This window comes from Paenibacillus sp. Soil766 (assembly GCF_001428105.1).
In the GTDB taxonomy this organism is placed as follows: domain Bacteria; phylum Bacillota; class Bacilli; order Paenibacillales; family NBRC-103111; genus Paenibacillus_E.
Map to the genome: position 1 here is coordinate 115,344 of NZ_LMSJ01000006.1, position 57,671 is coordinate 173,014.

Consider the following 57,671-nt stretch of genomic DNA (forward strand, 5'->3'; position numbering starts at 1 on the left):
CGGCTCTGTAACTCGATTTTTTCGAGTTACGAGTTCGCGGCATCGCCTTCGCGGCTCCGTAACTCGATTTTTTCGAGTTACGGGTGCGCGGCATCGCCTTCGCGGCTCTGTAACTCGATTTTTTCTAGTTACGGGTGCGCGGCATCGCCTTCGCGGCTCTGTAACCCGATTTTTTCGAGTTACAGGTGCGCGGCACCGCCTTCGCGGCTCCGTAACTCGATTTTTTCGAGTTACGGGTGCGCGGCATCGCCTTCGCGGCTCTGTAACTCGATTTTTTCGAGTTACGAGTTCGCGGCATCGCCTTCGCGGCTCTGTAACTCGATTTCACTCCCTCAGACTCCGTTTTATCCCCGAGTTCAGGGGAGTTAACACAAAACAACACCTCGTCAGGAGAGATCCTGAACGAGGTGTTGTTCAATCTAATTCAAAGCAGCATCCAATTGAGCGGCCAGTCCTGTTGCCATTTGTGACAAAACCCGGTAGCCGCTTCGCTGGAGCTCTTCCCCAGCTTTATTGTTCTGTGCGACGCCATGTAGAAATCCATCTTCCGTTAGATACGATGTGAGTGCATTCCTGGCTCTTTTACTCACTGCTAATGAGGAATCACCAAGAATACCTAGCTGCACTCCAATCGCCAAAGAAGCTGCGATAGCAGCTGAGCCCGATGTTTTCACTCCTGTCTGCGGTTCATCCACATAGACATACCATAACCCTTGCTCGGATTGGTGACCAATAATGACGTCTGCAATACGAACAAGTTCCTCTTTAAGTTCATTGATACGCACTCGAATTGCCTGAGGCATCCTAGCAAGTTCGTCATATTCATGCAGCACACGAAGTGTCCGCGCCAGTCCTAGCATATACCACGCATAAGCACGAGACCAATTCGGAAAGCTGTGACTACCATCCTCGTGATGTCTCAGATACAGATCCGCCCCACAAGTGAGTCGTTGGTTGCGAGACTCCAACTGCCGGATAGCCAGAAGAGCTAGATCTTCTCACTTATACAGCTTAGCCAGCACCGCCAACGGATAGGCAATGGTATAACTACCCTCCGCTGAAAGCATTGTTCCATCCAGGATCGTACCATCCTGCGAAGTTTCGGATAACCAGTACTCTATGGCAGCGTCAATCGCTGGATGATTCGGATCCAGTTGTGCTAACGCGGCAAAGGGCAACGTTCCCTCAATGCCATAGATGCGCCCATCAACGGGTATACTTCGTGGATTCTCATAATGAAGGGAGCCATTCGAATCGAAGAACAGATCTAAATGCCCCTTTGCCGTCCTCAGATACTTTCCTCCACCATACACACTCTCCAAATCCAGTAATCCATCTAAAACACAACCTTCTAGCCAGCCAAAAGGCTGGAGGGAAGATAAAGATGCCAGCGATGCTGACATCCTCTGCCATGGATCTTCCGGTTCAACCGTTGCGAGAAGGAGATGTGAGAATAGTAATGGTGCTTCCGCTGGACCCTCAGTAAATATCCAAAGTGGTGAGCTGCCATGGGTTAATCGTAATTCGATGCCTTCACTTGCAAGTAACTCGACATGCTCAGCAGGGAGTAGCAGCTGATAGGGCTGGAACACGGAGGCATACCTGATGTCCCACTCACCGATGAAAGTCCCCGTCAGCGCTGAACGAGCCTCGACTCGTACTTCCTCACGAACATCAAGTGCCACAGTCATTCTCAGGTACGCCGGCAGTCCCGTAACCTCACTCTTCCATAAAAGTCGTACACTTTGTTCAGATGTTTCACCAATCGCAACTGCCGTCCAGCCCATGGGAATCCGCTTTCCCTCCGGGACCTTACTGCCTCCTGCTTTAACCTGAGTAACACCAATGTAAGTAACCAAGTTCGAACCTCCTGTACCACTACTTCTGCTCTCATTTAGATGAGCACGTAGATCTCGTTCCCCTCAACCTCAACCTCATAACCTCGTAACTGCACACCACCTTCGACCAAATGCTTACCATCCGTCAAACCAAACTCCCAACCATGCCATGGGCAGCGCAATATCTCTTGATCACGGCCATATTCATATTCATAAACTAACGAGGGCAGACGAGTTCCGCACACGACACCCTCACAGACAGGCGCAGCCGCATGAGGACACATATTACGCCAAGCGTAGTAACTCCCATTTACAAGAAACACACCGATTTCGATGCCTTTTACTTCGACAATCTTGCGTCCTTTTTCTGCAAGTTCTTGGACACTGGCTGCAGCATATCTGGATTTTACTTTGCTCATAGTGAGGAATCCCCCTCACTAATAGAAACAGATGCAGCTATCTGAGCTGGGAATGTCTCATGTCCATATAACTCCAAGGCATTATCAACCAGAATACGTTGTCGCAACTCTTTGCGAATCGGTTGTAGCGCCATTTTGGGATTGTCGAAATCCCAGTGCGGATAATCCGAGGAGAACATCACCATATTATCCGCGCCCAGCATATCTAAAATCTGATTAATATGTTCTGGCTTGCTTGGCTCTTCAATGGGTTGCGTTGTTAGTCGAATATGATCTTTAATGTATTCGGATGGTAATCTTTTGAGCCAAGGAACTAAATCTCGAAGACCCTTGAAATTTTTATCCATTCGCCACATGAGATGCGGAAGCCACGCTAGTCCACCTTCAATGGCAACAAATTTGAGCTTAGGAAACTTTTCGAATACCCCTTCACAAACTAAGCTATTGACATGAGACATGTAATTGATTGGTAAAATATTGTGCCATTCTAGATAGGTTGTGGGATAGCCCGATGGTGTCGGAGCTCCTGCAATTCCTCTACCCTCCGTACCTGGATGAACGGCAACAGGCAGTCCATTACGCTCTGCCGCTTCATAAATAGGATGAAAGCAGCGCTGACCGAACAATGTGCGAGAGCCGCTGCACATAATAACTTGTATCATGTCGGGGTGCTTTGCCATCCGATCAATTTCCTTCGCAGCAGCTATCGGATCCGTATGATTGATAAGAATAGAGCCTTTATACACCGTGCTTGCTTTCAACCATGTTTCGACTAGCCAGTCATTATAAGCACTTGCAACAACATTGCCATAGTCTGGATTCGGATTCAATGAAATCCCCAATATCCCAGAACCGGTCAATATTCCATAATCAATCCCATATATATGAAAATGATGCTTCAACATATGTTGCGGGTCACTGCCAGGGATTCCACCGCCATCAGGTAAGGCATCCTTGCGCATCACACCTACGGGAGAATGCCAACCACCGCCATAGCCAGGTCCAGCGGAAAGCCAATAATCGTGCCAGACCTTAGGCAAATAAGGCAGTAAATCTCTCGAATGAGCTATCGCATTATGGACATCTGTGTCAATGATATTCGGTTTATTCATCTTCAACATCTCCTAAAAGTGTGAGCTTGTAATCGCTTATATATACAACTATAAGCCTCAGACCCGCTGACGTACATGAAGATATGTTTCGGAAAACTGGATTTTTGTTATGTCATATTTATTCTACGGAAACATCATCACATGGCCGATGGATTTCGGAATGATCACTTCGAGCTATCGCCATGGAGTTATCCATCCGCAAGCCCTATTGTGAGCAAAAGATTGCGATGCTAATGGAAGAAATCTTATTAACCTTGGGGGATACATAAGCAAAAAAATATTTTCGAAACAGTCCCAAAGATGGCCTCACCACGAAGCGGCTTGAGGGAGCAAAGATTCTACTTCTCAATACGTATCAGAACATTGAGCAGGTTGCTGCTCAATGTGGATTCCACAGTCTGTATTACTTTGCCAGAAGTTTTAGAAAGCGTGTGGGCTGTACACCAAGTGACTACCGTAAGAATATGGGGAATTAATCGATGATTGAGAGAGGTTTTAAGTCGGGAGGTACGGGCCATACTTGATAGTATCTACGAAGTAGGGAGTGGGCCGTATTTTCATAAATATCCTGTTTGGTTTTGTTGTTCCATGGGTATTCGGGATTGCCTGGTTTAAAAAAGCTCCAACCATTGCCATTCTCATCTTTCCCATCTCCGCTATTATCTCATCGCTCATCAATGCGTTTGGGTATCACGTAGATTATTGGGATTTCACTCCAAAAATTGAAGATGATGAAACGATTTCTGCACTCCCTTTTGACATTGGACTCTATCCCTTGGCAGGCTGTCTAGTCATCTATTGGATTGAATATAAGAAGAAGCATCCTCTAGTTGTCCTGACTATACTTTCAATCATATTGACAGGTCTTGAATATATCGCCTATCTCACCCGCAAAGTTGAATACAGCAATGGTTGGACAATGGGATGGACTTTTGTCTCTTATTTCATCGCTCTTGCTGCTGTGTATGGATTCTATGCGTTAGCGAGAAAGCATGGGGTAAACTTTACAAATACAAAATAATGGAAAGCGGCTTCCTGAATATATTCTGCCAAAGATGACCAATATTCGTTGGATAACTGTGACACGATGAGGCCTATGGTTTGTGTTTGCTTGCGAATCATATTCCTTGTCGTTTTGATCCGGTTTGAATTTAAGCTGATCGACTCATCGTAACAAATCTGCTGCAGCCACGTGCAAACCTTCGTGTAGCTTTCCACAAAGCTGATTTCAAAGCTATCCCATCGATTTTAATCAATGGACCATAGCGGGGCTGAGCCGTATAGAATGTTAAACAGGTCCTTCTTCTACCAAATATCCGGGCAATGATGATTCGCATCTTCCCAACGCCATGAGGTTACGATGGCATCATGGTATACGAGTTCATACAAAGATCTGTCGCCGTCCTTGCACCGAGCATCGATGATGGCCGCTCAGTATTCTTCCAAATAGTGAAAGAAATCGCCCTTTATTTGAACCAAAGAGTTATTGCGCGAATTAAGTAATACATCAATCAGCACTATATGAGCAATGTCACCATTCAATTATTGGCGGAAGAGGTTTTCCTCAGTCCAACCTACATGTGTCAATTCTTTAAGCAGGAAACCGATGAAACTATCATTGAATACCTAACGAAGGTGCTGATTGAGAAAGCCAAAGATCTCCTGAAATCACCAGATCTGAAAATATTCGTCATCGCGGAGATGGTCGGCTTCGAGAATGCTACGTATTTTACAACTGTGTTTAAAAAGATTACCGGCGTTATTTCAGGGAAATCAGGGAAAGTTTGTAAGTAACGACGAAAAAGTGAGGGAGAATGTTCCCTCACTTTTTTTATTAATGCGATCTGCATCATTTACCCTTTGGAGAAGGAGCTGGACATATCTTCCTCTACTACGCTAGCTACGGAGTTCTTTTTATATTTGGAGCTCTTGATGAGCTCCTCAAGCTTGGACTCATACGCATCAGCATCGATTGGCAGCTCGATTGTTGTCTTATTGAAAGAAGATAACATGATACTGTTCGCGAGCGTTAATCCGTTAATACCTTCGGTACCATGTGCGATTAACAGACTTTCATCCCCGTTCTCAATAGCGCTAATGAAACGCTCCATCACATAAGGATGGTTGTGCGGTACATTCAGATTAACCGGAACCTCGGTATACCAAGTCTCGATATTTTCAAATTTAGTTGGCGTGTCATAAATGTGCTCGATCATCGAAGCTCTGCCTTTGTTAATAATAATCTTATCATTCTCAAAAATTAAGTTGCCGAACTCACCTACAATTTCCATACGGTTCGTTCCAGGTGATTCAGCCGTTGTAACGATGAAATGACCAATCATGCCATTCTCATGTTCGAAATACGCGGTCACTTCATCCTCGACCTCGATGTTATGATACTTGCCAATATGTGCGAAGCCATGAATATGTGATGGCATGCCAAACAGCCATTGGTAGAGGTCCAAATTATGCGGACACTGATTCGTCAAGATACCTCCGCCTTCACCAGCCCACGTCGCCCGCCAATCACCACTATCGAAGTATAGCTGCGAACGGAACCACTTGGTGTTCACCCATGTAACACGCATCAATCTGCCTAATTCCCCGCTAGCAACGATCTCCTTCAACTTTCGATGAAACGGCAGGGTTCTTTCTTGGAACATGATGCCGAAAATAAGTTCAGGCTGCTTCGCTTTAGCTTTCTCATAAGCAGCAATGATAGCCTTCGCATCATTAACATGCACGGCGATAGGCTTTTCACAAAGCACATGGATACCTCTCTCGAAGGCCTCTATGGCAATCGCGGCATGATCGTAGTGTGGCACGGCGATGATGATCGCCTCTAGCCCAGATTCATCGAATAAGTCCACAACATGGTAATAGGCTTGTGTTTGTAACTCTGCTGCATATTTGTCCGCTTTCTCTTTTACAGTATCGCAAACACCAACGACTTCAACCCGATCCAAATCTTTGAGAATAGGAACATGCACGCCTCCACCTATTGCTCCAAGTCCAACAATGCCTACTTTCAATTTAGTTGCTGCGCTCATGGAATGAATCTCCCTCTAAGAGTATAGTTTTGTGATCTCTGCCTCATTGTATCGCTTGGAATTGCTTACACCTATGCATTATCTTCCTCTTGTTATGCACTATTTTTCGATTGATCTCATCTTTATAAAATAGTGCAAGTCATTCTTAAAATACTGCATGTTCAGTCCGTCCGCTTCTTGTTACTCTGAAATGGCAGGTAATGAACTTACGGAGGTATTGATATGAAAATTGCATTCCAAACCTTAGCCACGCCAAACTGGAGCTGGGCACATACCTTGAGTGAAGCCAAACGCATGGGCTACGATGGGATTGAACTACGAGGCATTGATGGCGAGATGTATTTGCCGAGGGCTCGTCCTTTTCTTCCTGAAAACATCGAACAAACGCTCATTGACATTGAACGCTCAGGTCTAGAAATTTGCTGTCTTGATGCTTCTTCCTCCTTCCATGATCCCGATAAGCTGGCGCAAGCCATTCAAGAAGGGAAGGACTATATTGACCTCGCAGTTCAATTGAAAGTTCCGTATATTCGCGTATTCGGAGATCTTGTGCCTCAAACGGATTCCAGAGCTGCAGTCGTCGCACGCATTTCCACTGCACTCACAGAGCTTGGGCAATATGCCGAGGGCAAGCAAGTTACCGTCTTGCTCGAGACACATGGTGATATTAACAACTACCAAATCATTCAAGAAATTCTGGCTGCAGCATCAAGCAGTGCCCTTGGTCTATTGTGGGATTTCGGACATCCCTTTTTTAATAAAGAAGACCCTGAAGTCACCTATCGCGAATTAGCTCCTTATATCAAACACACGCATGTCAAAGATGCCAAAATATTACCACTCGGTCATGAGCTTTGCCTGATCGGAGAAGGTGATGTGCCCGTGGCTGAAATGATACATATTTTGAAAAGGAATCACTATGATGGCTGGTTATCACTTGAATTTGAGAAAAAATGGTATCCCGATCTGCTAGATGAGCCCGAAGTATCCTTGCCAGCGTATATGGCGTACGTGAAAGGAATCTTAGCCTAACAAGGAAGAAGCAGCAGACTGGAGATGAACTCCTGAGCTACTGCTTCTTTCTTTATGCTGGATCATCGAATCAAGTGAGGATATTGACAATCATTCGAAGGATCAAAGATAATGTGAACATGCAAGAACCACGCCCATTTTAAAGTTTTCATAAGGAGGCTGAAGTCATGCCCTTTTATCCGTACAAGGCGTTTATGGACGATGCATTTCCTTTTAAAATAGATATTAAAAACAATGAGGTTCTTAGTGGCAGTATCCCTCATTCCCATGAATATTTTCAAATCTGTTATGTTATAAAAGGAACCTGTCTGCATAAAGTAAATGGCAAAACAGCTACACTAATTAAAGGTGATTTGTTTTCCATTCCGCCTAATTTCGAGCATCATATTGAGCTGATTCCCAATAAACATACGGAGATTGCTCATATTGATTTCATGCCATTCTTACTTGATCATAGTTTACAAGGACTCACGGATATGACCAGTTTTGTCGATTTCGCTTTCATCCAGCCTTTTGTTGCATTGAACGATCGTTTGCTGCCCAAGCTGAATCTGAGCCATGAGGTGCAACTAGATACGGAGCGTCTGATTGCTGAGATGTTAAAGGAGTTGCAACAACGTAAGGATGGATTTACACTCATCATTAAATTAAATTTGCAGAAACTCCTAGTTGTAGCAGGTCGAGAATATGCGGCTTATGTGGATAAAACTACTGAAAACAAGCACGTTCAAGCTAATCGTAAATATTTCGAAAAAGCATTGGATTTTATCAAATTGAACTACAACTCTGAGCTAAATTTGCAAGAGGTTGCCTCCAAAGCGGCTATGTCGCCAACGTATTTCAGCACCATGTTTAAGATATTAAATGGTCGCTCCTTTGTCGAATATGTGAATGACATTCGCTTAGAAGAGGCGATGAAACTGCTCAAACAAACGAATGAGCGCATCGAAGACATCTCCTACCTAACTGGGTTTAATCATATGTCCCACTTTCATCGCACATTTAAGAAAGCTACGAACCTTACCCCCGCGGAGTATCGCAAGTTGAGCCATGTGGAGTGAGCTGTGCGGCTGCTGTAAGCGTGTTTTTCATCACTAATACCTTCCTCTGCGGGCTACGTGCGAGCCATGGAGTGCTTTAGTGATGTTTTTCATCACTAATACCTTCCTCTGCGGGCTTCGCACGGGCTGAGGCGTGTTTTAGTGATGTTTTTCATCACTAAAGCCTTCCTCGGCGGGATTCGCGCGAGCCGAGACGTGCTTTAGTGATGTTTTTCATCACTAAAGCCTTCCTCGGCGGGCTTCGCGCGAGCCATGGAGTGTTTTAGTGATGTTTTTCATCACTAAAGCCTTCCTCGGCGGCTTCGCGCGGGCTGAGAGGTGCTTTAGTGATGTTTTTCATCACTAAAGCCTTCCTCCGCGGGCTTCGCACGGGCTGAGGCGTGTTTTAGTGATGTTTTTCATCACTAAAGCCTTCCTCTGCGGGCTTCGCGCGGGCTGGGGCGTGTTTTAGTGATGTTTTTCATCACTAAAGCCTTCCTCTGCGGGCTCCGTGCGAGCCATGGAGTGCTTTAGTGATGTTTTTCATCACTAAANTTTAGTGATGTTTTTCATCACTAAAGCCTTCCTCTGCGGGCTCCGTGCGAGCCATGGAGTGCTTTAGTGATGTTTTTCATCACTAAAGCCTTCCTCTGCGGGCTCCGTGCGAGCCATGGAGTGCTTTAGTGATGTTTTTCATCACTAAAGCCTTCCTCTGCGGGCTTCGCACGGGCTGAGAGGTGCTTTAGTGATGTTTTTCATCACTAAAGCCTTCCTCGGCGGGCTTCGCACGGGCTGAGAGGTGCTTTAGTGATGTTTTTCATCACTAAAGCCTTCCTCGGCGGGCTTCGCGCGGGCTGGGGCGTGTTTTAGTGATGTTTTTCATCACTAAAGCCTTCCTCTGCGGGCTCCGTGCGAGCCATGGAGTGCTTTAGTGATGTTTTTCATCACTAATACCTTCCTCGGCGGGCTTCGCGCGGGCCGAGACGTGCTTTAGTGATGTTTTTCATCACTAAAGCTTTCCTCCGCCGACTTCGCGCGAGCCAAGGGTATGCTCTCCTCGCTGTGCAAAGCATTCAAGCGAGGTACCAAAAAAGGAGCTAAGCGCAACACACCGCTTAGCTCCTTTTCCCTTATCCTAGAATATCCGCTGGTTCCAACCCACCAGCTTAGCAAGCGCTTCGACGTAGTAGTAGTCGCCATAAATGAGCGATACGTTCACATTCGAACCAGCAGGTTTATTGCCTGTTCCTTCGAGTAGAATTGCTTGGTGTTCGGGCTTATCCCACGTTCCGTAATTCACAGTAAGTGACAGCAGCATCTGTTCTGCTGCACGGAGATACATCGCACCTTCGTTTGACGGCAGGAAGGCTGCAAGGTCAATCAACCCCGAAGCTGCACAGGAAGCGGCCGATGTGTCTCTTGGCTCGTTATCCAACGACGCATCTGCACGGAAATCCCAGTGTGCCACATGATCTTCTGGCAGACACGCTAAGAAATAATTCGCCACGCGCTGCGCTGCTTTTAAGTACTGAGTGTCTCCTGTGAATCGATACACATTGACCAAACCGTGCAATGCCCAAGCTGCGCCTCGGCTCCATGCCGATTGTGGGCCGGCGCCTTGGCCGCCAAGCGACTCAATCAGCTCGCCTGTCTTCGGATTGAAGCTCAAAATATGGTTCACAGAGCCATCTTCCCTGATGAACTTCTGAACAACCGTATCGGCATGTGCTCTACCAATATGTTCGAATCGTGGATCCCCTGTCGTCTCCGCTGCCCAAAATAAAATGGACAGATTCATCGTGGAATCAACGATTGACCAACCTATCTTTTCTTGGTTCCACGCGCGAAGGAAGTTACCTGCGATGTTGAATCGCCCTGCCAAGAAATTGGCTGCTTGTAAGCCACGACGCAATCCATCTTTATCACCTGTCAGCTTATGTTTAATGACCGCTGTCGGCAAATACTGAAAGCCAACGTCATGATGGAAATTATTATCCCGAATACTAGCCTGCTCGAATTTGCCATCCCATTCCCAAGCCGCTTCCTTGTAACGCTCTTGACCAGTCATTTCATGCATAATCCATAGGATGCCCGGCCAGAAACCTGACGTCCACCAATCGATTCGCATATCATCGTAAACGCCGTCCTCTTTGGCAACGTGCGGTGATTTCTCCCCGATTTGCTCGATCATCCGATCAACCTTCACTTGCAGCTCTTTCCATACATCGGGCAGAATATCCCCAAGCTTCTGTGCGTTCTGCCAGGTTACTGCATCCTTACTTACACTCATCTTATAATCCTCCTCTAAGTGGGTTTACTTCTTACTTCACAACTTCTATGATTGCTGTTACTGTTGACATCCCTTCGCATGCTGCACTGACAACAGATGTATATTTCCGCTGTGCAGCTCGATCAACATGTGATAAGGAAGCCAATGATGAAGCCGGGCCACCTGCACTCACAAAATCCGCAACTGTCATCCCAGCAGGTAATCCACCTGTAGGGTCTACATAAATTCCTGCACGACCACTAGCAAGCTGAACTTGTCTCGAACCGCGAATGGTACCCAGATTATCGAGCAGCTTTCCATCTCCAGCTAATCCAAACCGCACGAAATGAGCAGCATCCGGGCAAAAGATGCCTTCAGCATCAAACGCTCGAACTTCCAAGTAAACTCGTCCATCCTCTAACGTTTCCGTCGTTACTTGGATCTCTGTCGGCTCACCCCACGCGTCCGATTGATACGTAAATTGCAGCTCGTCGCTTACAATTCCACCGCTATAGCTAGCTTCCGCACGCAATTGATACTCACCTGCAGTCAGCTCCGTCTCCCATCGAAGACCAGCACATGGGAAATCTTGCGAATCCCGCTGTTTCACGCCTAAGCTCTCTCCATTAAGAAAAAGCTCAACTTGTTCGGCGTTCGAGTACACTTTGATCAACTTCCACTCGCCTTCCATCCCCCAGCGAATCGGCATCGTATGACCATAAATACGAACCATCGGCTCCTCTGACCAATAGGATTGGAACACATAGAAGGCTTCTTTCGGTGTCAGATCTCGTTCGACGATCCCCTTCATGTTCAAATACGGAATCGGAGAATCAGGACGCACCGGTGTTGCGAAATCCTTGAAAGACCACTGCGCGGCCCCTGTCAGCCAGTCCATCTTCTCTTGCGATTTCAAGTACCAATCGATCATTTCGCAGAAATACGTTTCTGACCAATCACCATCTCGTGATACACGCGGCTCACCGCCCGTTAATAAGTAATCCCCATCTCGCTCATCCGTGACACCATCTGTATTCTTCATAAACGCAAAGCCCGTGAACGTTTTCTCCACATGCCGAGTTGGCAAATTGTCCGCTCCCCACTCCATATGGAAGAACGAGTCTATATTCTCAAACGCCGTCTTGCAGCTTGATTCATAGTCGGTATATACGCCACGATACCAGCCTGCCCATATGGAAGGCGAATACACATCGATAATATCCTTGCAAAATTCACAGCGGCGAATCGCCGTTAATCGTCCAGGATCCAGCTCATGCGAGAGATCATGCAGCTTTTTCATGAAGGTGCGAATCTCTTGCTGATCAAAATGATCGAAATCGCACTCCCAATCGTTCTCATTGCCCAAACCCCACAAAATAACGGATGGATGATTATAATGTTGTTCAATCATCGCCGTAAGCATATCGATGCATTGTTGACGATACGCCGGACCACCTAGACCGCCGCGACACCAAGGAATTTCCTCCCAGACGAGAATGCCCAGTTCATCACATAGATCCAGCACGATGCGAGACTGCTGATAATGACCGAGGCGGATGAAATTTGCGCCCATTTTCTTAATGAGCTGCATTTCTTCGCGAATCATGTCTTCCGTCATCGCTGCTCCGACTGCTGTATGATCCTCATGCCGATGCGTACCGCGCAGCAAGAGACGTTCTCCATTAAGCTTAAATGGACCTTGCTTCACAAATTCAAACGTTCGGAAACCGAACCTTTCTTGACTTGTCGTTTCACCATCCTCGCAGACGAGTGAAACATAGCAATCGAATAAATAAGGGTCTGTGACGGACCAGAGATGTGGATTCTCCACCTCGAACGCCGCAATTTCCTTCTCATCCTGCCAGGGTAGTAAGGAAATCTCCTTTTGGCCGACAATTGTTCCGTCTTGCTGCTTCAGCACAATCGTAAGTTTAATCTCCTCCGCAAGCTGTTCCGGATTGTACAATTTAGCTCGTACTTTGACTTTCCCAATTCCAGCTGCTTGTGTTTGCGCTGAAACATCTGCCACTTGTGTTTCCACATGTACCTGAGCCAGAGAGATCTGTGGCACATAGACAAGATTTAAATACCGATATACACCGCCATACAGATTAAAATCACTCGCATCCGAAGGAATCGTCTCCAGTTCTCGGCTGTTATCACAACCAATCGCGACCGGCACACGCCCCGCATATCGCTCGATCTCCTTTGAACGCGCCATCGCCTCCGTAATATCCACCGTGAACTCGTCGTATCCGCCTAGGTGGGAACTCACCTTCTCGGTATAGACATAAACATCCGTACGTTGTCCTGCCCCTTCGAAATGCAGCAGTGTTCTTCCCTTCGGATAAGGGTTATGTACCTCTAATTTGTTCCGATACCAACCTTGTCCCTGATAATACTTATGATCGGGATCCATCACATCAGTTCCGTTATACGTGTGCGGAAGCGTGACGGATTCCCATGGGACATTATAATGATTCTGCAGCTTATCTGAACGCCACACCTCCCAAACACCGCCTAAGGAACCGCGATAGTGCTCCCATTGTTCAGTTAACCGTTGTTTCAACATGTTACGTGTCTCCTCCTAGTTGCACATTCACTTGACTTCATCGTATCAAAAAAAAGAACATAAAAGTGTATGCCTCTTATGATAAAATGTTGTTAGAATACGATGAGGTGATCTCCTATGAAGCTGATGAATTACATGAACTTAAACGTGCACCCGGTGCAATTGTCGTTTTTCAAAGATCGAACACACGCTTTCGAAGAAGTATTTCATGCTCATCAGGGTATGGAGCTGCTTATCGTACATGAAGGCACTGGAATCGTCGTAATAGAACAACAAATTGTCGAGCTGACACCGGGCTCTATTTTCTGCTTTAGACCTTTTCAACTACATCGCATTCGGATTCACAATCTACCTCAAGATAGATATATCCGCTCGCTATTCGTCCTGGAACCCGCTGTCCTAGAAGCAGCGCTCTCTGCCTTTCCAACACTACGTGAGTTCCTCAATAAGCTATGGAAGGATCCGCTTATGCCGCAGGCATTTCGGAGTGAAAGTCTTGTGGAGCTTGAAGTCTTATTGCACAGCTATATACCTCGACTGGATGCTGCCAAGGAACGAGGACCCGAGCGACTGCTGGAAGAGCAGACTCTCTTCCTCACGGCTTTCTTGCATCAGCTCCGTACGGATTCCGAGAAGCGATCGGATTCATTGCCTCAACGTTCAGGTAGAAGCTCAACCACAGCAGAGAGAATGCTCGCTTGGATTGAAGCGCATTACATGGAGCCCTTCAGGCTAGATGAACTCGCCGCATTTGTTCACCTGACACCCAATCATGTATCTGCTACCTTTCACCAGTCCATTGGCAGCACCATAACTGAATACTTGACCGCACGCCGGATCCGACAAGCCTGCTGGTTACTGCGAACAACAGACATGTCCGTACAAGATATTGGTGAGGGGGTTGGATTGGCTAACTTCTCTTACTTCTGCCAACTATTTAAGAAGCATGTGGGATACACACCCTATAAATTCAAAGGAATGAGTGCTTATACCAATTTTATAGAGTGACACGCACGGGACAGGACTATTAAGACACTTTAATTATATCCAGACTTTACCATGATACCCGACACTTGGCATGGGATAATGACAACATAAGAATCTAAGCCTTGATGGAGGTTGTGACATGCCCAATTGGATTATTCGAAAATTACAGCAGCCCGACGATTTTATAGAGGTTGCACAGCTTCTTAATTTGATCTGGTCGGAACCAACAACAGCAGAACAGCTAAACGAAGACGAGGACAAAATTCCTCCAGGCCAGCTGCACTACAATGAAGAAGGACAGTTGATGGGATGGGATCGTCCCAAATGGGTTGCAGAAGACGAGCATGGACAAGTTGTCGCCTACGCAATTGCATGGCGAGCCCCCTGGACAGAGCCTGGGGCATTAATCTATTCCTTAGTAGTTGATCCGAAAATTCGAGGTAACGGCATAGGAAATGATTTGTATGATACGGTTTATCAATGGGCAGTTCAGGTTAAAGCCTCGCGGCTCATTGGCTATATGAAGGAGAGTGACGAACGATCCTTAGCTTTTGCTGAACGACGCAACCACGTGAAAGAGCGCCATTCCTTCGAATCTGTTCTAGATTTGGCAACGTTTGATGGCGGTAAACTCGAGGAATCCATCCAAATTGCCGAACGAGCAGGCATTCAGTTCATTACCTTGGCAGATGAACCTGGGGAAGTCAGTGAGAGGAAGCTGCATGAGCTATACAAGATCACACATCCAGATATTCCGGGCTACTCAGGCGACTTTCCCTGGTTCGAAGAGTGGAAAAAGTGGAGTATCTCGCAAAAAGGTGTACGCCCCGAATGGATTCATATCGCCAAAGATGGTGAACGCTATATTGGTGTCGTAACGCTGCAGCAAAACGAGCAAACACGTGCCATGTATCATGAATACACCGGTGTGCTTCCGGAATATAGAGGTCGGCGGATTGCACTTGCCTTAAAGATGATCGGTGTGCAAACCGCTCGTAATTATGGTGTACCTTATTTGAAAACACATAATGATTCCATGAACGCTCCTATGCTGCGCATTAACCGCGATTTAATCGGCTTCCGCGCAGAACCTGGAAGTTATAAAATGGTATGCGATCTTCGTTGAACATTAATCAAGATAATGAGAAAACACAATAATTTTCATCTAATTTCCAATTCAAATTCCGTAACAAAAAACTTCATTTGCTCAATAGTAGTCATTACATATTATTGCAGGTGAAGCACACCGCTCCCTCCCTACTCGGGGAAGGCGCGGTGTTTTTTGTCTTAACTGAGGGGGGGGGGAATGATCTTGGGCATATATGAAACATGGTTGGAAAAACAGAGGAAGAATCTTACTAGTGAGGCTCTCCGTCGATTAAATGAAGGACATGCTCACAATGAGAAGTTACTTGTACATGATCTTTGGCTGCCTTCCGTCGGCAACTTAGATTTTTTACATGCGGAGTACGAAATTATAAATTATCGGGATGGTGTCTTCTATTTGGATTTCGCCTATATCAGACCATCTTATATGATGAATTGGGAAGTCGATGATTTCAGCTCGCATACCACACAAGTGACCCGTCGAAGCTTTGAGTATGAGCGCGAAAGACAAAACCAATTGATGCTAGACGGATGCAAATTTATCGTTTCCCTCTTGACGCCATCAAAGAGAAGCCGCGACGCTGCCAGCAACTTATCCAGCAAGTGTTAGGAAAATTATATGGTGGTGGAGTAACTACGGATCTGAAATTTTCATTAAAGCAGCGCGAAATCCTTCGTTTCGCCATGCAGAAACAGAGGCCTTATTTGCTCCAAAGTCTTGTATTCCCGCATAAATACTCCAATTTAGCATTACACCATCACTTCATTTTCAGCAAGAATAGCAAAAAGCCCAATATAAGATGATGTCATCACCTTATATTGAGCGAGCCGCCAGTACGCTCTTACTAAACATTCATTTCCTTTATTCAGGCTCCACACGATCAGGGAGTTGGGTTACATAGCTATCGGATAATTGCAGAAGCTTTAACGAATGATTGAATTCTTCTTCGGTTGCCGATTGATGTTCGTTGGCATTACCGGCAAGCGTATAATAATTGCCATCCTCGAAACCTTTACCTGACATGAAAAGCTCCTCATTATTTACAAATGACCCTGTTGGCAAGTAATAGCGTTGTGGCAATAAGTTATATGCCGTTTGGTTAAGTAAATCTTGACCAAAGTGTATATAGTCTGTCAACGGCACACCAAGAAGGTTGGCAACTGTTGGTAGAATATCAACTTGACCACCTAATTGACTTTGAACTTGCGGTGTGGTGACGCCTTCCGCAGCAATAATAAAAGGAATATTTATGAGTTCTTTTTCGCTATATTCATGACCTAGTATTTCAGTCATCAATTGTTTATCATCCGCTTTTAATGAAAATAAGGGAAGTCCGCGGTGATCACCATAGAGAACTACAACACTATTCTCCCAAATTCCTCGCATTTTCAAATCCTCGATAAACAAACCTAGTGCGTAGTCCGCATAATTCTCTGCGCGAATGTAGTCACCTACGAAGGTACCTTCGTACCGCTCAGGCAAGGTCATTTTATATTTTTCTTCCGGAATGCTGAACGGATTATGAGAGCTCATGGAAATTACATGCGCGTAAAAAGGTGTTCCTTGCGCTTGATACGATGCTAATTCTTCCGCTGTTTTCTGGTATAATACTTCATCGGACGAGCCATAAAAGAAGGCATCCTCATCTTTGAAAAATTGTTTATCATAGTATCGATCATAACCAATCGCTTGATATAAATCATCCCGATTCCAAAACCCAACTTCATTCGTATGGAAATTCATCGTGGTGTAGCCTTGCTTCTGCAGAAGCTTCGGAAGGCTAGGTAAATCCTTCTTACCATAGACTTGAGTCGCCGCGCCATCCGGCGGTACATAGTACGACGTGTTTACGATAAACTCGGCATCCGACGTATTCCCTTGACCAATTTGTTGATAAAATTTAGGGAAATAATAGCTGGATCCAGCCAACCGATTCAGGTTGGGGGTAATTTCAGTCCCATCAATGTTCAAGCCGATGAGGAAGTTCTGGAAGGACTCCAACTGAATGATAATCAGATTCTTGCCACTCGCTGCTCCGTGTAACGCGGGTTCAACGACCGCTACTTTATTCTTTAAATCGTCTATGGCGGACTGTGTAATCTGATCCGGGCTAATGATTTCTTCTTTCTTTTGAGAAAGCAGGTTATACATTTCATAATTTAAGATACCCATTTTGGACGCCTTCACATTTTCATTGAAGGAACTGCGGTTAGGAATCACGCTTAGTGCACAAAGTAATAAGGAGAAACAAGCAACACTAGCCACGATTTTCATGCTTAGCGGCTTCCATTCTCTCGATTTTGGCTTGATAAATGCAAAGAAAGCAACTATCACGATATCTAAGAAGAAAAGTAAATACTGGGGCTCAATCACAGAGAATATGCTCTTCTTGACGGCACCGACTTGCTTGGCTTGGGTTAACACGTGATACGTCGCAATAACGCCAAAATGCTTATAATAAATAACAAGTGCAAAAAACAAAATAGTCATAATCAGGTCAACCGCGAGATACCAAGCGAGTTTATGCTTTTTCACCACATATTCAACCACGCAATACGTTATTAAGATCGCGGGTATTTCTGTCAGCAGAATCCTTGCGGATGGGCCTGTTTCAAATAAAATCATCCATGCTACATAAATTTTTATCACAATAAATAAAGGAAATAAGAATAATCTATGTCTGAGCCGTTCCAACATACAGAGAGCTCCTTTCATTTACACACTTTGTTACAGAATCGATTGGAAGGAATGCCGAATCACATCTCCCCTGCTAATAATGCCTACCAACACGCCTTTCCTCAGAACGGGTAGTTTTTTTATTCGTTTTTTCCCCAAAATGGCTGCGATTTGCTCAATATCCTCTTCTGCATCTACAGCAATCACTTTCTTCTGTGCTATTTTCATCACATTCAAAGGAAGCAAGTTACGCACTCGATCTTGAAACTCGTCATTATCGCCCTTGATCACAGCCGTGTAGAGATAAGAGCCAAATATATAGTCGTCATGCTTGCCGATAAATCGCATAATATCCCCATCACTGATGTAGGCCACAACTTCATTCCGATCATTAACTACAGGAAGTCCGCTAATTCGGTGAATGAGGAACTTCTCAATAACCGAGCGAACCGTATCCTCTTCTTTTACTTTATAAACCTGACGAACCATAATTTCCTTAGCCTTCAAATTGTGCCCTCTCCCGTCTACTGTTGCCTTCTATTCAAACAAGAAGTATGATGACACTATATACTTGCATTATACAACTATGTCGGATGAAGTCAATCATTAACGAGAATCGATCATCCCTACTTTGGAAGATATTCAAATAAACCGGTGTATGTTACGATACAACCATAAATGATTGCAAACACCTAACAAAGAGGTCGACCACTATGACAAAAAATCCCGTTGAAACCATTGAAGTTGAACTTGGCATATTCATTCGCCGCTTTATCGCTGCAACGACAAATAAAAAAGTCGGAAATTTGGATCGTGCTGCTTATCTATTGCTCCATCAGATTTCGACACATGGGTCCTCCGGCGTGAAAGCACTAGCGGAAGAATTCCATCTCGATATGTCAACAATAAGCAGACAAACAGCAGCCCTGGAACAAAAAGGCTACCTCTATCGCATCCCGGATCCGCAAGATGGCCGCGCCTACTCCATGCAACTCACGGATAGCGGTACAGCGGAATTGGCTTTGAACAAACAAGCTCGCTTGGAATATTTAACGAAGCATCTTCAAGATTGGACTATAGAAGATCAACAAAGGTTCGGTGAATTGCTGAATAAGTTCAACTGTACGTTTTAATTCCTCTCTTTCCTTGAGATACTCCTTTTACGGGAAACAAACAGGTTGGTTTCCATCATTCCTAACTATTTTTTTCACAAAAAAAAACCTCCAGTTACCTAAACTGGAAGTTTTTGTTATATTATCTCATTACCGAAACATCATCAAAATAAGCCTTCGTACTCGCATACGTGCGTGCCCCGATCTTCCCGCTCGTAAAGGTAGTATCAACGACACTAAATTGGAGTACACCATCTTTGTATACTGAGATCGTGCTGCCATTTAAGACGATTTTGTACGCATAGAACGTGTCGGCGGCAATGCTCGGACTCGTATAACCTAGCACGGTTTTCACACCAGCGACCGATTTGATAAGTTCCATTTTCCTACTACTGGAGTGATCATTATTTTTTAAGTAGAGCATGTAGTAGTTATTAGCATCGGTATAGCGAACTAGTAATCCCGCGTCTTTGTTCCCATTCGTGTTGTTCGTTACGTTGACTTTTGCTTCCAAAGTGTAGTCGGTCCAAGTAGATTCCCCAGCAATGGAGTAGCTGTTCGAACCTCCAGCTTGCCCGCTGTATTGCGAGGATTGTACCGACCAGATTCCGCTCTTAGGTGTCCAACCTGTCGCTTGGCCATTATTGAAATCGCTGAGAAGCAGCTGTTGTGTTACACTTGGACCCGACTGTACAGCACTGCTTACGGCATTAGAGGTCGTATCTGTTGTATGGAAGTAATAGGAATGATTACCCACAGGCAATTTGGTTGTATATTTGTAAGCTTTGCCATCGCTGTAGGTTACATCAGCCGGATCGACAGCTACCATTTGACGAACAATACCATCCAAGATGAGCTCCATGGAGAACGGTTTCTCATTTTGGGCATCCGTGTACGTTGTATTGAACGTGAATTCAGTCGCTGTATCGCCAGAAGCATGATCTACGCTGATCGCACTTAGCGTCGGAGCTGTTCCGCTAGCTACATTCGTAGCTTTGATCTCATCCATAAACATTTCCCCATAACCTACCGCTGTTTGGTTCAACCAGATGGACATTGTCGTTTTCTTTTTATTAATAACAGGTGTTAGCGCATCTAAATTATAGGATAACTCTGTCCATGAGCTAGGAACAGTTACCCAACCGCCTGATAGATTATAGGTGCGTGTACCATCATTTAATTCGACTTTCATTTTCAAGTTGGCATAGCTTGGATTCTTAACCTTGAAATTAAGATAACGGTATCCAGATAAATCAACGAAATCATGCCAAGGCTGGAATTTGGCATTTGAATTAACGGCCGTCGGTGTTTGTGAGAATTTGCCAACCGTTAAACCATCCAGTGTTGTCTTCACGAATGCCGCTGTTCCCCCATTTTGCGTATACCAGTTTACCCATTCGCCATTACCACCCACAGAACCCCAGATGCCGCCGCCACCAAAATCATCATAGATCAATGGTGTAGATGGATCTGGCAAAGGCGCTGCCACCGTGTAATGTGTCGAGCTATAGCTTTGTCTGCCTGCCGTATCTGTCCCACGAATGTCTACGCGCTTATTTGCATAAGCGACAGAAGCACTTTCATCAACCGTAACTGCATACACAGCACCCGAAACAGTCATCGGCAAGAATGTACCTGAAGTGCCTGTTGATGAATATTCGAGATTACTCAAACCTGTAGTAGAACCGCTAAATACCGTTACATTACCTCGCACATAATCACCGATGATCGGTGATGTAACAGGGAGTGTCGTTGGTGTCCCACCGCCATTTGAGCTTGCGGATGAATTCGCACTTAATCCCATTATCGTGTACAAAAGGCCCGCTTGAATACTGATGCTGAACTCGTTATAACGCCATTGGTTCGTATCATCTTGATACAATGAACGATCTTCATACCATGGGCTGACACTCGTTTTATCCTTAGTATCTTTCATATTGGGTCCACTGACCATGGCGCCTGGGAACACCACACCAGAACCGAGTTTGGAATTGGAACCTTCATCGAATCGTGTATGTGGGTACGTGACAAAATCCGAACCGATCCCGGATACCCAGCTCATATTCCAAGGATTTTCCCCGAAAATCCAATACATCCCCTTCTCGACCGCGCGCAGCGCAGCAGGATCTTGGAATAGTTCGTAATAACGCATCATATCGCCAAGATAAGAAGCATGCGGCTCATTCACACCGAAATTCTTAAATTGGTTCAGTACGCTGTACGGCGTGTCGTCCGTTGAAGACAAGAAATAGTCAACCTGTTGTTTCAATAGCTGTTGAATATGAGTTTTCGTTGCAGTATCAGCGACTGGATAGAATTCCGCTAGAGACATCGGTCTCATATCCCAATAGTTCGTTGAAGCCAAATCGGTAAACACGAGTGTGTTGATATTGGCAGTTGCAGCATTTTTGTAGGCAACGTTATTCGTCAACAGATACAGCTCTACATCCGCTAGAAGCTTGGAATTCGGAATCCCGCCACGAGTTGAGTATGAACCCACTGGCCCGTTCGGATTCGCAACGACATAATTGTAAAAAGTAACAGCAGCCGCTTCACAATTGTTTGCGAAGGTTGTTAGTTGGGACACTTTAGCAGGTGAAATGTCCCCTTTGGCAATCGCCGTGCGGATAGCCCTTGCTGTAGCCGCAAGTGTTCCCGCAGCTTTGGCGGAACCTCCAACGCCTAAACCCGAGAGCTTGCGATCGTCCGCTGTGCCATTAATGTTGTCCGTTGATTTACTCGGATGAACGAAGCTAGCGTTATTCTTGAGATCATACATCTCACCGCCGAGTTGATTTGCAAATTTGACTAAGTACTCACTGCCCCAGATCGCCTCATCCACCAAGTCAGGGACACCGTTAGTGTCATTATCGAACTTAGAGCTGGCTGCGTCGGCATGCCGGATATAGGCTAGGGCAATTTCGCTGCCCACCCACTGGTTGCCGCCATATTTGCCATAATCACCAGCATCATACCAGCTGCCCGTCAAATCATAGTGCGTCAATCCGTCAGCCGATTGCGCATCATCTAAGTGACCAGCAGCATGGTAAATATTAGCTGAAGGTGCCACCGTGCTGTATCCTGCAGGATAAGCATCGGAAGTTGCCACACTTGCACGCAAGATGCGATAGAATGCGGTCATTTCATCCTTGTAATTCGTCCAAATGTTCGGTTGAATGGCGAAAGGGAAGGAAGAAATGCTATTGCTCACAACGGTATAATTTGTCCCGCTAGCTGTGATGGATGAGAAATCAATCGAATAGACGTGTTTATTCCAAAAGAAACCATCGTAGGTCATGTTTCCTGTGGCAACAACGGTTGCGCCATTCTTCACGATATAGGATGTGTCCGTTAGAGCAAGCTCGGCTGTCACCTTCGCGTTTTTGAAAGCACCTGCGTTATAGCCCGCTTGGCTGACCGTGACGTCGATTACTTGAGCTGTATTCGTAACGACAAGTCCATTCTGTGGGGTCGTTGATACTTGATTCGAAGTCAAATCTGTCGTTCGGAAATAATAGGAATGTGAGCCCACGGGCAGCTTTGTGATGTAGTAATAATTTTTGCCATTGGAATAGGAGGTATCTCCGTTATCCTCTTCCCTCATATCGTAGAGGGTATCATCAACGACAAGCTGCATAGCGAATGGTTTCTCGTTATCTGCATCCGTATAGGTCGCTTTGAACGTAAAGGATGTGTTCTGATTATAGCCACTTGCCGAGTTAGCCGTCATGCTGCCTGTTAATGTAGGCGCTGTACCACTGCTGTCCGTAGAAGCAAAGATATCATCAATCAGCGTCTCTCCATACGTTCCGCCTGATTGACGCAGCCAAATTTCAAACCTCGCTGTCTTTTTATTCAGGGCTGGGGTTAAGGCATTCAAGTCAAATTGACTCGTCGTCCACGTAGTTGGAATCGCTACCCAGCCTGCCGTTAGATTATAATTGGTCGTACCGTCACCGACTACAATCCGAATAAGTGAATTGGCATAACCGGGATTTTTCATTGTGACGTTCAGATACCGATAACCTGTCAAATCTACTGTCTCATTCATCGGCTGAAATTTAGCCCAAGATGAGCTCGATGTTGGTGTCTGAGTGAATAGCCCAACTTGGCGCGAATCTACAGTGGTCTTCGAATATGTGCCTGTTCCTCCAGCTTGGTTGAACCAGTTCATCCAGTTCTGCTTGTAGATGCCGCCGCCATTGAAATCGTCGTAGAGCAGTGGATTGTTTGGTCCTGGCAGCGGTGTGACAGCTGCTGAGGATGTTTGAGGTACAAGTAGCAAGGTGTTTAACGCGAGGATCACACCTAAACAAATGGACCAAAATCTCCTTATCCTTCCTTTCCTACGAGTAGTGCTTGACATTAACCATTCCTCCTATGCATTTTTATTTTGGTAATCGCTTACATTTTAATTATACGAAATCTTTGGTGAGCGAACGATGATGTAATCTCCACTTCTTGTGATCAATTCTGGGTGTTGAGCAGATTCGGCTGCTTCGGCTAACTCTACTGCTCCCGCCTCCCCATCCTTGCGACAACACAGATTAACTGGAAAAAGTACAGTTAATATCTCGCTTTAGATGTAAAATATGTTGCTAATTCACCACCATAAGCTCATTTCAGCGATATTCACAGTTTTTAACTGTAGAAATTCCATCTAATCTGCAAATGATCCGAAATACCTCAAAATTAACTGCAGGAAATCCATTTATTCATGTTGAGCGCAGTTGACACACAGCTAATTGCAAGCATCGACAGATAAGAAAAGAAAAAGAACCTCGCAATCGCGAGGCCCTTCCTTCTTTTCTTCTTTCTCCTACTAGCTACAACATTTTCCGAAGCACTAACCGTATCGTTCTTTTCTCTCCAGTCAGATTGAAGCGCAGAAAGACTAATTCATCTTTAATCACTTTCAATTCCACATCACTTGAGCAACTTTCGATTTCATAGTCGCTAAGCTCTTCGTCCCAATACGTTAGACCGAATGGCATCGGCTTCCAATTCCCGAACTCGTAGACGAGCTCGATTCGTTCACTCGTCTTCTCGTATGCCGTTATGAACAACGGTGGAATCTTCTCCTCGAATTCGTCTTGCATATTCCACTGCCCGACATAATTACGGACAAGTCGTGGTTTACATTCCCCTTTGACGAATACCATCTGACACTGATTATCGTAGAAGAAGAATGTATCCGGCCAAGGCCCAGCAGCTACTCCACCAAGCGTCATCGTGTAGTCATTCACTTCGGGACGAATTGGTTTATCTTTTGTCAACATATAAGACGGGGCAGTAATTTGATTACGCTTATGATACGTTGCCAGCGCTTTCGGCAAAGTTGTGAGTGTGACGCCACACTGTGCAACGTAAGCAAAGAATTTGTCCAACATCCCTTCGCATGCCGCAACATGTGAAGCCGGAAACACTTGAAACCTATCACTGAACTCCATCTCATGTGCCTCTTGCTGTTGAAGGAAAAACACCTGATCATTATGATCCGTATTTGCCAAATATTCATCAAAGAGCATTTGCCAATACGTGATCTCATCACCGGTACACAATCCTGCACGCAACACATCATTAGGATCCGTTGAATAAATGACAGGACTTCCTGTATGGTAGGACAAATGTAGATCCCGTGCTGTCCATTCGCATGCGACGACTTTACCTTTACCTGTGTGTGGAACCTTGTATCGGTTGCTATCCACATACCAGGATCCCCATGGGATCCCTTTATGTGTAATACCGTCCCACCACACTTGCTCCCAGCAATAGCCCCACATGCCCTGAAAGTCCAGCTCCTCGAGCACTTCAATCACTTCATTGTAAATCTTCCCTCTGCCTGCGATTTTCGTAGTGGACCAAGGAAAAGCTTCCTTCACAAGGTTCCAATCGGCTTCCAGACGCGCTTTCAATGCATCCTTCGACATCCCCATTTCTTCCATAAAGAAAGGGCATTGCAGAATGATATCATCGCCATAAGCCTCATGCCACTGCCGAATTTGCTCACCTATTACGGGTATTGAGCCTCGGTTGACGATCCATGTCACGGGTATGCCATGCGCATGGGCTAATCTTGCTGTTCGCTCCACACCTTCGACAGCAGTTCCATGTCCCCAAGGTGTATCGTAATGGGATGCATAGCTCACGAAAGTGTATATGAGGTTCTGGGGTTTCAACGGTAATCACCTCTAGCTCTTTCTATTTTTTGTTCTCTTTCCACCAAGCATCAATTTGCGTTTGCAGTTCCGTCGTAACTTTATCAAGTCCTGCTGCTTTTAGCTTCACATTACGCTCATCAATCAATTTCGAAGGATTAGGCACAGCTCCTGTGCTAATAACTTTATATTCATTGACAATTGTTGTCAGTTGAGCGATTTCGTTCTTCACTTTCGAATCATCGAACACGAAACCGATTAATGGGAAACGCTTTGCCTCATTATTGAATTTTTTCCAGTTTTCGTACAAGTCATCTGGTTGACCTTGTTTTAAATAGTTCAAGAATTGATTGCCGAGCACCCAGAACACTTGACTGTCATAGCCTGAATCTGGGATTAATTCAATACGGTTAGGACCTACCTTCTTATAGTTCTTACCTTCAACACCACTCACAAGCAGATTAATAACATAGGGATCTGTATGCAGCAAATTGAGAACCATCATCGCTCTATCCGGATTTTTGGACGTTCTAGATATCGCAAGCATAGAGCCTGTGGCCAAATCTGTTGTTACAATCGGCTCTTCAATCACATGAGATACCCAATTATATTTATTGCCATCACGAATCGTCAATTCGATATCAGATCCTGGCTTCCACACGGAACCTTGCTCCCAAATCTTACCTTGCTTCCGAATATCATCTACAAGCGTCGTACTAGTCGCTGCATCTGCATTAATATAGCCTTTCTCAAAATACTTGCGGAATGTTTCAGCATCACCCTTATTCAAATCAACAATATCTTGGTCAAGAATCGATTTTACTTTCATATCTGTTGATTTGTAATCCATAAGCCACATTGGTGTCTTTCCAGGAACAGGTCCAATTGGACGATAATTTGATTTAGATTCGTACATCATGAAGCTGGAACCAGCAGTCCCTCCAGCCAAGTACATATTGATCATTTCGGGATTATCTTTCTTAATTTTCTCAAAGTAAGGCTCTAAATCTTCTACTTTGTTAATCTTATCAATTGGGATTTGGTACTTATCGACAATATCCTTGCGGAAGGTGAATGCCTTACCTTGCGTAATCTCCTTATTTGTTGGAATCGCATACAATTTACCTTTGTAACGAGGTGCTTCTAAGTATAAAGGGTGCAGCAATTTCTTCGTATCCGGTGCATATTTATCCAGCAGCGAATCTAGTTCTAAGAAGGCTCCCTTCGTCACATTCGCAGAATAATCTAACCAGGAAGCAGTAAATACGAGATCCATTTTTTCACCCGTATTCATCATTAACTCAGTCTTTTTCTTGTAATCACTTGAAGTTATTGGCTGCAAGGTGACTGTGGTATTGATTTTGGCTTTCAGATATTCATTCAATTTCTCTTGAATAAGCGCGTCATCCTTCTGCGGCTTCGCTTGATAGACGAGAGATACATCGTAAGGCTCCAATGCTGCTTTTGGACTTGCTGGAGTTGCTGAGCTCGGAGCTGTCGCCACTGGATTTGCAGAGGTATTTACTTTGTCGCTACTTGAACATGCTGGCAGTATTGCTGTTAATCCTAGCGCTAGCGCCATTGGGGCTAGCATGACTGATTTTCTACGTTTCATTGTGGACCCTCCTGTAATGAATATTATAAGAAACGGCTGACGAATGCGAGTAGCAATTCGCAGCCGGTGTTACTGTGATCAACCTTTGACGGCACCGACAGTTAAGCCTTTGACAAAATATTTTTGGAAGAAGGGGTAAACAATTAGTATGGGTCCCATAGCTATAAAAGCTAATGCCATTTGCAGGGATTCGTTGGGCAAATTTTTCAGCAACTCTGGATTCTGAGCGGCTATTGTCAGATTATCGCGGATATACTGAACATCTTTCAGTACTCGCAACATGAGGAACTGTATGGGATACATATGTTCCTTATTAATGAAGAGCAACGCATTGAACCAATCGTTCCAATATAGAATGGTCGAGAATAACGACATCGTAGCTAACACCGGCAACGATAAAGGAAGAACAAGTTGTAAAAAGATACGCAGTTCACCCGCTCCATCTATTCGGGCAGAGTCGATCAAAGCTGGATGGATAGTAGACTGAAAGAATGTACGCATAATAATTACATTGAACGGAACGATTAAGAGCGGTAGGATCAAGGCCAAATATGAATCTTTCAGATGAAGCGTCTGCGTATAGATCATGTAACGACTTACTAATCCCCCGTTAAATAACATGGTGAAGAATAAAAAGAAAGTAAATACGTTTCGATAAGGATAATCCTTGCGTGATAAGGGATATGCATATAAAGCCATTAGAAATACACTTAATAGAGTGCCTATTACGGTAATACCAATTGAAACCTTATAAGCATTTGCCATCGTTGCAAAATCTTTAAATATAGTTTCATAAGCAACTAACGACCATTTTGAAGGGAAAAAGCTGTATCCTTCATTGATCAAAGAATCACTATGTGTGACAGATACAATAATGACAAGAATGACAGGTAATAAGCAGGCAAGCGACATTAAGATAAAAATAACATTCAGTAGCGTCTCGGCTACTGGGGAAATTCTGTTTTCCCTGCGATACGATTTGAAGACCATTCCATTCACTTCCTATCCAATCAATTAGAATAAAGCTTGATCCGAATTAATCCTGCGAACCACTCCATTCGTCACAAATACCATAATGAAACCTAGAATTGACTGTACCATAGATGCTGCCGAGGACATGCCGATATCATTCATTTGCGTCAAAACACGGTAAACATACGTATCTACGGTATCGGTGACTGGATATAAGACTCCAGAATCCAATGGCACTTGATAAAATAGTCCAAAGTCTGAATTGAACACATGTCCCATATTTAGAATTGTAATGATAATGATAATTGGCATAATGGAAGGCAAGGTGATATGCATCATTTGTTTCCACTTCGAAGCCCCATCAATAACTGCTGCTTCGTAATACTCGGGGTCAATACCAGCGATAGCTGCAATGAAGATTACAGCACCTATACCGACTCCTTTCCAAGCACTGACGAACGTAAGTATGAATGGCCAGTAATCCTTCACCATGTACCATGACACGGGTTCTTTATCAAACCATTTCAAAATCGTGGCATTCATGAAGCCTTGTGTCGGGTGCAAGAACGCATATACGAGATAACTAATAATGATCATAGATAAAAAATGGGGCATAATCAGGAAGCTTTGATAGCTTTTAATCGCTATTCGGCTTCGGAGCTCATTGAGCGCCAATGCAATAGCGACGGATAAGATCAAGTTCACAACCATAAAGGTTAAACTGTATCCCACTGTATTTCGTACAATTCGCCATAGTGATCCATTATTGAATAAAAAAGTGAAGTTTTCGAAGCCGGACCACGGACTCCCCCAAATGCCATCAATATAATTGATTTTCTTAAAGGCAATGAATAGCCCGAACATCGGTAAATAATTATTAAGCAATAGCACGAGGGCTGCAGGCACTAGCATCAATGTCAATGTTCTAAACTGCCAAAAGTTCCGCAAAAACTTAACTCCCTTTGCTTGATCTCGCGTCTGCCCTGTCTCTCGTGCAGGTGCGGCTGTCTCTCTCACTGCGTCCACTCCTTTCTCTGTTAAGTCAAGTATAGTACACGGGATTGGCCAATTCGATGATGTATCCGTATAAGAACGTGATGAATACTCAGCAAGTATATCGATAAAAAATCACCACGACAGTGTGAATAATACTGCCGTGCCGCGCCGCGCCTAAGGACACATCAAAAACAAAACATACTTGTAAACTTGAGGCTTTTGACTGCACGTGTTGCGGGCTCGTTTTGCCCAAGATCGGACGTGATTGGGTGCGATGGGAAGTTGAGAAGAATTGTGGCTCCACAGATGCATTAACTGGAAAATATACAGCTATTTACGAGAAATATCTGACTCAGCTAGCCATTCAACTACTCTCACTACTACTCGTTACCACTACTACTCTTACTCCCTCTCCAATCCCCCCAATTTCTACTCCCTTCGAGCACGTCACACAACATCACGCCTCATTAAATAGGGGGTATGCTTCACCTCATGCATGTATCAAAAAAAATAATCCGGCCTAGGGCCGGATCATTTTCAATCATTCTCACTCTTATTCACTTGGTTGAATTGGAATCACGATAGTGGCAATGAGTCCGCCCCCGTCCCGCAGACGGTAGCTTAGCCCATAGGTATCACCATAATGCAGCTGTATGCGTTGGTGAACATTGCGAATGCCATAACCTTTGTCGTCCATTTCCCCGCTGACAATCATGCGAAGCTTATCGAGATTCACTGGAATGAATCCATTGTCCTCAACCAAGACATGAATCTCATCACCTATGCGTTTCAATCCAACCCACAGATGACCTTCCCCATCCATACTCTGTATACCATGGAATATCGCGTTCTCCACAAGCGGTTGGATGATGACCTTGGGCATTTTGTAAGTTTCCAAATCCTCATCAATGTCCCAGAACACTTCGAAGTTACCAGGATAACGCTTCATTTGAAGACGAATATAAGCACGTACATGCTCCAGCTCTTCGCTAATGGGAATCATGCTCTTCCCTTTGCTCAACCCTATGCGCAGCAGCTTCGATAGATCCTTCACCATGCCGCCAACATCATGATTACCGCTTTCTAGCGCATACCAATAGATGGAATCCAACGTATTGTATAGAAGATGCGGCGTAATTTGTGAGTGGAGCGTGTTCAACTCCTGTTCCTTTTGTTTGATTTTCATCCCATAGTTTTCTTCAATCGATTCATTCAACCTTCCCGTCATCCGAATAAACGCCGTGTACAGAACGCCGAACTCATCCGATTGTGAACGTGTTGACGGGTCTCCAAAGTCGAAGGGTTTCCCAAGCTCATACACACGGGTAAATGTGACTAACCGAGCCAATGGTTTAATGATATTGCGAAGCAAATACAAAACGAACAGCAAAACCAAAACCAAATAGATAGCTAGCATCACCATGATTAACTGCTGGAAACTCGTTTGTTTCCCCATAATGGAATTCAACGGAATCTTATAAATTAATCGCGTATTGAAACCAAACTCGTAGGAAACGGCGTAGAGATGTTTGTGATTATTCGATTCCGAATAATGATAGCCATTCGCTTTATTGCGAAGAGCTTCTGGCAATTCGGATAGCTCCATGTCTGCCGAACCAGCCTGTAATAGCAATTCATCACGGTCATCGAATAAAAAGACCCCTGCATGATCAGGCAGTTGTACCGAAACGAGATTTTTGGTTAATAACACTTCCAGTTTGGAGACAGCTAGAAAGCCTATTAATTCATCATATTTTTCTGGATTCAAAATACTTCGTGTAAACGTTACCGTGGGCTGACCTGAACTCGTCTTAGACACTCGTAGACTCCCAGCCCCTTTCTCTTCTTGAGTCTGTAAAGCCCATTCCGGGTAAGAACTGCTGCTATCCAAATAAATAAGCCCTTGCTTTTTATAAAGTGCATTAATAGGAAAAGGTTGATTCCCTTTATTCCCCATATAGATCGCATATTCAGTGCCATCCGATGACCAGCGATCCAGAATGGTATCCGCTTCGCTCAAGGCATTAATCGTCTCAATATGTGTCCAGAAGGCATATTGCCTGGGGTTGCTAAAAAAATGATTGTCCAGAAAAGTTACCGTCTTATCTCTGACCGAAGACAACGTATTCTCCATCGTGGCGTGATTCTGCTTTACCAGTTGAAGCATCGTCTTTCCAACCTCATCCTTAATTGTAGCGGAGGTTCGTGAGAAGGATATCCATCCGACGATCAGAAACGGCCCAATGATGAACAAACAGAATGCCACAATCACTTTATATTGGAGCTTCAGATTAATTCCCCCTGATCTCTTTGCGGTAATCGGCCGGAGAGATGCCAATGAAACGTTTGAACATTCGGCTGAAATGCTCCGGAGACTGATACCCCACTTGATACGAAATTTCATACCGCTTCAAATCGGTTACAGCTAGCAAGCGCTTCGCTTCCTCGATCCTCACCTCGGAGACGAAGTCCCAGACGTTTTTGTTGGTTTCCCTTTTGAACAAATAACTTACATAAGCCGCACTGAAATGAACTTCACCCGCAATATCCTGAATCTTCAGCTCATGATTGCCATAATGGTTATAGATGTAAGTCGTTATACGGGATACTACCGTCTGATCTCTCTCACTAATACAGGCGCGAATTACATCGGAGAGCCCTTGGACATATTCGTGTAGAGTGGCCACTTTCCGGCTAATCTCCATCCCTCTGAAATACACATCCGGATCATATTGGCGGAAGGAACTGCTTGATTCTTGTCCATTATCAAAGAGCAAACCATACAAGCGGTACACCAATAATCCGAAGCAGCTATGGAACAATCCTTCTGAATGCGTCAAGTTAGCCAGTATTTTCACAGCAGATTGAAGCTCTTGGAATAGCTTAGCCTCATCCACTGTTTTCAAATGAAGCACGATCTCTTCAACCTTGTCTGCCCACTCCATCATTCTCATATTGCCTAAAGCCGACATATCTTCATAATAAAGCACGTTATTATCAGGGTGCAGCTTGCGCCATTCAATGGCCGCATCCGCCTCTTCCATCAGCTTCGGCAGCATCGACAAGTCTGGACTAAGTGTACTCATTCCCACAGTAACGTCCACATTCAAATACTGCTTCAGATTAATAATGATCGTTTGACCGATTAGATTCAGTTGTGAATTCATAGGCAGCCTTGTATCCACGTTATCGGAAGCTTCCAATTGGATTACGCAAACCAGCTGATTGCCAAATCCATAAAAAGCTACGCCGCACCAATCGGACAAACTTTCTTCTAATATATTCACCGAAGCATATTTCAACAGCTTTCGGTCCATCAATGTAATATCTTGGTTACTGAATCCACCCTTACTCAGGTTCAAATGAACAGCGGCGATGCCATACCAATAACCCTGCTCCTTGAGCGAACTGCCAATTTCACGTAGCAGATCTTCATAATCCTTCTCCTGCAGATCGGTTTCCGTTACCAATTCGATAAGGGCTTCGTGCCTCTTTTTGAGCAGTAGCACATCTTTACTACTATCCGGTTCTGGACGTTGCAGCGTCAGTCTTCCCATTTCCTGCTTCTCTTGGAGAGCCTTGCCGACAACTCGCATCAGTTCATCCAGCTCTACCGGCTTAATTAAATAATCCTTAGCACCTAACCTGAGTGCTCTCTTGGCAAAGTCAAATTTCTCATGGGCTGAAATAACAATTACGGGGAGATGCGGCTGCTCCAAAAGAATTGCTTCCATCAGTTCGATGCCGTTCATCATCCCCATCTGTATGTCCGTCAAGACGAGATCGTAGGTGTCCATGCGTAAGCAATCCAACGCCTCAAAGCCATTCAGTGCCGTTTCCACATGTCCAATGCCTAGCTCCGATCTCATCAAATAGCTTTTAATTCCTGCACTCACTGTTGGCTCATCATCCACAACCAGAATTTTATACATCGCCGTTTCCCCCCTGTCAGACAACCTACTGCCAAATATCCTCTATGATACCATGTTAGCCCTCGAATTTTGTGCTGTCTATGATAATTTCAGGGAAGAAATGTGATCAATTCAATGATGATAAAACGTTGGTCGAAAATGAAAAGAGGAAGGGCAAGCCCCCTCCTCTTTTGACTAATCAGTATTAATTAATCGTCCACTGCTGATTATTGCCGCCATTCCACGTATATTGAATGTTCTGACCGCCATCCGCTGTGGAGCTTCCACTGATGTCCATATATTTACGGCTATTGCGATTCTCGATGGCATAATAGCCATTTCCGAGATCAACCAGCAGCCATTCTTGATTCTTGCCGCCATTGCTTGCATATTGAATGTTCGTGGCTCCATCAGCCGTGGATTGACCGTTGATATCCATATATTTACCGCTTTGTTTGTTGATGATGTTGTAGTAGCCGTTGGCTTTTTTCACGAGCTGCCATCTCTGATAAAGCGCCGTCGTATCCGTAAATTGCTGGATTGGCGCTGCACTGAGATTTTTATCCGTTCCACTGACAGCCAGTGACTTGTTGCTATTTCGGTTTAGAATTTTATAATTCGTCGTAGTGTTAAAACTGTAATTGGACCCAGAAACGGTGCCAGTCGCTGTATCGATCGTTATTTTATCATAATAAGTTAAACTCATGGATGTATTCGAAGGGAACGAGATTGGCAGGAATACGTACCTCGAGTCATTCACGATGCCTCCCCACGCACCCGCCCATCTATCCCCAATATAGAGGTAGGATGTTGTGGAAGTGCCTTGAACAGGGAGAATATAAGCTGGCTGTGAATCAAACGAAGTGCCGTCTCCGACGTTGCTAAGCGCACTCCATGTACCTGCAATGCTTGTTGCTGTCCCATATTTCATTTGATTCGGCGCCCAGCCGGTCGCTCCCGAAGTCACGAGGAAGTAGACGCCATTTCTTTTAAACATCGCCGCTGCTTCTCGTTGAGACCCCACCCATACCTTCTGAACCAAGGAGGCAATGGAACGATAATCCGAAGAAAGCTTGTAGATATGCGTATCTAAGTTTTCTCTAGCAGAGGAAATGAAGTATGCAGAACCATCGTCATCCACGAACAAGGTGTCGTCACGAGACATGTACTGGCCTTGTGGTTGGAAGCTGCCTTGCCATGTGTAGTTGCCATCCACTGTGGAGGAATAGGCTACTGCAGCTCTGGCTTCACTGTAATCAACGCCATTTTCTTTATGCATCCACATAACGAATTGACCTGTCGAGGCATTGTAAATGACTTTAGGCCGCTCAATATTAGCTGTTGCCAGCTCAGGAGCTGACGAATGTTTGAGTACGTTATTACGGAACTCCCATGTTTTAAGATCCGTTGAGCGGTAACAAGCGACTAAGTTATCACCGCTTCTGTTCTCGCCGAACCAGTAGTAATATGAGCCTACTTTAATGATGCCTCCGCCATGCGCTTGCAATAGATTGCCTGCACTATCCTTAATTTGAACGCCATTACTTGGAATGGTAACGCTAGCAGCTTCGGCCTTATGTCTGCTTTATGTTCACCCCATTCCATATCCATCTGAAGCTAATGTTAGGGGATTCAAGAACTGTTTCATAGTGAATAATCACAAGTTCTATGAACAATTCGAACAATGGGAATCCCCACTTTGATCACATTCCTGAACATTTTGCATGTCCATGCAGTAAAATCTACCTTAAACGAACAAAAGAGCCTCGCTGATTAGCGGGCTCTCCAATCTTGTTAATGCGCACTCTCCACTTCATCCACGTGCTTCAAATGCTGGCGGTTCATCCAAAGGTAGACCACAGCTACAACAACACATGCACCACCAACGATAAACGGCATATGCGGGTTGAACCATTCAGCTAGCTTGCCTGCCAGAAATGGCGCGATAGCCCCACCGATGAAACGCAAGAAACTGTATGCGGCCGATGCTGTTGGACGTTCAACTGGTGCTGCGTTCATGACCGCGGTCGTGATTAAAGTATTGTTATTTCCTAGGAATGCTCCAGCAATGATGACGGCAATGATAATGACGGTTTTATCTGTAGTCCATATGGACATGACAAACAAAGTAGCAGCGAACAAAAGCAGTTGAACACACATGGAAGGCACTGTTCCAAAACGTTTCTGCAGTTTCGGTGCCGTAAAGACAGATGTAAAGGCAAGCATAAGCCCCCAACCCAAGAAGACGTAACCAAGTTGATGCTCATCCAGACCTAATTTTCCCAATACGAGTGCAGCGTATACAAGCAAGGTGAAGAATCCGAAGTTATAAAGAAAAGCTGTGATTCCGAATGTACGAAGTGCTTTGAATTTCAGCGCACGGAACGGATCCGCTAACGATGCTTTGGATTTGCGAATTTGCGTTTGTTGTTTGGGCATAATAAAGAGGATCATAAAGAAGGCAATAACCATGAGTCCGGCTACACCGAAGAATGGGCCTCTCCACGAGATAGCACCAAGCTCTCCTCCTAATAGCGGACCTACGGAAATCCCCAACCCAACGGCTACTTCGAACAAAATAATAGAACGTGCGACGCCTGTTTTGGACAACGATACGATTGCTGACAAGGCCGTAGCGACGAATAAAGCGTTGCCTAAGCCCCATCCCCCACGTAACCAAACAAGACTCCAAATACTATTTGACATACCGCCTAATGCAGAGAAAAGAGCAATAATGATAATTCCTGCGAGCAGTGTTTTTTTGATGCCCAAACGGGAAGAGACGACGCCCGTAATCAACATTGCTACTGCCATGACGGCATTATAACTTGTAAACAACAAAGTGACATCACTATGAGAAGCATGAAGCTTCTTAGCAATGGCGGGTAAGATTGGGTCTACAAGTCCCAGACCCATAAAAGCGATAATGCTGGCGAAAACCACTGCCCATACTGCTTTCGGTTGACTAAACATACTAACGTTCTGGTGTTGTTGTGTCTGTGCGGCCGTATTGGCCTTACTCGTAGTTGTCGGTTGCATGTTCCAAAAGACTCCTTTTATGTTGACATTTTAGTAATACCATCATTGATGCGTTTCTGCATATATGCAATTTCCTTGCGGAACTCAGCCATCTTGGACAGTTTCTGGTCCACCATTTCCATTTGTTTATCGACCATGACCTTCATCTCCAGCAATTGCGAAAGCTTCTCTTCTGCGGCCTCGGTTTTCCAATAGACTTGCTTTTGTTCGTCCAGCTTTTCACGAATGGCTACGAAATCCTGAATTTCCATGAGTGAAAAGCCAAGAACATCCCGAGCATTCACAATTTGACTCAATCTTTCAATATGTTTGCGTGTGTATAGACGCATGCCTCCCTCACTACGTTCTGGGGGAAACAGTACTCCGATTTCCTCGTAGTAACGAATCGTTCGCTTGGTCAATCCGCTCTCCTTGGCCACATCATCAATTTTGAATGTATCCATCTGAACACTCCCATCAAACCAATTTTCTTCTCGATGTCATTATCATAATCACTTTTAACGTTAACGTCAACGTTAACTTTTAAATAACCACGCATGTACTATTTTCAAGACTTAGGATGCGCAGTTGCTCGTTTACTATTCCTTTTCCGCCTCATTATTCTCAAATAAGTAATAACAAACCAAAAAGCATGTTCAATCAATGACTTGTCCATTGATCGAACATGCTTTTTCCTACCCTATGCCCCATTCTTCCTTCTTCGTTCTGACAGTCAGCCAACGCCTCTTCTGTTATTCTTTTGATGTCAACACGTGAAGCCATCTCATCATTTACCATATCGGGGAGAATGTTATTTAAAAAATAATCTACACAAAATAAATGGATGTTTTTGATTTTAATTAATGCATTTCGATACATAGTAACGAATTCTTTCTCTGTATTTCCCTTTTGAATCTCAGCAAAAGCCTCATACACTTGATCCATCTTATCAGCCACTTCCAAAATCAGTCCTTCTATCGAACCGTCCTTACCCTCTTGAAGTTGTTTATGGAACGTCTCTTTAAACTCTGATGGAATATGCTCCTCAATGAAGTTATGGACCATCCCTTCTTCTACTTGTTGTATCAATAGCCGGAGTTCATGGGATGCATGTTTGACAGGCGTTTTAATATCTCCAATAAAGATTTCACCATAATCATGACTGCTGGTAATTTCATATAGTTTTTTCCAGTTAATTCTTGCTCCATTTTTCTCTTCGATGTCCGCAAGTGTTTTGGCATATTGAACAACTTTCCATGAATGAGCCGCCACACTATGTTCTTCAAATTTGAACTTTCCTGGACATCGTATAATTCTTTCCAACTCATTTAAAGACCTAAAATAAGTATGAATGCCCATAGTTGTAATCTCCCTTGTGTATATTCGGGTCCCTATATTTAATATACAAGCTACCTGTTAATTGGGGATTAAAACTAACTCGTACAATTGTAAATCTTCAATCACATGACTGCTACGAAATTCCTCTATTTATAGTTCTTCCTGATCCTTATATCGACTAGGTGGGATTCCCACAGCTTGGCAGAATACTCTGCTAAAATATAAGGGGTTATCATAACCTACTATTGATGCGACTTCTTTCACATGTAAGGAAGTTTCTGAAAGCATCTTTTTAGCCTCGTTGATACGGATATTGGTTACATATTGGCCTGGTGTCGTTCCAGTCACATCCTTGAATTTATGAATAAATCGAAAAAGACTCAAGTTGCACTTCTTGGCAAGTTCCGAAACTACCAAGTGCTGACTATAATTTTCGTGCATGATTTCCATAATCATATGGATGTCAGAATGGTGCTCCTCCTTGCCCTGTTTATCTGAACTTTGCAACTTTCTGCCTAGTAGCGCGAGTAAGGTGAGTAAGTAGGCTGAAGTCACATGCTCATGCAAAGGCTTCTTCATATTCAGTTCGCGGATGATTTTTTTAAACAATTCCCCCACTTCATCTACAAGGCCAACCGTTAGAATAGCGGCGTCTAGTAGTCCACATTGGTGCAAATAATCATGCACACCATGCCCGGTAAAATGAATCCAGTAGGCCTCTGTGGCATCTTTGGCGAAATACGTGTAATTCTGAGGCACGTTGGGGGTGTATAGGACGATTTGGCCTTTATGCACGTCTTGAGACTGGTGCTCCAACTCAAAACTCCCCTTCCCGCCCACTAAATAAATCAACTGATAATCCACACGGCCTTGGTCACGCTTCCGATTTAAATCAATGGTCATTAGCTTCTGATAACCGCAACAGTTGACAGTCAGCAAACTGTCATCCCAGGCCCATGAGTCGATTGAGGTTTCAAATACCCTTAGGGATTCGGGCGGCAACTTGATCGAATCTGTAGGAGACGAGATTGTCATCCACACTAGTTCCTCCTTGGAATTGAACCAAACGATCAAAGTAACTTCACCACATCTATGGTCCCCTAGCAGCCCTGATTTGTACGTACTATGTACGGAGATCAGGAAAAATGGTGAAGTTATTGACCACGTGAACACACCTATAGGAATTCGCTGGTTTGAATTTGATGCCGATAAGGGCTTCTTCTTGAATGGTGTGAATATGAAAATAAAAGGCGTATGCGTGCATCATGATGCCGGGGCACTGGGTGCCGCAGTACCAGTAGCCGTATGGGAACGTCGATTACAAGCCCTTCAGGAAATGGGCTGTAACGCCATTCGAATGAGCCATAATCCACCCGCTCCACATTTGCTCGATTTATGCGACCGGATGGGATTTCTCGTCATTGATGAAGCCTTCGATGAGTGGGAAGGCGTCAAGCACAAGTGGTCGACCGGGCACAACGTCTACCCGCCTAAGCATTTCGGCTATTATGAAGAGTTCCCGCAATGGGGCGAATTGGATATCAAGGAGATGGTTTTACGAGATCGGAACCATCCTTCTATCATTTTATGGAGCATCGGAAACGAAGTGGATTATCCCAATGATCCCTACTGCCATCCCTATTTTCAAACAATGACGGGCAATAATGACGCTAACAAACCAGCAGCTGAACGCGAATATGACCCGAATAAACCACAAAGTGATAGGCTGACCACGATTGCCACAAACCTCGTCCGCTATGTAAAGGAATGCGATATGACTAGGCCCGTCACTGCCGCTCTGGCTTTTCCCGAATTAGCGAATTTGATTGGCTATGTGGATACGCTGGATGTGGTGGGCTACAATTACAAAGAGCATCTCTACGAGGAAGCGCGGCAGCAATATCCGAATCGAGTCACCATTGGCAGTGAAAATAGCGCGAGCTTGGAAGCCTGGCTTGCTGTTAAAGATAACGATGCGATATGTGCGCAATTCATTTGGACAGGAATCGATTATATGGGCGAAGCCAAAGGCTGGCCTATTCGAGTCTCACAAGCCGGATTCATGGATCTTGCCGGTTATAAGAAAGCCAGCTATTACTTCCGTCAGAGCCTCTGGCTTGAAGATAAGATGGTTTTCCTAGCCGCAACAAGTAAAGATGATCCCGCGAATGTAAGTAACAAAAGATGGCATGGCGGTGCTCCGCACTGGAACTGGAAGGCTGGCGAGCAGCTGGATGTCATCTGCTACACTAACTGCGAAGAGGCAGAACTCTTCCTGAATGAACGGTCACTCGGTACGAAGAAACTGATTGATTCTCCACTAGGCTACCTGTCTTGGGAGGTAAGCTTTGAGGAAGGGACCTTGAACGTCGTTGCTCGAAGCGCGGAGGGCATTGGTTGTTCCTATGCATTGGAAACAGCTGCAAAATCGTACCAATTACTCCTTCAAGTAGACGCCCCTGAGATGAGCGCTGATGGACAGGATATTGCTCATGTTGAGATCGAGATCACAGACAGCTATGGCAAACTCGTGTATCTCGCAGACGATCTCATTCAACTATCCATCGATGGCCCGGGTGAAATTATTGGCCTAGAGAACGGCGATGTACAGGATTTAGAGCCCTATTCCTCTAAATTTAGAAAAGCCTATCATGGCAAGCTGCTTGCCTATGTTAGAACCGGAGTCACAGCTGGCCAGATTGTCGTTAAGGCTGAAGCACAGGGGTTGATCACAGCTTCGATCGTCATCGCTGTGAAATAGAAAATGATGAATGAGAAGTGGCCAATGCCAGGTAAGTGGCTTTGGCCATTCTTTAAGCGTGTTTTTCACCGTTACAGCACGGTGAGCAGGCGGTTCTGGCTTATTCTGCTTCTGTAACTTAGCTCCTTCTTAGCTACGTGTCCTACTCCCACCAGGTCCCCACCAATTCCACTTGCCGAGAATGACCAATAGCGCAGGTACAAGCACCAACCTAATTACCGTAGCATCGATAAATATCGCAGCTGCAATGCCCAACCCTAGCTGTTTCACACCAACAACATCTCCAAAAGCAAACGGCAAAGTGACTGCAATCATGATCGCTGCAGCAGCGTTGATAATCTTACTTATCGACCCAAGTCCGACTAGCACAGATCGATAATTATCTTGTGTCCGCTGATACTCCTCATAGATCCGCGATATTAAGAAAACGCCGTAATCCATCGAGATTCCAAATGCCAGTCCGAAGATAAAAACAGGAATCATAATGGCGATCCTGCTCGGCTCTAAGCCGAAATGCCCCTCTTCAAATAGCCAAGCTAGAACCCCGAAAGACGCACCTAAGCTCAGCAGGTTCATGAGGATTGTTTTTAAAGGGATGAGAATAGAACGGAAAGCGATGAATAAGACCACATAATTAGAAATGAGTATAAACAGAAATACATATATTACATGATCAAAAATATCATTGAAAATCTCCTGCTGATACTTTGCCTCACCGCCTAGTAGAAAGGGGAGCGCTCCTGATTCCCCCTCTATTTCCCAGCTTCTCACCCAGTCCATCACTTGTGGTGATGAGGGTTCATCTTTTAAACGAACCTGAACGAGCATCTTATTCTGATGGACAAAAGATTGAAAGATGCGCTCATAGTTTGCTATTGCGTTTGGACGTGGAGATAACGCATACAGGTGCTCATCAGACATTCGCAATGTTGAGTAAATGGAGTCCACCCTTTCAACGAGCGGATCCCTCTCTAATTTTTGTATGAGTAAAAAGGCGTTCTTCCAATCACTTTGACTCAGCGGAGTTGTTTTCCCAGTTGCAATCAGATACACATCTGAACCTGTTTTCGTGCCAAAATGTGTTTGATACGCTTCGAATGCTGCGCGGGATTCATAGCCCTTCGGTAGAGAGGTTGCATCTGGGATCGCTAATTTCATTGTTGTAAGTGGCAAGAAACAACCAACGAGGATACAAGCAGCAAGCAGGCTCATTTGCACGGGTCTATGCATCACAAATCGTGCGATAGTATACCACCAATTGTTCATACTTTTTTTCGCGTATAGCGGCCTACGTTCAGCTCGAATGGCAGGCCACCACAGGGTTAGAAGCGCTGGCACTAACGTTAATGTCAGCATGACGGACACGGTTAACACCGTCATCGCCCCTAAGGCAATGGTCGAAAATATAGGAAGCGGAATGAATAATATTCCCATGAGGCCTAAAAAAACACTCAGTGCCGAGAATAAAACAGCTCTTCCAGCTGTTGTCATCGTAGTCAGGATGGCTTGTCCAACAGGGAGCACATGAATTTCCTCACGGAAACGACTAACCATCATCAAGGCAAAATCTATACTAAGAGCCAGACCTACCATCGGAATAACATTCAGTACAAAGTTAGATAAATCAATTCGTGTTCCTATCCCATACATGATGCCCATGGAGCTCGTAACACCGAAAACGCCAACGATGATTGGAATCATCGAGGAAGTCACGCCGCCGAATGCCAGCCATAGAATCACAAAGGCGGCTGGGATGCCAAAGCTTTCCGCTTTTCTCAAATCACGCTGACTCGCTCGATTGACATCTTCTTGTACAACAGACTTGCCAGTCAATGACACATTCATCTCTCTATGCTGGGGTAATCGTGTCTGAATTTCACGTAATACGGGTTCCATGTCATGCGGGCTTTGTTCGAATCCAAGCAGCGCATAGGCGTAATCCCCTTGGATCATCCCTTCCCGTTCAAGTGGAGATATGATCTCCCTTAACCCTTGCATGCCGTGCAAAGTTAACAAATCTTGCTGCAAATACCGCTCGAATCGCTGGGGCTCGAGCTTACTATTTTTCTCAAATACGAGAATGACGGGATTCGCTGGCATGTGATAATCAGAAGCAAGCGTTCTCTCGACCTTGGCATAAGCGCCATCCGAAATCAACCCATGATCCTTCAGAACAGCAGGCAGCTTGGGGGCGTACCAACTAAAATATAGGAAGAACAGGACCCAGAATAGAACAATGAGTTTGGGGTAACGGAGGGAAATCAGACCAAGTTTATGCAAGATCATCCCCCTCCCCTTAATACTCAGTTTCCTTCAGCCTAGTCGCTTGCACAAATCGAGCTGCTAATCCAGGTGTGAACTTAACTGCAGCAAGCATTACTTGGGGTAAATATGGCACAGCTAACATAGCCTGCAACCGATGTCCCCACTTCAGTGGCCCCTTGAATTCCCGATGTACGGCCTCTGTATAGTCCCGCTCCCATTCAACTAAGCTGATCTGGCCCTTCAAATATCGTGATGCAAGTGGCGCGCAGATCAGCGCCGAGCGGAGCGCCATTGACATTCCGTCACCGCATAGCGGCGGCAGCATCATAGCAGCGTCTCCTAATCGTGGAAACCTATCCCACGCAAGCGGCTTACGCGTTAATTTTACAGGCGAAACAGCCGATTGTGTACCAGAGACAGATTGTGCAGAAGATAAGCGTTCTGATAGCCTACTATGTCTACCGCATGCCGCCTCGATCAACCCCAGAATGGATTTATCAGCCTGCTGAAATGCCTCTCGTTCCAACAACACTGCCACATTCACCTGCCCGCCTTCAATCGGTGATAGACCAAGGTAACCGCCTTCAAAGAAATAGAGCTCAACAACTCCATCCATGTTTAACCCTGTATAATGGGATTTCAGACCTAGATACGTCCCTTTGATGGACATGGCATCGCGCGATGTTTGACTCTGGAGCCCAGGTATACATGTTGCGCCACAGGCAGCAATAACAGCTCGAACCCGATATTCCTGAACCACGCCGTGCTGTCTGGTTGTAATCAGAGTTCCTTGCTCCGTAGGCTTTACAGCCATCACCGTCGTTTCAGTCTGGATCTGCACACCTGCGCGTAAAGCCGCATGATGAAGCGTCGCGTCAAGCTGGTAGCGGCTTACACCCAAAGCTGTTCCCGGAAGAGCAATCTCCAGTGGCTTCCCCCTCCTGAGAAACAAGCTTGTCCGATGGATCCTACTCGGTTTTAAAGCGTACACCGCTTCACGTAATCCAAGCTTTTTAAGCATCGTGAGGGTTTCAGGCGATAGAAATTCCCCACAAACCTTATGCCTTGGGAATGCTTTGCGATCGAACAGCACCGTATCCCAACCATTGTCAGCTAAGGACTTGGCCATCACACTCCCTGCGATTCCACCACCGATAACGGCAACATCATAGATGTGAGTCATCACGCCCGCTCCCTTTTCACAATGACGACAGCATACCTGAACAAAGGTCTCCACGAGACGATCATGTCGGAGATATCCAACGCTTTGCGCAGAGTTGTCCAATCCTTCGCTCGAAAGCCTTTGGCAACTGATAAGGGCCCATCATTCAAAATATAGCGGTTCTTTGAAATCATCCGAGCCGTCAACCACACAGCAACCCAGGCAATCCAATGTCGATGGATATCATTAATAACGACACCCAACCGAGATGCCTTCAGCATACAGCCCACAACTTGGGGAAGCTCCGTATTCGTAAAATGATGCACAAATTGCGTACTGGTCGTAATATCGACCCCATTTTCGGGAAGCTGAAATAAACTGCTCCGCATCACGCTTACACGTGGTTCCATACGAAAGAGTTCACGCGCCTCCGCGCACGCTTCCTCCGTTATATCGACTAGCGTGATGCGCAGTTCTACGCCATTCTCATCCGCCCAACGTAAGAGATGGCGATTGACATCGCCAGAACCAGATCCAACATCCAGAATGGATAATGACTTCGGTTTACCAGCTTGCAGCCATAAGCGTTTGAAGCCAAATAAAGTAGGCCCTGCAGCGCCAAAAATACGATTAAGCAGACGCAAATGTTGCAAGGCTTGCCGAAGTTCGGGGCCTCCCGACGAGAAGTCATCCATTAATTCATGCTGCATTGCTCGTTGTTTGAGCCCTTTAAACATACGATTCATCTAACTTCGTTACTTGTATGGCGGCGACTCCTCGATAGGTGAATTGAATCATTTCACACGTAAGTCCTGGGCCGAATGCGAGAGCTAGCCCACTTATCGGTCCTACTCCGCGATTCGTCAGTTCCTGCTTCATTTCATCTAGGACGAAAAGGATCGTAGCCGAGGACATATTGCCATAATTGCGCAATACCGAGCGGCTGGGTCGTGTTTCTTCCGCGGTTAATCCGTAAACCTCCTCCAATGCATCAATAATCCCCTTCCCTCCTGGATGAATCGCCCAAAGCTCCGGTTTAGGTCCGCCATCAAGCAGATACGCAACTTGTTCGGGGATCCAGGTTCCAATTAATTTAGGGATATTCGGAGACAGATATAGATCAAAACCGTGATTCCCTACCTCCCATTTCATTTCATCCTCGCAATCTTGCAGAAGAATGGAATGATCATTTCCTAATTGAAAAATGGGATGCTGCTCCTCACTTGCGACACCGATCACACAGGACGAAGCACCGTCTCCGAAAAAGGAAGCACCAAATAATGCCTCACGATCACTTGAAGGTTGAATGTGAAGAGTACATAATTCCACGCAGACAACTAGGATTTTGGCAGACGAGTTGCTGGAAGCGATTTGTCGGGACAAACACACAGCCTTCAACCCGGCAGCGCAGCCCAGGAAATTGAAAGGAATCCGATTAACATTGGAAGCTAGTCCTAATTGCTGCGTCAATGCAGCATCTAGCCCTGGCAGGAACTGTCCTGTACAGCTTACGGTGATCAGATGCGTGATGTCAGACACGTCAACGTTGGCATCGTACAGCGCCTTCTTGGCCGCAGCCAAGGCAAGGGGAACTGACTCGCGTTTATACGTCGCCATGCGATCCGACGTCGATGGTGCATCCTGATTCGTTTGTGAAAAATAACGACAATGCTCCGCTGTTTCCAGCAGGTTCGGTTCACAGGTGTATCTAGTTTCAACACCGCATTGCTTGAAAATTTTCTTCGCCCAACGCGCAGAATTAGGGTTGTCCCTCAAGGCTTCCGTTAAACGCTGCGAAGTATCTGCCTGGTCTAGACGGAATTCTGGCACAGCTGTGCCAATCCCCAGAATCGCGATAACCTGATCTTCTCGTTTCATTGTATATACTCATCCCCTTGGCTCATTCAATTCATGGCTGGACATGCGGGTTACTTTACACATATCTATTCATGGGGGACGGCGGTTATGAGAAATTTTTCCATCGTTTGGAATTGAATACTGTCACAACGTTGGAGGAATTCGAGTCAACTTGCTAGTGGCGGGAGACGGGCGCGGGGGCAGACGCTAGTGCGATGGCGGGACGCGTGCGCGGGGGCAGATGGTTCGCGCTGGCTCTGGTGGCTGGCGCGATGGCGGGGGGGTGGCGCGGGCTTCGGSGGGGGGTGGGCGGAGCGGAACTCTGGTACGAAGGTTGTTGATGTCCATTGTAGTTTAGAGGGGCTCGGCACTTAAATACATACATTATCTGGAAAATACACAATTATTTATGCGAGATTCACTAAAAAACTTGAATTAACTGTAAAACATGTAGGTAAAATCGCCTCTTCTAATCGAATCGGATAAAATGGATGATATTAACTGTAGGTTATCCATCTAATCTGCGTTTGAACGAAAAATGCCCGAATTTAACTGTATAAATTCCATTAATTCGACTGGGTACAGGGGAAACCCCCGACTTACAAACTCACCGAATATACTCAGAAACCATTCTCCATACTCATACTCATACTCATACTCATACTCCTACTCATACTCCTACTCCTACTCCTACTCCTCCCCCTACACCTACTTCCACTCCTACCCCTCCCACTTACAACCAACATGTCACACATCATCACGACCAATTCTTTTTAAGTGTAAACTTCGCTTCCCTCGACCTATCGGACGAGAAAAACTTCTATCGAAGTCCTTCGAGGCTGAGCGGCCGCGTTTAACACGTAGTTTGTATCACCACTACGAATTTGTTCTTCCGAGTACCTGAAACTTATAAATTATTATGCGGTCAAAAAAAAAGCCTTGCAACAACAAGGCTTCCTTCCTTCATTACATTTAGTTATTGATATAACGTTCAAAAATGGCACCGAAATCCTTGACCTTCAACTCAGTATGTTTCCCTTTTAGCCAGTTGTACGTGGATTCGTTAATAGCATCAAATTGAGTGACCGGAGAAGTCGTCTGTGTGGAGATACGACCAGTGGCTTCCTTCGCAATAGCTACGCTTTGCTTCGCGTATTCGAACAATTCCTCATTGTGTGCGACTGTCTCGGAAATTTTTATCAAAGCTTTGTACAAATCTTTGATCTGTTCAATTTGCTTTTTATCAACATCAATGGAGAAGTTCGTATGACCGATGATGAATTTGATCTCAACATCCAGATCGATCGTTCCCGCCGTTTCCATATACACTTCGGAGATGGCATGTGTATGGTAACTGTAACGTTTCAGCACTCGCTTAGAGCTAATCGCACTATCTCCATCTAAATGGATGAGCGCAAGGTTCGTAAAGCAATATTCATCCTTCTTGGACTTGATAATGAAGAAGATCTTCTCGCCATCCTCATGCATGACATAATCATCAGAATCAACCTTATCAAAATCAACCGGACTAATTACCTTACCAATATCACTTAAGCCTAATGCATCTGCTGCAAACTTCTTGAACACGGGAATCATCCTCTCATTAATTGAAATGTATGTAGACTACTCCCATTATACGTTATGGGTAGAATTTACATAAGTAGAAATTTGTTAGCCATTCTATCCCTTCTCTTTTTGGCGGAAACGGCCAGGGGGAACCTTCTTCTCCAGTAGGAACGTACGTGTAAAATAATGAACGGAAGAAAATCCCGTCATTTCAGCAATTTCTTTAATAGGCAGATCGCTGTTCAGCAGCAGGTGAGCCGCTTGGCGAATACGTTCACTCCGAATGAAATTGGTGAAGCTCTCATGAATTCCCTCTGAGAATAGGCGCGAGAGATGGCGCTCCGATATGCTCAAATAACTTGCAACGTCTTTTAGCTGAAGTGTTTGTGAGAGATTGTCACGAATATAAAGCTTAGCTCGGCGCATCAGTATCTGTGTGCTTTTATGCCGCATGACAGGCAGCTTAGAATGCCTTCCGAATACAGCAGGGAACGATACCAATAACGCATAGGCAACCGAATGAATGGCTGTATAGGGAAGACTCCCATGCCCCTCTCGGATGAGAAGTGATCGCCATAGTTGCACAGTTGGTACATCATCAGCCTCATAAAGAACGACATCACCATGGAGTGCAAGCCCATTGAATGTTTCCCGCATGGCGTCATCACATAAGGTTTCATCCAGTTCAAACGCGATAAATACGATGTTCAACCCTTTATCCGTTCGAATTTGGTGAGTAATACCGGGTTTTGAGCAAAAAAGCGTCCCTGCACAAAGTGGATAGACTATGCCTTCCTCTGAATACTGACCTTCTCCATCCAAAATGTAACAGATCTCAAAAAAAGAATGCTTATGGGGTTGATTATCATATAAACAAGCGTCAACTCCCCAATAATGCACTTTAAAGACAGCTTCCGCTCCTTGGATTACCGTTAAATCTTCATTCAACATCGCATACGTTTCCTTATACTGATACATGAGCTTCACCTTTTCGGAAAATGGCCTTATTGTGCAAAAATATGTCCTCTGTTGAAAAAGATCACACCGTCAATATCTCCTATAATTATAGATAGAAAACGGATTTATGAGCAACCACAAAATGGAGGCATGGAACAATGATACAATCCAACGATGTTGATTTTTACAAAGAAAATGGTTACTTGCTAGTCAAAGGGGTATTTAATGAATCCGAAGTTGCGGAGATGCGAGTCGCTGTAGAGAACATTATTAGTCGTGCCGCACACGCAAAAGCCGATCGAAATGATGCTTGGCAAGGGGACTATTTGCCTGCGGAAGAATTGAAAAAGCTCGTTCTCAAGGGCTTCCATGATGTGCATTATCACGACGCATCCTTCATGCGAGCCGTCATTCACCCGAATATGGTAGCGGTTTTGAGACAAATCATCGGGCCTAACGTTCAACTTCATCATTCAAAAATGCTGGTTAAGCCTCCTGAGAACGGCGCTGCGTTCCCGATGCATCAAGATTATCCGTATTTCCCGCATGAGAAACATTCGATGTTAGCAGCAAGCGTTCACTTGGATCGTGCGGATGAAGAGAACGGCTGTCTGCGCGTTATTCCGGGCTCTCATCTGTCTGGAAGCTTGCAACATATCGGCACGCATTATCTGAATCATAAAGAGTATCCGATCCATATGGGAACACCTTGTGAAGCGGAAGCTGGCGATGTTCTGTTCTTCAACTACTTAACGATCCATGGTTCCTCTTCGAATATGAGCTCAAGAACACGGAGAAATGTGTTATTCCAATATCGAGAGGCGAGTGACTTCCCGACTACACAGGAACATTTTGACTGGGGTATGGGGTTAATGGTTAGCGGAGAAAATCCTAATTTCACGAAAGTGAAGCCTAACTATAAGATTATTAAAGACGCATAGCGTGATGTGAACACAACAAAAGCCCCTTCAATCTTGCTCAGCAAGGGTTAAAGGGGGCTTTTGTTGATTATTCTTGTCTTGCGATAGAAAAGGAACGTGAAAGTACTATTTAAGCAAAATCCTTCCTTCACGGTTAGTAAGGAAACGTACGTACGCTATCCGTTCTATTTTCGAGGTTGGGAAAAGAAGCTTACTTTTCAATAATGAGGACGGCTTTAGCTGCCAGTGTTGCTTCATTTTCAATAAAATCCCCAGATAGTAAATCCGTTCCCTTCAAATCGCCAAGCGCAATCGTCGCAGCTTGATTATTATGATTCAAAATAAAGACGAATGACTCATTCTGCTCATTAGTTCTCGTAGAAACCTCTACCCCAGGTACAGGTGGAATTGGCGCAGTAATTCCTTTATCTTGGCACAAGTTGCCAAGCAGACCTTGTAGAAAAGCTGGCTCAGGACTAGAAGCGACGTACCATGCTTGCCCCGCTCCGAATTTATTTACAGTCAGCGCAGGCATGCCTTGATAGAAATCTTTGCCATAAACAGCTTTTACTTCTGCTCCCTCAGCATGGATTAAATCACACAGAATACCGCATTGGTAACTGCCATCCAGTCCGCCCCATGGCTCAGTTAGCTGAATTTGGTTGCTCTGATCAGGGAATAATGCATCGATTTCTTCTGCCCAAATGCCTAGAACATTACGCAGCTCGCCCGGATAACCACCAAGGGTTACGCGATCATTCTCATTGACGATGCCGCTGAAGAAAGTAGTCAGAAAGGTTCCACCGGCGTGAACGAATTGTTCCACACGTCCAGCATATCCTTCTTTCACCATATAAAGAACAGGTGCAATAACGATATCATAGCCCGTGAGATCCGTATCCGTACCGATAAGATCCACTTGAATATTTTGCTGGAACAAGGCGTCATAGTATTTATGAACTTCATCTACATACTTAAGGTCGATTGTTGGACCACTTGAGAGTTCAACCGCCCAACGGTTTTCCCAGTCAAACACAATGGCGACACGCGCCTTCACTCTTGCGTCCAATACTTTATCCGATAACCGCTCCAGCTCATGCCCTAACTCAGCGCACTCGCGGAATACCCGCGTATGTTCATGTCCAACATGCTCAATGACTGCACCATGGAACTTCTCACAAGCACCTGCTGACCGGCGAAGCTGGAAGAAAAGAATGGTATCCGCACCACGAGCAACCGCTTGATAACTCCAGAGCTTCATTACACCAGGACGCTTCAACGAGTTATACTTCTGCCAGTTCTGTTGGCTTGGCGTTTGTTCCATCAGCATAAACGGTTGACCTTCTTTTAATCCACGCATCAAATCATGCGTCATGGATGTCAAACTGACCGGTGTATCCAAGGAAGGATAATTGTCCCATGAGATAACGTCCAAATAGGGAGCCCATTTGAAATAGTCTAAAGGCTTGTAAAGACCCATTAAATTTGTTGTGATGGGTGTATCTGGGCAGTGACGTCTGATCGCGTCATATTCCAATTTGTAGCAGTCTAATAAGCTATCGGACATAAATCGGCGATAATCTAATGAAATCGCTTGGAAGCATGAACGATCCCCAGGCCACTCCTCTGAAAGCGCATTAGGCGGAACGATTTCCTCCCAATCATAGAACGTATGACCCCAAAACCCTGTATACCACGCTTTGTTTAACTGATCCAAAGTTGTATAACGTGCTTGCAGCCATGTTCGGAATCCGCTGGCGCAGTTATCACAGTAACAATACCCACCATATTCATTGGAAATGTGCCAAATAAGAACCGCCTCATGATCCTTATAGCGCTCAGCTAACTTTTCTGCAATTCGCTCCGAATAGGTGCGATAGGTTGGACTATGCGGACATGAATTATGTCTCATACCAAATTTATGTTTGCGTCCTTCGAAGTCCACTCGGCATACATCTGGATATTTCTTAGCCATCCAAGCAGGATGAGCCCCCGTACTCGTTGCTAAACAAATATAAGTTCCATTCGCATGGAGACGCTCAATAATGTCATCCAGCCAAGTAAAATCGTACGTATCTTCATTCGGTTGTGACAGCGCCCACGAGAAGACATTGATCGTCGCAACATCAATTCCCGCAAGATTAAACATACGTAAATCCTCATCCATAACTTCTTTATCCCATTGTTCTGGATTGTAATCTCCACCGTACCAAATTTTGGGCAGCTTAGTATGTATCACGATTCGCACCTCTTCGTATAATTTCATATAAGAATAAGTACATTATATTAGATTCATATTTATGTTAAAATATAATATAATTGCAATCTCATATAAGAAAATGGAACAGGATGATTCATTGTGCATACACGATTCCTACTAACGCCTAGTACAGCCCAGCCCTACCCGTTATTTATAGATAGCATTGGTCATCACGAAGATCAGGAGAAGCTCAATCGTAAAGATGGATTTCCTTATTATCATTGGCTGCAAACCTTTTCTGGCGAAGGGGAATTTGAAATGGAGAATAGGAAAGTCCGTTTATCGAAAGGCACTGGAGTCCTCATGCTGCCTGGTGTACCACATACTTATTATGCTGTTACGGATACTTGGTGTACACAGTATGTCACGTTCGGAGGTAATAGTGTGCACACGATCTTAAGTACATTAGATATGCTGGAATCTGCCGTCTTCCGTTGGGACGAGGAAGGTCCTTTACACCTAGCGCTCACAATGATATTGAACAAGCTACAGACACAAGCAGATTATTCGGGCTATGATGCATCCGCGGATTTGTACCATTTCTTGATTCAGATTAAAAAACATGCCCAAATCAACAATCGCACTTCGATTACGAATCAAATGCTTCACTTGCAGCCCCTAACGGACTGGCTGGAAAATCACTATCCGAATCCGGATACCGGAATCGAACAGATGGCCGCGGTTCTTACGATTACACCAAGATATTTGAATACGTTGTTTCAGCATGCTTTCGGCCTTTCTCCATATGCCTACCTCATCATGATGCGACTTCGCAAATCCAAAGAGCTTTTGCTAACCGAAAGACATAGAGCCGTTAAAGAGATTGCTGTACGTGTAGGTTTTCGGGATACGAGCCATTTTATTGCGAGCTTTCGCAAACAAATTGGCCTTACGCCAGAGCGATTTAGGGAGTTGAATTAATGGAGGGGCTGATACTCATTAGACGGATGAAGCGAGTATCCCCCTATATTTAACATAAAAACCTCCGAAAGCAGCTGTAGGTGTAAGGTAACAAACGCGTTACTTTGCACTCACTTTACCTAATTCGGAGGTTCTCTTCAATTTACAATTCTTTGTTCAAAAAACATGCATGCCAATCCTATTGGTGAACCTTCCGGTAATCGCCTGGCGTTGTGCCTATCATTTTCTTAAAAGCGCGAATGAATGACATCTGATGTAAATATCCTACACGTTCCGAAATTTCTTGGATCGGCAGAGGCGTCGTTCTTAACAATTCCTTGGCATGCTCCATCCGTATTTGGCAGAGGTAAACGACGAATTTCTCACCGAAATCCTCCTTAAATATCGTGCTTAGGCTGGACGAATTCATATTAAATTGTTCGCTTAGGCTCGATAAAGATAGATCAGGATCACTGAAATTAGCTTCAATATAATCCCTTACTTTTTGCACCACACCGTGATTGCCTTTGCTGACTCGAATTTCTTCCATTTGCTGTGCACAGGACGAAAGGGTCTCCAAATAAAAAGTTTCAAGCTCATCCAGCGTCTCAAGGGTCTCCATATTCTCATCCCACGGTGTGCGGAATTCCCGATTCCACAATTCTTGATACTCCGGAGGGAGCTCCATCATTTCCCGATAGAAATAATAGTTCATGTAACTAAGAATGCCGCTGATCTCCTCTTTCGGAAGCAAAAGACGACGTAATCCATCAAATAACAGCTTCAACTGCTCCTGCCACCCATCGTTACCGACACGGAAAGCTTGAGCAATCGTCCGTACATACTGCAGGTAAACGTATAAATCATCATGCGATAACAACTCGATTTCCCAATGGCCGATCACCCGATTGCTGCCAAGCGCCGACTTATAATCCAACGCCCGTGCCGCTGATTCATAGGATTGATGTATCGCTTGAACTTCGTGCACCGTACAGCCCACACCAAGTGTCACCGTCAGTTTCAAATTGTTCTGCATCCAAAGTCGAGCTTGATCCGTCAGCGTCAGTATCATGGACTCCAGTGGAATCTCTTGCTGCTCTTCAAGAAAAATAATACATAACCGATGATTCGTGACCCATTCCTGCCAAATGCGCAAACCACAGGCTTCTGCCGATTCTTCCACTACTTTTTTCAAAATATATTTAAAAAGCCCCTGATCCTCACGGGAATGCCCGCTTATAAACTCGGTATATTTATCAATTTCGACGATGCTGACGGCGGCACTCCCCAGTTGCTTCATGCCAAGCTCCATCATCTCATTGTTCCAATCTGCCTGCTCTAACGGGCGACTTCCATCAATAATCTCGTGAAATAATTGGATACGTCGATATTTCTGATTCACGAGACTCTGATTCTGATACTCCTGACTAACCTCAATGATGTTGCTGAGTGTGTAATCAATATAACTAAGTTCATCGACCGTCGGTCCTTGTATCGGATGCTCTTTATGAACCTGATTGTATTTCTCGATTCGCGACATAATCGTTTCAATTGGCTTATAGTTTTTACGGGTAATATACACAATCCAGCCTATCGCTAGCAGCAGTCCCAAGAATCCAACAATAAACCAACCGCTCTTCACATAGCTAAAAATATTACCCAGCTCTTCCTTCTTCAGCGAGCTCGTGTAGGTCCAACCTGTATAGTTGGATATGATTGTAATATCATCAACCTTTGGATCCTTGCCTTTTTGCTCGAAAATCATCTGCCCTTGACTATCTTTGAGTGCAATCTGATTCACTTCCGAAGTGCCGTATTTGCTTAGAAACTCTTGAATGGCGTTAACTTTCACATTAACAATCATCAAAGCGATCCCTTTACTTTGCAGGGGAACACTTCTGGACAGGGAAATGACTGTTCCTTCCAGAATCCCATCTTTAAGCATCCGATAGGGACGGGGCAGACTCCAGTTTGTTAGTTCAGGATTATTTATATGACTTTCAATGAATGGCTTATCTGCAAATTGATCGACATGCAGCTTTGTTTTGTCACTAATAACCGTTCCATCACCTACCCGATACAAATAGACAGAATCAATCCATGGATTGGTAGATGTTAGGCTCTGAAGTAGCCGAGAAAGCTCAATGAAAAAGCTAGTATCACTTTGCATCCCAGCAAAGGTCATGAAATTAACATTGCGCGTGATCGTTTCCAGCATCATCACTTCAATGGAATTCAGCGACATGTCGATGCTGCTCTGAATATTTTGCACATAGACGCCACTGGATTTCAGGGCTTCTTTGCGGGACAAATCATTGAGCTGAACGACCCCGATAAATACGAATAAACAAACGATCAGAATAAGCACAGGCACATAGGAAAGTAGCAAGCGATGGAACCAATTTCTTCTCAAGTTGGGCTCTCTCCTTCATGATACAAGGGTGATTATCTTACCATTTTATCCTTGAACTGATGGTGGAGCAATATACAACCTTTCGCGGAGTTAACATAGAGGTGGTTCGCAGGCTTATAAGTCGATTTTTTCGACTTAGGGAACCACCAGCGTCGAACTCCAGCAAAAAGCCCCTGCAGCAACAACGCTGCAAGAGCTTTTAAAATGCCTAAGACTTACAAGGGGAATATATACTCATTCTGCCCTTCATTAAGAGGATAACTGTCATAACTCCAAACCAACGTGCCAGGCAAACCACCGGGTAATGTGACTTCAACGTACCATTGTCTGCCCCGACACTCCACGTTTACTTCGATAAAGCCATTCGGATGCGGGAGCTTACCGTGTAGACTCGTTAATGATCCGAGCTGCGGACGAATCACGACCGAAGCAAAACCCATTGATGCCGGGCGAATGCCAAGCAAGTTGGTGTAGAGATGGTAGATCGGATGAGCCCCCCAAGCATGACAGTCCGATCGCGTCGAATCTAGGAATATTTCCGGCGCGGTCTTTAGACCAGTCGCCTCCATCCCAAACCATGGCTCGAGCCTGCTCAACAGCGCATCAATCTGGCTAACAGACGCTAACGCATCGAACGTATAATGATCAAAATACACACTTGTACGCATCAGGTCCGTGTCGCTCTTCAGTATTTCAGGTAAAAGGCGACTATTTAGGCCCGGCGAAATCGACTCACATAACAAGGAAAGCACTTGTACATGCTCCGAATAATACTGATGGCCAGTATCGTCCGCAAACATCCCTCTCTCCTCGTTCCAGAACAACAGCTCAACAACGCTGCTCAGTTCTTTTGCCAATCGTCTCGCGCGTGATTCCAGCTCTGTTTCACCTAAGTATGCTTCAAGTTTAGCAACCAGCTCCAACGTATGAATCATCAGCAGATTATAGGCTGCATTCAAGCGATCCGCCCCATGAGGCGGTGTGCCCGAGTTCCAAGCATCTGAAGGTGCAGTCTGCCAGTCCATGAAGTTCCATGAAATAGGCAACTTTACCGCCCCATTCGATGAACGATTGTGCAATAGCCGTTCCAACTCGTCGCGGACGCTGCTCATCATGAAACGAATCCATTCCGCATCGCCTCTCCATAGGGCATAATCATAGACCATCGCTACCCACCATAAGGAGAATGAGGAAATATGTTTGCCGCTTTGGTCCGGATAAGCACAGTTCACAAGTCCAAGATGATTGTTACGGGAGGCTCGGAACATCTCCAATGCTTTACGCGGTAATCTATCGTCGGGCGTGCTAACGTAGGTAACTAGCGACTGAATGCGTGTATCCCCCACGTACATGAGCTGCTCCCAGTAAGGGCAATCCATGTACGTTTCGTGTGCACACATTTGTAACGTCCTGAATGATGCCTTAACGACTTGGTTTACACGTTCATCATTACAATGAATAGAACCTTCCATTTCCAATGGATATCTCGTTTCAAACAGCCTAAGCGCCATTAAATCTAACGCCTCGCTCCCCGTTTCCACAATTAACTCCCCGTATCTTCCCGCATGCCACCACAAAGTATCGAACCTTCGCCCCTGCCCGCCATCCGGACGAAACGTATCGCCATAACCTCTAAACCATTTACCCGCAATCTCGTTACGGTTCGTCTTACGTCCGCCCTCCGCTTCATCATAGAAAGACTCCTCCCAATAGAGCCGAATGACAGAACCTTTTCCTCCCGAAACGATAAGCTCAGGATAGAAACAATAGTACTCCCCTAGATCGATAATGACTCGTCTTCGGGTATTCGCTGGAATGCGAGCCGGTTGCCCCGTAAGTAAACCACTCCAACGCTCATGCTCCTCTATTAAATCAAAACTCGCGACGATCGGATATCCGTCTGATTCCTGGATGCCAGCTTGCTCAACAAAACGTACCCCCATCGTCGTTATGTTAACCTCTTGCATCGCTGGCAATGTGGCCGGACGCATAAAACGCTGTACCGACGAAAAATGATAATTGTTCGCTCCGTGGTAGACATTTCCCAAAGGTTGTACCGGAAGCCAACCGTTACCTCCCCCAAGCAAAGCATCCCAATCGAAGGAAGTGCCATCAATGTCCAACTTTGCACCAGTACCAATGCTAGAGGGCAGTGGAAGAAAACGATAACCCAGCATCGGCTTCGCTTCCCACTGAGCAACTCCAGTGCCCATCAGCGATGCGAGTGATTCATCATCCGGACTAAGAAGAAAGCCTGGTTGTACGCTGATTTGTGCCCACGGCTTATGGTCGCCAATCGCCCAACAGCGCGCAATCCATTGATGCTCTCCAGCAGGTAGCTCGACCTCGTACGTCTCATAAAACCAATTGTTGCGATCTCCGCGTTCGCTGCCTCGGCCAATCCTTTTGTGATCTAGAAAGAGCTCGTACCTTTCGTCTCCAGAAACGTGTACCCTGAGGCGGAGTACTTCATTTAATATGAATTTGCATCGATAAACGATAACAAAGGGAGGTTTTAAAGCCTCACTGAAGGTCACCCAACGGCATGGCCAACCCGTCGTCTGTTCCCAAGGATTTAGCGATTGATTTTTCTCGATTTGGCCGTTATAGGGAAAGTCCGTTAATAGTACACGCAATTAGATCACCTCTCGATTTCCTTACCTGATTTCATTCAAAACATATAGTTCGATATTGTGGATATTCATCTCTTCCAAACTTGTTGCCGTCTTCGTGCTGCCCTTCATATAGATCTGCTCAAAGGTAACCCCTTCAATCAGGAAAGGATCTGTTCCACGCAGCATGGACGGGAGTCGGCCTTGATCACGTACTTTAATATTTTTCAAGAGCACTTGAGTAACAGGTCCAATCCCTCTTCCACTATCTTCGATTTCCAAATGCAGCCAATAAGGTCCATTTCTTGTATGAATGACTTGCTCAATATCGATATTCTCGAAGGTGATATTCTCTGCGGTAGCCTTACCAAAGCGGTGATGAATCGCTAAAGCACGGCTGGCTTGATAGATGTAACTATTTTTAAAAATAACATTCCGTTGCGCTTGCTCTACCCCCATCCCTACCTTAAAAGCTGCACAGCAGGTCCATGCTACACAATCATCGAACGTCACATGCTCAAGCACTTGCGGCGAGCCCGGCCAATTTCGTGCGATATCCGTTGCTTCATTCCAGGTTTTGGTGGAGAACGGGTCATCCTCCGAAATGGCGATTGTATGTGTAACAACTACATGCTGTGACTCTACAATATCTATGGCGTCATCCTCATAGTCAACCAACGATTGGAAACCCTTGTAGTTCGCAATCTTCACATGCTTGGAACGAGTCGGGATAAGCGCCCAGAGACCGGCATCTCGACCAATAATGCCATCGATT

42 protein-coding genes and 1 pseudogene (1 of these 43 only partly in view) are annotated in these 57,671 nt (G+C 45.0%); 12 read left to right on the forward strand and 31 right to left on the reverse strand.

Features of this window, described 5'->3' with window-relative positions; genetic code table 11:
- Positions 1–419: 419 nt before the first annotated feature.
- The 4 genes from ASG89_RS35435 to ASG89_RS06000 are packed head-to-tail and all read right to left on the reverse strand — an operon-like array spanning position 420 to position 3,369.
- Positions 420–968, reverse strand: a complete 549-nt coding sequence (locus tag ASG89_RS35435) for a glycoside hydrolase family 88 protein (protein WP_162259679.1) — start codon at positions 966–968, stop codon at positions 420–422.
- Positions 969–998: 30 nt separating this feature from the next.
- Positions 999–1,859 carry a hypothetical protein gene (locus ASG89_RS35440; RefSeq protein ID WP_057309643.1) on the reverse strand — a complete coding sequence of 287 codons (861 nt, stop codon included), beginning with the start codon at positions 1,857–1,859 and terminating at the stop codon, positions 999–1,001.
- Positions 1,860–1,894: 35 nt separating this feature from the next.
- Entirely contained in the window at positions 1,895–2,257 is a 363-nt protein-coding gene (locus ASG89_RS05995; RefSeq protein ID WP_057309644.1) for a Rieske (2Fe-2S) protein, read from the reverse strand.
- Positions 2,254–3,369 (reverse strand): amidohydrolase family protein, encoded by a 1,116-nt coding sequence (locus tag ASG89_RS06000; protein WP_157276542.1) that lies wholly within the window; start codon positions 3,367–3,369, stop codon positions 2,254–2,256. The genes ASG89_RS05995 and ASG89_RS06000 overlap by 4 nt, the downstream gene beginning before the upstream one ends.
- Before the next feature lie 284 nt (positions 3,370–3,653).
- On the opposite strand from ASG89_RS06000, the pseudogene ASG89_RS38575 reads away from it, so the two are divergent.
- The 3 genes and pseudogenes from ASG89_RS38575 to ASG89_RS06010 all read left to right on the forward strand — a co-directional run.
- A pseudogene (locus ASG89_RS38575) lies at positions 3,654–3,845 on the forward strand (helix-turn-helix domain-containing protein); the annotation flags it as partial.
- A 68-nt stretch (positions 3,846–3,913) separates the two neighbouring features.
- Positions 3,914–4,390: a CBO0543 family protein gene (locus ASG89_RS06005; RefSeq protein ID WP_057309645.1), complete on the forward strand. Its 477-nt coding sequence runs from the start codon at positions 3,914–3,916 to the stop codon at positions 4,388–4,390.
- Positions 4,391–4,875: 485 nt separating this feature from the next.
- Positions 4,876–5,163, forward strand: a complete 288-nt coding sequence (locus ASG89_RS06010; RefSeq protein WP_268795592.1) for a helix-turn-helix domain-containing protein — start codon at positions 4,876–4,878, stop codon at positions 5,161–5,163.
- A gap of 59 nt (positions 5,164–5,222) precedes the next feature.
- Here the strand turns inward: ASG89_RS06010 and ASG89_RS06015 are convergent, their stop codons facing one another.
- Positions 5,223–6,419 carry a Gfo/Idh/MocA family protein gene (locus ASG89_RS06015; protein ID WP_057309649.1) on the reverse strand — a complete coding sequence of 399 codons (1,197 nt, stop codon included), beginning with the start codon at positions 6,417–6,419 and terminating at the stop codon, positions 5,223–5,225.
- A 222-nt stretch (positions 6,420–6,641) separates the two neighbouring features.
- Here ASG89_RS06015 and ASG89_RS06020 point away from each other — a divergent pair, with 222 nt between their 5' ends.
- Both ASG89_RS06020 and ASG89_RS06025 read left to right on the forward strand, forming a co-directional pair.
- Entirely contained in the window at positions 6,642–7,451 is an 810-nt protein-coding gene (locus ASG89_RS06020) for a sugar phosphate isomerase/epimerase family protein (protein WP_057309651.1), read from the forward strand.
- Positions 7,452–7,618: 167 nt separating this feature from the next.
- Positions 7,619–8,512 (forward strand): AraC family transcriptional regulator, encoded by an 894-nt coding sequence (locus ASG89_RS06025; protein ID WP_057309653.1) that lies wholly within the window; start codon positions 7,619–7,621, stop codon positions 8,510–8,512.
- Between the two features lie 1,114 nt (positions 8,513–9,626).
- Here the strand turns inward: ASG89_RS06025 and ASG89_RS06030 are convergent.
- Both ASG89_RS06030 and ASG89_RS06035 read right to left on the reverse strand, forming a co-directional pair.
- Positions 9,627–10,781: a glycoside hydrolase family 88 protein gene (locus ASG89_RS06030; RefSeq protein ID WP_057309654.1), complete on the reverse strand. Its 1,155-nt coding sequence runs from the start codon at positions 10,779–10,781 to the stop codon at positions 9,627–9,629.
- Positions 10,782–10,812: 31 nt separating this feature from the next.
- Positions 10,813–13,332 carry a glycoside hydrolase family 2 TIM barrel-domain containing protein gene (locus ASG89_RS06035; RefSeq protein ID WP_057309656.1) on the reverse strand — a complete coding sequence of 840 codons (2,520 nt, stop codon included), beginning with the start codon at positions 13,330–13,332 and terminating at the stop codon, positions 10,813–10,815.
- Positions 13,333–13,449: 117 nt separating this feature from the next.
- Between ASG89_RS06035 and ASG89_RS06040 the strand changes: the two genes are divergently transcribed.
- From ASG89_RS06040 to ASG89_RS06050, 3 genes are all read left to right on the forward strand, one after another.
- Positions 13,450–14,340, forward strand: coding sequence for an AraC family transcriptional regulator (locus ASG89_RS06040; protein ID WP_057309658.1), 891 nt, complete (start codon positions 13,450–13,452; stop codon positions 14,338–14,340).
- 118 nt (positions 14,341–14,458) lie between these two features.
- A complete protein-coding gene (locus ASG89_RS06045; RefSeq protein WP_057309659.1) occupies positions 14,459–15,445 on the forward strand; it encodes a GNAT family N-acetyltransferase in 987 nt (328 codons plus the stop codon).
- A 180-nt stretch (positions 15,446–15,625) separates the two neighbouring features.
- Entirely contained in the window at positions 15,626–16,036 is a 411-nt protein-coding gene (locus ASG89_RS06050; RefSeq protein WP_057309660.1) for a hypothetical protein, read from the forward strand.
- A gap of 252 nt (positions 16,037–16,288) precedes the next feature.
- On the opposite strand, the gene ASG89_RS06055 is transcribed toward ASG89_RS06050, so the two are convergent.
- Entirely contained in the window at positions 16,289–18,124 is a 1,836-nt protein-coding gene (locus ASG89_RS06055; protein WP_057309661.1) for an LTA synthase family protein, read from the reverse strand.
- Positions 18,125–18,154: 30 nt separating this feature from the next.
- Positions 18,155–18,610, reverse strand: coding sequence for a CBS domain-containing protein (locus ASG89_RS06060; protein ID WP_057309663.1), 456 nt, complete (start codon positions 18,608–18,610; stop codon positions 18,155–18,157).
- A 206-nt stretch (positions 18,611–18,816) separates the two neighbouring features.
- Between ASG89_RS06060 and ASG89_RS06065 the strand changes: the two genes are divergently transcribed.
- On the forward strand, positions 18,817–19,236 hold the full coding sequence (locus tag ASG89_RS06065; RefSeq protein ID WP_057309665.1) for a MarR family winged helix-turn-helix transcriptional regulator: 420 nt from the start codon (positions 18,817–18,819) through the stop codon (positions 19,234–19,236).
- A gap of 121 nt (positions 19,237–19,357) precedes the next feature.
- Here the strand turns inward: ASG89_RS06065 and ASG89_RS06070 are convergent, their stop codons facing one another.
- The 12 genes from ASG89_RS06070 to ASG89_RS06125 all read right to left on the reverse strand — a co-directional run bounded on the left by ASG89_RS06070 (position 19,358) and on the right by ASG89_RS06125 (position 38,258).
- A complete protein-coding gene (locus ASG89_RS06070) occupies positions 19,358–23,581 on the reverse strand; it encodes a glycoside hydrolase family 9 protein (RefSeq protein ID WP_082592776.1) in 4,224 nt (1,407 codons plus the stop codon).
- A 460-nt stretch (positions 23,582–24,041) separates the two neighbouring features.
- Positions 24,042–25,364: a hypothetical protein gene (locus tag ASG89_RS06075; RefSeq protein WP_235549635.1), complete on the reverse strand. Its 1,323-nt coding sequence runs from the start codon at positions 25,362–25,364 to the stop codon at positions 24,042–24,044.
- Positions 25,365–25,416: 52 nt separating this feature from the next.
- Positions 25,417–26,988 (reverse strand): ABC transporter substrate-binding protein, encoded by a 1,572-nt coding sequence (locus ASG89_RS06080; protein ID WP_057309669.1) that lies wholly within the window; start codon positions 26,986–26,988, stop codon positions 25,417–25,419.
- Positions 26,989–27,066: 78 nt separating this feature from the next.
- On the reverse strand, positions 27,067–27,978 hold the full coding sequence (locus ASG89_RS06085; RefSeq protein ID WP_057309670.1) for a carbohydrate ABC transporter permease: 912 nt from the start codon (positions 27,976–27,978) through the stop codon (positions 27,067–27,069).
- Between the two features lie 24 nt (positions 27,979–28,002).
- The gene (locus ASG89_RS06090) at positions 28,003–28,977 is read right to left on the reverse strand and encodes an ABC transporter permease (protein WP_235549636.1); all 975 of its coding nucleotides are present in this window, start codon (positions 28,975–28,977) and stop codon (positions 28,003–28,005) included.
- 532 nt (positions 28,978–29,509) lie between these two features.
- The gene (locus tag ASG89_RS06095) at positions 29,510–31,294 is read right to left on the reverse strand and encodes a sensor histidine kinase (RefSeq protein WP_235549637.1); all 1,785 of its coding nucleotides are present in this window, start codon (positions 31,292–31,294) and stop codon (positions 29,510–29,512) included.
- Positions 31,248–32,888: a response regulator gene (locus tag ASG89_RS06100; RefSeq protein WP_057309673.1), complete on the reverse strand. Its 1,641-nt coding sequence runs from the start codon at positions 32,886–32,888 to the stop codon at positions 31,248–31,250. The genes ASG89_RS06095 and ASG89_RS06100 overlap by 47 nt, the downstream gene beginning before the upstream one ends.
- Positions 32,889–33,072: 184 nt before the next feature.
- Entirely contained in the window at positions 33,073–34,374 is a 1,302-nt protein-coding gene (locus ASG89_RS06105) for an RICIN domain-containing protein (protein WP_200963435.1), read from the reverse strand.
- Positions 34,375–34,661: 287 nt separating this feature from the next.
- Positions 34,662–35,906 (reverse strand): MFS transporter, encoded by a 1,245-nt coding sequence (locus ASG89_RS06110; protein WP_057309675.1) that lies wholly within the window; start codon positions 35,904–35,906, stop codon positions 34,662–34,664.
- Positions 35,907–35,923: 17 nt separating this feature from the next.
- Positions 35,924–36,349: a MerR family transcriptional regulator gene (locus ASG89_RS06115; protein ID WP_057309677.1), complete on the reverse strand. Its 426-nt coding sequence runs from the start codon at positions 36,347–36,349 to the stop codon at positions 35,924–35,926.
- Between the two features lie 196 nt (positions 36,350–36,545).
- Positions 36,546–37,244, reverse strand: coding sequence for a YfbR-like 5'-deoxynucleotidase (locus tag ASG89_RS06120; RefSeq protein ID WP_082592780.1), 699 nt, complete (start codon positions 37,242–37,244; stop codon positions 36,546–36,548).
- A gap of 129 nt (positions 37,245–37,373) precedes the next feature.
- Positions 37,374–38,258 carry an AraC family transcriptional regulator gene (locus ASG89_RS06125; protein WP_057309679.1) on the reverse strand — a complete coding sequence of 295 codons (885 nt, stop codon included), beginning with the start codon at positions 38,256–38,258 and terminating at the stop codon, positions 37,374–37,376.
- On the opposite strand from ASG89_RS06125, the gene ASG89_RS06130 reads away from it, so the two are divergent.
- Positions 38,149–39,984 carry a glycoside hydrolase family 2 TIM barrel-domain containing protein gene (locus ASG89_RS06130; protein WP_082592782.1) on the forward strand — a complete coding sequence of 612 codons (1,836 nt, stop codon included), beginning with the start codon at positions 38,149–38,151 and terminating at the stop codon, positions 39,982–39,984. The two genes, ASG89_RS06125 and ASG89_RS06130, sit on opposite strands and share 110 nt — an antisense overlap.
- A 129-nt stretch (positions 39,985–40,113) precedes the next feature.
- On the opposite strand, the gene ASG89_RS06135 is transcribed toward ASG89_RS06130, so the two are convergent.
- From ASG89_RS06135 to ASG89_RS06160, 6 genes are all read right to left on the reverse strand, one after another.
- Positions 40,114–42,270, reverse strand: a complete 2,157-nt coding sequence (locus ASG89_RS06135) for an MMPL family transporter (RefSeq protein WP_057309683.1) — start codon at positions 42,268–42,270, stop codon at positions 40,114–40,116.
- A 10-nt stretch (positions 42,271–42,280) separates the two neighbouring features.
- Positions 42,281–43,432 carry an NAD(P)/FAD-dependent oxidoreductase gene (locus ASG89_RS06140; RefSeq protein WP_057309684.1) on the reverse strand — a complete coding sequence of 384 codons (1,152 nt, stop codon included), beginning with the start codon at positions 43,430–43,432 and terminating at the stop codon, positions 42,281–42,283.
- The gene (locus tag ASG89_RS06145) at positions 43,432–44,148 is read right to left on the reverse strand and encodes a methyltransferase domain-containing protein (protein ID WP_057309727.1); all 717 of its coding nucleotides are present in this window, start codon (positions 44,146–44,148) and stop codon (positions 43,432–43,434) included. Before ASG89_RS06145 ends, ASG89_RS06140 begins: the two co-directional genes overlap by 1 nt.
- Positions 44,141–45,289, reverse strand: a complete 1,149-nt coding sequence (locus ASG89_RS06150) for a type III polyketide synthase (RefSeq protein ID WP_057309685.1) — start codon at positions 45,287–45,289, stop codon at positions 44,141–44,143. Before ASG89_RS06150 ends, ASG89_RS06145 begins: the two co-directional genes overlap by 8 nt.
- A 951-nt stretch (positions 45,290–46,240) precedes the next feature.
- On the reverse strand, positions 46,241–46,855 hold the full coding sequence (locus tag ASG89_RS06155) for a PH domain-containing protein (RefSeq protein ID WP_057309686.1): 615 nt from the start codon (positions 46,853–46,855) through the stop codon (positions 46,241–46,243).
- A 93-nt stretch (positions 46,856–46,948) separates the two neighbouring features.
- Complete coding sequence (locus tag ASG89_RS06160) at positions 46,949–47,812, reverse strand: AraC family transcriptional regulator (RefSeq protein WP_057309687.1); 864 nt, start codon at positions 47,810–47,812, stop codon at positions 46,949–46,951.
- A gap of 137 nt (positions 47,813–47,949) precedes the next feature.
- On the opposite strand from ASG89_RS06160, the gene ASG89_RS06165 reads away from it, so the two are divergent.
- Positions 47,950–48,732 carry a phytanoyl-CoA dioxygenase family protein gene (locus tag ASG89_RS06165; protein WP_057309689.1) on the forward strand — a complete coding sequence of 261 codons (783 nt, stop codon included), beginning with the start codon at positions 47,950–47,952 and terminating at the stop codon, positions 48,730–48,732.
- 190 nt (positions 48,733–48,922) lie between these two features.
- On the opposite strand, the gene ASG89_RS06170 is transcribed toward ASG89_RS06165, so the two are convergent.
- Positions 48,923–50,950 (reverse strand): beta-galactosidase, encoded by a 2,028-nt coding sequence (locus tag ASG89_RS06170; RefSeq protein ID WP_057309690.1) that lies wholly within the window; start codon positions 50,948–50,950, stop codon positions 48,923–48,925.
- A gap of 120 nt (positions 50,951–51,070) precedes the next feature.
- Between ASG89_RS06170 and ASG89_RS06175 the strand changes: the two genes are divergently transcribed.
- A complete protein-coding gene (locus ASG89_RS06175) occupies positions 51,071–51,892 on the forward strand; it encodes a helix-turn-helix transcriptional regulator (RefSeq protein ID WP_057309692.1) in 822 nt (273 codons plus the stop codon).
- A 178-nt stretch (positions 51,893–52,070) separates the two neighbouring features.
- On the opposite strand, the gene ASG89_RS06180 is transcribed toward ASG89_RS06175, so the two are convergent.
- The 3 genes from ASG89_RS06180 to ASG89_RS06190 all read right to left on the reverse strand — a co-directional run.
- A complete protein-coding gene (locus ASG89_RS06180) occupies positions 52,071–54,284 on the reverse strand; it encodes a helix-turn-helix domain-containing protein (RefSeq protein ID WP_057309694.1) in 2,214 nt (737 codons plus the stop codon).
- Between the two features lie 215 nt (positions 54,285–54,499).
- Positions 54,500–56,920 (reverse strand): alpha-L-rhamnosidase C-terminal domain-containing protein, encoded by a 2,421-nt coding sequence (locus tag ASG89_RS06185; protein ID WP_057309695.1) that lies wholly within the window; start codon positions 56,918–56,920, stop codon positions 54,500–54,502.
- 21 nt (positions 56,921–56,941) lie between these two features.
- Positions 56,942–57,671, reverse strand: the final stretch of a protein-coding gene (locus tag ASG89_RS06190) for a glycoside hydrolase family 28 protein (protein ID WP_057309696.1). It continues 764 nt past the right edge of the window; 730 of the gene's 1,494 nt are visible here — the last part of the coding sequence; its start codon lies off the right edge, out of view — the gene reads right to left on this strand; it ends in the stop codon at positions 56,942–56,944.

What these genes read in the sequence shown, in the direction of transcription:
- ASG89_RS05995 (WP_057309644.1), bottom strand. Translation starts at nt 2,257, where the DNA reads ATGAGCAAAGTAAAATCCAGATATGCTGCAGCCAGTGTCCAAGAACTT.
- ASG89_RS06000 (WP_157276542.1), bottom strand. Translation starts at nt 3,369, where the DNA reads ATGAATAAACCGAATATCATTGACACAGATGTCCATAATGCGATAGCT.
- ASG89_RS06015 (WP_057309649.1), bottom strand. Translation starts at nt 6,419, where the DNA reads ATGAGCGCAGCAACTAAATTGAAAGTAGGCATTGTTGGACTTGGAGCA.
- ASG89_RS06020 (WP_057309651.1), top strand. Translation starts at nt 6,642, where the DNA reads ATGAAAATTGCATTCCAAACCTTAGCCACGCCAAACTGGAGCTGGGCA.
- ASG89_RS06025 (WP_057309653.1), top strand. Translation starts at nt 7,619, where the DNA reads ATGCCCTTTTATCCGTACAAGGCGTTTATGGACGATGCATTTCCTTTT.
- ASG89_RS06030 (WP_057309654.1), bottom strand. Translation starts at nt 10,781, where the DNA reads ATGAGTGTAAGTAAGGATGCAGTAACCTGGCAGAACGCACAGAAGCTT.
- ASG89_RS06035 (WP_057309656.1), bottom strand. Translation starts at nt 13,332, where the DNA reads ATGTTGAAACAACGGTTAACTGAACAATGGGAGCACTATCGCGGTTCC.
- ASG89_RS06040 (WP_057309658.1), top strand. Translation starts at nt 13,450, where the DNA reads ATGAAGCTGATGAATTACATGAACTTAAACGTGCACCCGGTGCAATTG.
- ASG89_RS06045 (WP_057309659.1), top strand. Translation starts at nt 14,459, where the DNA reads ATGCCCAATTGGATTATTCGAAAATTACAGCAGCCCGACGATTTTATA.
- ASG89_RS06050 (WP_057309660.1), top strand. Translation starts at nt 15,626, where the DNA reads ATGATCTTGGGCATATATGAAACATGGTTGGAAAAACAGAGGAAGAAT.
- ASG89_RS06055 (WP_057309661.1), bottom strand. Translation starts at nt 18,124, where the DNA reads ATGTTGGAACGGCTCAGACATAGATTATTCTTATTTCCTTTATTTATT.
- ASG89_RS06065 (WP_057309665.1), top strand. Translation starts at nt 18,817, where the DNA reads ATGACAAAAAATCCCGTTGAAACCATTGAAGTTGAACTTGGCATATTC.
- ASG89_RS06070 (WP_082592776.1), bottom strand. Translation starts at nt 23,581, where the DNA reads ATGTCAAGCACTACTCGTAGGAAAGGAAGGATAAGGAGATTTTGGTCC.
- ASG89_RS06080 (WP_057309669.1), bottom strand. Translation starts at nt 26,988, where the DNA reads ATGAAACGTAGAAAATCAGTCATGCTAGCCCCAATGGCGCTAGCGCTA.
- ASG89_RS06085 (WP_057309670.1), bottom strand. Translation starts at nt 27,978, where the DNA reads ATGGTCTTCAAATCGTATCGCAGGGAAAACAGAATTTCCCCAGTAGCC.
- ASG89_RS06100 (WP_057309673.1), bottom strand. Translation starts at nt 32,888, where the DNA reads ATGTATAAAATTCTGGTTGTGGATGATGAGCCAACAGTGAGTGCAGGA.
- ASG89_RS06110 (WP_057309675.1), bottom strand. Translation starts at nt 35,906, where the DNA reads ATGCAACCGACAACTACGAGTAAGGCCAATACGGCCGCACAGACACAA.
- ASG89_RS06115 (WP_057309677.1), bottom strand. Translation starts at nt 36,349, where the DNA reads ATGGATACATTCAAAATTGATGATGTGGCCAAGGAGAGCGGATTGACC.
- ASG89_RS06120 (WP_082592780.1), bottom strand. Translation starts at nt 37,244, where the DNA reads ATGGGCATTCATACTTATTTTAGGTCTTTAAATGAGTTGGAAAGAATT.
- ASG89_RS06125 (WP_057309679.1), bottom strand. Translation starts at nt 38,258, where the DNA reads ATGACAATCTCGTCTCCTACAGATTCGATCAAGTTGCCGCCCGAATCC.
- ASG89_RS06135 (WP_057309683.1), bottom strand. Translation starts at nt 42,270, where the DNA reads ATGATCTTGCATAAACTTGGTCTGATTTCCCTCCGTTACCCCAAACTC.
- ASG89_RS06140 (WP_057309684.1), bottom strand. Translation starts at nt 43,432, where the DNA reads ATGACTCACATCTATGATGTTGCCGTTATCGGTGGTGGAATCGCAGGG.
- ASG89_RS06145 (WP_057309727.1), bottom strand. Translation starts at nt 44,148, where the DNA reads ATGTTTAAAGGGCTCAAACAACGAGCAATGCAGCATGAATTAATGGAT.
- ASG89_RS06150 (WP_057309685.1), bottom strand. Translation starts at nt 45,289, where the DNA reads ATGAAACGAGAAGATCAGGTTATCGCGATTCTGGGGATTGGCACAGCT.
- ASG89_RS06160 (WP_057309687.1), bottom strand. Translation starts at nt 47,812, where the DNA reads ATGTATCAGTATAAGGAAACGTATGCGATGTTGAATGAAGATTTAACG.
- ASG89_RS06165 (WP_057309689.1), top strand. Translation starts at nt 47,950, where the DNA reads ATGATACAATCCAACGATGTTGATTTTTACAAAGAAAATGGTTACTTG.